Here is a 57671-nt window from a genome sequence, read left to right on the forward strand (position 1 = left end):
CGCTACGCTGATGGTGTTACGTCCCGTGTGCTTGGCCGTGTAGAGCGCCTTGTCGGAGTCTTCAAACCACTCAACGGCATCGGCGTAAGAGGCTTGATAGCGAGCAAGCCCGATACTCAGGCTGACCCGCAGCTCGGGCATGTCGGGATGGCGGTATCGATCCATTCCCTGACGCAGTTGCTCCATCAGCGCTTCGGCCTTGCTCAGTGGCAGATTGGGCAGAATCACGCAAAATTCGTCGCCACCGTAACGCCCGGCCAGCTCACTTTTGTCGAGCACGAATTTCAACTCACGGCTCAATTGCCGTAGCACCGCATCGCCGACGATGTGCCCGTAACTGTCGTTGATCGACTTGAAGTGATCGATGTCGATCAGCGCCAGGATCGCTTGGGAATTGTGTTGCCGGCACTGCTGGAACTTGAGGTGCAGCAGGTCTTTCCAGGCGCCGTGGTTGAGCAGACCGGTGAGGCTGTCGGTACGGCTCAGGGCGCTCAGGGTGCGTTTGTGTTCGGCGAGTTTGATCGCCAACTTGTAACAGACCATGCCCAATGCCAGTGGATACAGGGTCAGCATCGGCAGGCAGGCCCAGACCTGAGTCTGCGTGGCCGTCAGGGTGAAATGGACCCCGAACACCGACCAGCCCAGCAGCACGCCGATCAACTGAGCGAGGGCGCCCAGCAGGAACAGACGCTGTCCGCCGGCGGCCACGTTGTTCATGGTCATCATCGACAGGATGGTCACGGTGGTCAGCGGATTGAACTGGAAACACGCGGTCCAGAAGCCGCCGAATACCGAGTCATAGAGCAGATTGCGACGTTCGGCGCGATAGGGGAAAGCCGAACGTGTCGACCATTGATAGGCCACGTGCGGCCAGAGAAAACCGTTAAACAGCAACACGGCCCAGAGCCAGGACGGCATGTTCAACGGATACAGCGCGGCACCCACACTGAAGAAACCGATGCCCAGTCCGATGGCCCGTGGCAAATAAATGCGCCTGGCGAATGACAAGCCTTTGCCGCGTTGGTTTTCCATGATGTTCTGCGCCAGATTCATTCTGAAACACTTTGCAGTGTAATACTTCAGACAGACCGTTCATCGGTCAATGACAGACATTGTCATTTATTCCAGCGGGAAAACTCACTGTCCTTGTGAGCCATTTACCGTGGCGCAGGCCTGATCTAGAGCTGATAGCAGGCCAGAAACATGTCGAGTGCAGCGTCGACCACAGCATTTTGCGTGGTGCTGTCGAGCGAGGGCTGGCCCAGGGAGATCTGCGGCCAGAAGGCGAAGGTTTTAAGCAGCCCCTGAACCTGATGGGCGGCGAACGCCGGATCGACCGGTTTCAGCCGACCGTCCGCCTGGGCGGCGCGAATCCACACCGTCACGCTTTCCTCACGTTCGCCCATGCGCGCCACCATGTTCTGCGCGCGTTCCGGCGAGTGGATCGCGGCCGCGATGGCGACACGGGCCAGATTCATGAAATTGTCGTCCGCCATCATCTGCAGCTTGGCCATCAGCATCGTTCGCAATTGATCGCGCAAAGGCTGATCGGGCTGATACGACACGACGTGCTCGGTGCTGATCCTGGCCCACAACTGGTTGAGAATTTCGGCGAACAGCTCTTCCTTGCTGGGGAAATGGTTATACACCGTACGCTTTGACACCCCGGCGGTGGCCGCAATCCTGTCCATGCTGGTGACCTCGAAACCGTTGGTGCGGAATTCGGCGATCGCGGCCTGGATGATGGCTTCGCGTTTACGGTCGGTGAGGCGCTGGGGAGCTGTCATAAATTCGATTCGGGCAGGAAAAGGGTGGAATTACACTCGGCAGTTTACTTGTCATCGGGTTTGATGCAACCTAGAAAGTACACCGGTCAGTGTAATGTTGCGTTAATCGGTGAACCCTAAAACCAGATGCCCGGCTGATGCGTGCGTGCCTTGGCCATTTATCGTCCCACCGTGGAAAGCCGTGAATTGCGCGGTTTCCTGGAGTTTTTCAGTCATGGCCAAATCAATTTCTCCCGCGGTTAGTCCTGCACCTGAAGCTTCGCGCCAGGCCGAAGGGACTTTCCGCAACCACGCGCCGGTGCAGCGCGAAGGCTTGCGCAAGATGCTTCGCATCATGTGGAACATGATCTTCCACAAACCACGCAACACTCGGCCGGCGGCAGCCATCCCGGTGCAGCCACTGACCCGCGCCGACCTGATCGCCGCTCCCAACCACAGCGTCTATCGACTCGGTCACTCGACCCTGCTGCTCAAACTGCAAGACAAGTTCTGGATCACCGACCCGGTGTTTGCCGAGCGCGCCTCGCCTGTGCAATGGGCTGGCCCGAAACGCTTCCATCAGCCGCCGATCAGCATCGACGAGTTGCCGCCGATCGAAGCGGTGATCCTGTCGCACAACCACTATGACCATCTCGACTATGAAGCGGTGTTGAAACTGGCGGACAAAGTCAACGTGTTCCTGACCCCGCTGGGCGTCGGCGACACCCTGATCAAATGGGGCATCGATGCCGGCAAGGTTCGCCAGTTCGACTGGTGGCAAGGCACCGAAATCGCCGGCATCCGCTTCATCGCCACCCCGTCGCAGCACTTTTCCGGCCGGGGCCTGTTTGATGGCAACCAGACCTTGTGGGCTTCGTGGGTGATCATCGACGGCGATACACGGATTTTCTTCAGCGGTGACAGCGGCTACTTCAACGGTTTTAAACGCATTGGTGAACAGTATGGCCCGTTCGACCTGACCCTGATGGAGACCGGCGCCTACAACGTCGAGTGGCCTCACGTGCACATGCAGCCGGAAGAGACCCTGCGAGCCCACATCGATCTCAAGGGCCGCTGGTTGTTTCCGATCCACAACGGCACGTTCGACCTGGCGATGCATGCCTGGCACGAACCCTTCGACCGCATACTTGCGCTGGCCTGGGAGCGCAGTGTTTCCATTACCACGCCTCAAATGGGCGAGGCTTTCAACCTGGCACAACCCCAACGTGGAAGTGCGTGGTGGTTGGCGGTTGAAGGGGAGAGTGAGGTGGTGGTTCAAGGGGCCTGATTCACTGATGCGGGTTCGCCTCCATGAGGCGAACCGGATCACTCCGCCATCGCATAATCCCCACGCACTGATTCGGCTGTCGAACCATTGCCTGTCGAACGCCCCGGTGCAAACCCCGGAAAAAACACCAGCCCCTGCGCCTCGAACCGATACGTCAACGCCAGCCGCGCCGCATCCGCCACGTCCTGCTGCGCTTCGAACCGCTGGATGTCGTCTACCGAAACCTTGGCCTCTCGCGACAACTGTTCAACGCTCCAGCCCAACATCCCTCGGGCCTGGGCGCAATGGGTGGGGGTGAACTGGAAAAGGGCGATACGTTCGAGGATGAGGTTCATCGCTGAAGAGGCCATGGTGTGCTCCGGGCTCGAGAGTGCTGATGGAAAATGTACTGTGTTTTTGTACAGTTGTTTTCGGCCGGGATCAAACGCATTTTTTGATTTGCCCTAGTTCGCCGCCTCCAACCAGACGGACGGTGGCTGACCGAGGATCCGACGGAACATCGTCGAGAACGCCGCCGGGCTGTCATAGCCGAAATCCAGGGCAATCCGCGTCACCGCTTCACCCGCCGCCAGCCGTGCCAGCGCCAGTACCACGCAGGCGCGCTGGCGCCATTGACTGAAACTCAGGCCGGTCTGCTGACGAAACACTCTGTTGAAGGTGCGTAAGCTTACGTGCAGCTGATCGGCCCATTGCTGGGGGGATTGATGGGCATTCGGCTGATGCAGAAAGGTCTGACACAGTTCGAGCAGTCTTCCGTCAGACGGCAGCGGGATATGCAACGGCAACGGTGCACTGCGCACCAATTCATGCAGCAACAGATCGATCAGCACGCCGTCGCGCCCGCTCAGGTCATACGTCAGCGGCAGCTCCACGGCTTCCATCAGCAAGTGCCGCATCAACGGCGACACACTGATCACCTGACAACGCTCACCCAGAACCACCGCCCCCGGCTCGATATACAAACTGCGCGTGCTGACCCCCAGCATCAACACCTCATGCGCCACGCCCGGCGGAATCCACACCGCCCGCTGCGGCGGCACCACCCAGTTGCCGTCATGCGTGCTGACCTGCATCACCCCGGTCGCGCCGTACAACAATTGCGCCCGTCGATGCGTATGACGTGGCAACAGATAGCCGTGGGAATAATCCGTACCGATCGCCACCACCGGGCGCGGTGTGTCATCCAGCAGATTGATCGAAACATTGCGCATCGAGCGGCATCCAGCAGTTGGCGTAAACGCAAACATTATTGGCTGAGTTGCTGAAGCAGGCCAAGCGCCGCGGCTCTATCGTCGACTGTTCCCAAACTACGGACGACGCGCCATGTTCTACCTTCTGCTGACACTCTTCGGCTGCCTGACCGGCGTCACCGCCGTGCTCTTCGGCTTCGGCGGCGGCTTCGTCGTCGTGCCGCTGCTATACCGCATGCTCACCGCCAGCCACGGCGCCGACGAGCCGATCAGTCAATCGGCGATGCACATCGCTGTCGCCACCTCGACCTGCGTGATGATCGTCAACGCACTGGTCGCAACCGGCAAACACCGCCGCGCCGGCAACCTCATCCGGGATTACCTGTGGCCCTTGAGCGGGTTCATCGGATTGGGCGCGGTCGTCGGCGCAATCGCCGCGGTGTGGGTCAGCGGCGAAGTCATCCGCTATGCCTTCATCGCCTACCTCGGCGTGACGATTGTCGACTGCCTGCTGCGACGCGGCTTTCTTACGCAGTCCGAAGGCGTTATCCCACGGCGACTGGGAACGGTGGAAACTTCTGGCGGCGGTGTAGGCATCGGCGCCATCGCAACCTTCCTTGGCGTAGGAGGAAGCGTCATGACCGTGCCGTTGTTGCGGCGTTGCGGGTTGAGCATGTCGCAGGCGACGTCGATGGCCAACCCACTGAGTGTGCCGGTGGCATTGGCGGGAACCCTGACCTACATGGCGATGGCGGGACTCAGCGAGACAAAATTTGGGCCATGGTTTATCGGGTATGTGGATTTGCTGGCGTTTGTGGTGCTGACGCTGGGCGCGATGCTGGGGATTCGACTGGCCACGCCGTGGATCGGGCGGATACCGGATCGGGTGCATGCGTGGGTGTACATCGCGCTACTCATCATCGTGATGCTGGGCATGACACTGAAGTAGCACCTCGATTCCTGCGCGCATCCTCTGCATACTCCGCAGCCTTATTCACTCAGGGATCGATCCATGCTCAAGGGACTGTTGCGCCTGGCGCCATATGCCGCCGTGCTGTTTTCACTGCTTTCCACCGCTCAGGCTGACGATGGCAGACGTGTGTTTACCGGCACGCTGGGCAAGACGCCGATTGTGGTTGAGCTCAACACCCAGCAGCAGGACGAAGTCACCGGTCGTTACTTTTACGAGAAATATCATCGCGATCTGCCTCTGAGCGGCGCGTTGCAGGACAGCACACTGACGCTGGTCGAGGGCAACAATCGTTACGGCGATGACAAGCCGCTGCCGACCCTCAAGCTCGAGGAAACCGCCGACGGCTGGCAGGGCGAATGGCAAAGCCCTCAGGGCAAAAAACTTGCGGTACAACTCACCGAGGCCAAACTCGCAGCGCCGACCGCCACCACGTTGCCCTTCATCGCCACGCTGCCCGCCAGCGAGCCGTATGAATACCTGCGGCTACAGGGGCTCAAGCTCAAAGCCACAAAGAAAGAAGACTTCATGGGCTACACCCTGCAATGGTGGACGGAGCCCGAGTCGAAGATTGCCTTGTTTACCGTGGAATTCGGCCTGCCGAAAGATGACCTGCAACGGGTCAACCAACAGTTGCTCGGGCGCTTGTGGAGCGAAGTCATCAGCTATCACGGCTGCCAGTTGCAGGGCGGAGAAAACGTCGAGTTCATGCAGCAGGCCCAACCGCAACTGATCTCGCCGGCCGTGGTCAGCCTGAGTATCTCGACCAGTTATTACTGCGGCGGCGCGCACCCGGACTTCGGCGATTCGCCGCTGAACATCGACGTGAACACCGGCCATCCGTTGTCCCTGGAAGATGTGTTGTGGGTCGGCGAGGGCAAACCTCTGCTGCACGCCGAGCGCGACAGCCTGGGCGATCAGCCGCTGAACGAACAAGAAAGTGCAGCGCGCTCGACTTATCAGCGCGAAGTGCTGGTGCCGTGGCTGATCAAACAACTCACCGTGCTCTACCCAGATGAAATGAAGAAACCGGCGGACGGCGATGAAGACAGTTGCGACTACACCGATGACAGCATCTGGGGTTATCCGTCCTGGCACTTCACCCCGAAAGGCCTGTACCTGAACGCCTACTTTGCTCGCGTCGCCCGCGCCTGCGATGCGCCGGAGTGGTCGATCCTGCCGTACTCCCTGATCAAGCAACACCCCGGCGCCGTCAAACTGCAACTGCCCCAGGGCTAACCCTCACGCCAGCCCCGGCGCTTCACGAATGATGAAGTGATCCAGGTTCTCGATATTGGCATTGAAGACCTCGAAAGGCTTTTCGGGGGTCTTCTTGCCCGGCACCTGCTTCAACTCCGGCGTCACGCCATAGAAGAAGCAGAACAACTCCTTATCACTGTCGATCGCATGCTTGATCTCTTCCAGAAACGCCTTGCGCTTGCGGTAGTTGTCGATCAGCTTTTTGTTGAGATAGACACTGACCGGATAAGGCTTTTTCTTGCTGTCATCCGGTTTCTTGAACCAGACCTTGTCCTCGAAATCGATCCGGAAACTGGCGCTGTGAAAGTCCTCGATCTTCTTGATCCGGCCCCAGTAAATCAGCCCCTTGTTGTCCATCAAGTACTCGATCTTCTTGAAAAACGAACTGTACGGCGCCGTATGCTCGCCAATCTTCAACGGCATGCGCTTGAGCAAATCCTTGTCCGCGAAGTTCGACACAAAACACTCCACGGGGTGAGCGAAAACACTGGTCTTGTCGGGCGCCGTCTCACGACTCGGCGACTCTTTTGAGGGAGAAGTCGCCACCCGCACCGGATCATCCCGCAACACATCCGCCGCCCCCACTGGCGCGGCAGGCTTGCGCACATACTCACGGCGCGTCAGCAACAACTCCGACGGGAAATGCTCCTCCCGCCCGTCATCCAATTCCCCATCCGCCGCCTTAACCCCCGACGCCGACGTCTTCAAACTCACATACGGACAACCCGCCACATGCTGCGTACCGGGCAGATTCTTGAAGTGCGGCGTGCGCACGTAATTCACGTTCTTGGCGTTGAACGTACCCAACTCGTTGGAAGCATCGAACGCCGCACGACAGGCGTCGTTGGGGCACTGGAAATGCTCCTTCGCAGAATCGAACGCCACCGTTTCATCGAAATTGAGATCGCGAACGTCATAGATCGACAGTTTGTCGTCGAGGCTGAGGCAGTAGGCGAGGTCGAATTTCATGGTGGGGCTCGGGTCCTTGAGTGGGGGAGGGGATTTTGTGAAGCTGCCCCAAAACGGACAACTGGGTTAACGAGTTCTAATTGGCTGACTGCCGAATACCCTGTAGCTATTCGGCCTCTAATCCCTCGACGCTACTATAAAACTTAGCAGTGAACTCATCTTTGTCGCTCGAGTAATGGCAACGTCGATGGCAGTTCGGGCACAGGGCTACTGCGTTGCTCGTACGGTCTGTCCCGCCGTTAATAAGATGTTTCAAATGATGAACTTCAAGAAATGGTTTGCCATCAGCATCCTGGAATGGCGCTTTTTGGCCACATCCTTCGCAAATGCCCTGAGAACGTTTTAGAACCCATTTTTTCACATTTAATTTGCGCGAAAGCCTAACTACCGTCGCGTTAGTCAGCTTCGGGTTTAATACACCCGGAGGCGCATCATTCAGCTCAGGAGCGGAAGGTTCGACCAGCCGGAGTCGAGTCAGCTGAGCACCTCCTCGTGAGCTGTTTCGTATGGCTTCCATGTCTTTTTTAGCCAGGATCTCTTTGATACGCGCAATGACACCGGAGCCGAGATTTTTTGCCGAAACATAGCCTGTAATTCTTGGCAGCCCCAATTGATCCATTACTGCAGAGATGTTCTGCATGCGGTACTCGACTGACGAGGCGCTGCGTTTGCTTAGCGGGCCTTTTCGCAAGAGTCGATTTTCGTCCGCTTTATTGAATGGCTGATTTTGTTGTTCAAGAACCAGCATTTTCAGATAAGCGTCTACAGAAGCTTCTAGCTCCTCATCACTCCAGCCAGTTTTTTCTTTCGAGGTGTCCATACAATCGCCGAGGGTTGAAAACCCTCGGACGATACTGAGTGGCCATTACTGATGTCTACGAAAATTCCTACAGAAAATAACGACAGATCTCGCGAAGTCCTACAACCACCATCACTAACCCATGGAATGCCTTGAAGACTGAAACACCTGCGCAACCTTTCTCCACCAAGGCTTCGCCGGTGTCCGTCGTTGCGTCTGATCGTTCAGCAGATAAGGCATATCCCGCAGCCGAATCCAGCCTTCATCCTGCCAATGCAGCAGACTCAACGACATCTCCGGCCAATCCAACAAGCTCAACATCGGCCGTTCTGAGTGTCCCGCGTGTTCTGCATCACGCAAGGCCGGCACCACCTGCAGAGTTAACCACTCACGCAACAAACGATTCCCTGGAACGTAGTGATACACCAGCAGCGCATACACACCAGACTCGCTGAGCATCAACTGCTTTTCGGGTTGCCGAAAATATTCAATCCACAAAACACGACGTTGATCCTTGTCTAGCTTATTGACCATGCGTTCGCACAGATGGAAACCCATCAAGCGGCCAACATCGCGGGCGCAGAACCACGGTTGGTTTTCGAGCAGAAGGGCGTGTAATGCGAGGTTGTGACGAGTGAAGACGGTTACAGAAAAAGGATCGGGCATATCCATTACCTCTACGTTTAGATTTTTGGAGGGCCTGGCCCCAACGTAGAGTGGACTTAAGAAATCCCAACGAGCGGGGCAGTTCCACCGACGTTATAAGCGTCTGTGTAACTGGCCAAGCTTTCTACGTCGGGTGTTTCTTAGGCACCTGCAATCGAGCTTAGAGGTGCTTGCAGTTGGCTTCAATGCGAAGCGGCTGTAAGTGCTGTAGGAGATTGAGCGCTGTAACGTAGGGACGGAAAAGTACAAACAGCCGCAAATAAAAAAAGCCCCGATCAAATCGGGGCTTTTTGCTTTCTCAATTCGACGACTCAAGCAGCAATCGTCAAATCGTGGCGAACGAGACTATTAATCCCAGCTCAGAGCACCACCAGTTTGGTATTCGATCACACGAGTCTCAAAGAAATTCTTCTCTTTCTTCAAGTCCATGATCTCGCTCATCCAAGGGAACGGGTTGGTCGTCCCTGGGTACTCTTCCTTCAAACCGATCTGCGACAGACGACGGTTAGCGATGAACTTCAGGTAGTCCTCCATCATCGCAGCATTCATACCCAACACACCGCGAGGCATGGTGTCACGCGCGTATTCGATTTCCAGCTGAGTGCCTTGCAGAATCATCTGCGAAGCTTCTTCCTTCATTTCGGCATCCCACAGGTGTGGGTTTTCGATTTTGATCTGGTTGATCACGTCGATGCCGAAGTTCAGGTGCATGGATTCGTCGCGCAGGATGTACTGGAACTGCTCGGCGACGCCGGTCATTTTGTTGCGGCGGCCCATGGAGAGGATCTGGGTGAAGCCGCAGTAGAAGAAGATGCCTTCCAGCACGCAGTAGTAGGCGATCAGGTTGCGCAGCAGCTCTTTGTCGGTCTCGACGGTGCCGGTGTTGAATTCCGGGTCGGAGATGGCGCGGGTGTATTTCAGGCCCCAGGCGGCTTTTTTCGCGACCGACGGGATCTCGTGGTACATGTTGAAGATCTCGCCTTCATCCATGCCCAGCGATTCGATGCAGTATTGGTAGGCGTGGGTGTGGATCGCCTCTTCGAACGCCTGGCGCAGGATGTACTGGCGGCATTCCGGGTTGGTGATCAGGCGGTACACGGCCAGGGCCAGGTTGTTGGCCACCAGGGAGTCGGCGGTGGAGAAGAAGCCGAGGTTGCGCATCACGATGCGGCGCTCGTCGTCGGTCAGGCCTTCCGGGTTTTTCCAGAGGGCGATGTCGGCGGTCATGTTGACTTCTTGCGGCATCCAGTGGTTTGCGCAGCCGTCCAGGTATTTCTGCCAGGCCCAGTCGTACTTGAATGGCACGAGCTGGTTGAGGTCGGCGCGGCAGTTGATCATGCGCTTTTCGTCAACGGCGACACGGGCTGCGGAGCCTTCGAGTTCGGCGAGGCCTTCGGCGACGTCGAGGGAATCCAGTGCAGCCTTGGCGCGGGCCACGGCGGCCGAGTCTTCGGCGGTCACGGCGCGGGCTTCGAGGGCGGCGGCACCGCCGGCGCTGTCGAGGCGGTCCATGTTGGCTTCGCTAGCGTGGCCGGCGTTGGCGCCTTTCACTGCTGCTACTTCACTGTCTTCTTTGTCGAATTCGTCCCAGCTCAGCATGACGTGTCGTCTCCTGCGTGAGGGCCTGTGCCCGTGTGAAAACTGATTGGTTGGTTTTTCACACGGCCGTACAGGCCGCGTTGGATGTCGTTTTTTGCAGCGGTGCTACGCAGGCAATAAACAGAAAATTTTTACGGGTTTCCGAGAGCCTCTGACGGGCGCAGGTCAGCGTTGTCGCTGCTGCGGGGCTTCAGAATGGCTTTGATCCCTGTAAGGGAATATTGCTGACCCGATTAGGGCGGCATTATAGGGAAAAAAACACGGGCGTGGGGGAGGGCGAAACAGCGCAGGGCGGTCGAGCGCGCGGGTGATTTCGATCGGAGCGAGGGTTTACAGGGCTTTCGCCGGGATTGGCCTGAGAGAATTTTTTTTCATTAATTTTTTGGCGTGTGATTGATTGCTCAAAAAACGAGCAAAAAACCGCGTTTTTCACTATATCTTGTGTTTTGCAACCCTTTTGCGCCGCTTCAAACACAACTGAGCCCGACCGAAGCCGGGCTGGAATCGACCCTCGATGTTACGCCGAGTGATCCGATTCGGTGCAGTCTCAACGCATCAATTGGTGCAGCCGTTGCCCATGATGCTGTAACGCAGGATATGACGCTGACCCTTGGAGTCGTCGTACTCCATTTTTGCCGGAACAACTTCGCAGACATTCGGAACTTCGCTCATGGAAACAACTTTGGCGATGTCCAGGTGAGTGGAGTAAGTGTATTCCTCGATGGCCGGTTGTTGCTGTGCGACATCAGTCGGGACCTCGTCTGCCATGGCGGTTGCGCACAGACTGCTGAGGGCCAGAACCAATAAAGCTTTCATTTGAATTTACCTTCTTGAGGTCGAGTGGGGTCACGCAACCTTTTTGGGGTTGCGTGTGGAACTTCATCATTTGGGTTTGTTGCTTCAGAACTGGATTAACGGCCTTCGTGGGGGCTGTAACCTTGTTAATCGCTTTGCCTTGTCGGCGAGGTGAATTTTAGGGAGACGGGGCAGGGGTAAACAGACCCGGTTTTGATAAACACCTTTGGCAGATTTGGTAACAATCCCCGAAAACCAAAATTTCCCGGCCCGAGCCAATGCCTGAAAGGCCGTGGCCGACGGGGTTCGCGGCAATCGCCACATTTTGTAGGGGCTTGTTACTACCATCGTCGAATGGTTCTATACGGGCGCCCCGGCTACAACAGGGTCATACAAAAACAACTATTACACCGAGGTAGGAAAGATGAGTGCGGCTTCCCTGTATCCCGTTCGTCCCGAGGTTCTGGCCAATACGCTGACCGACGAGGCGACCTACAAAGCCATGTACCAACAGTCGGTCGTCAACCCTGACGGCTTCTGGCGCGAACAAGCCAAGCGCCTCGACTGGATCAAGCCTTTCACCACGGTGAAACAGACTTCGTTCGACGATCACCATGTCGACATCAAGTGGTTTGCCGACGGCACCCTGAACGTTTCCTATAACTGCCTCGACCGTCATCTGGCCGAGCGCGGCGATCAGGTCGCCATCATCTGGGAAGGCGACGACCCTTCCGAAAGCCGCAATATCACCTACCGCGAACTGCACGAGCAAGTGTGCAAACTCGCCAACGCCCTGCGTGGCCAGGACGTGCACCGCGGCGACGTGGTGACCATTTATATGCCGATGATCCCCGAGGCCGTGGTCGCCATGCTGGCCTGCACCCGAATCGGCGCGATTCACTCGGTGGTGTTCGGCGGTTTCTCGCCGGAAGCCCTGGCCGGTCGCATCATCGACTGCCGCTCGAAAGTGGTGATCACCGCTGACGAAGGCATCCGTGCCGGCAAGAAGATTTCCCTCAAGGCCAACGTCGACGACGCCCTGACCAACCCGGAAACCAGCAGCATCCAGAAAGTCATCGTGTGCAAGCGCACCGGCGGCGACATCAAGTGGAACCAGCATCGCGACATCTGGTACGAAGACCTGATGAAAGTGGCGGGCACTGTCTGCGCGCCGAAAGAGATGGGCGCCGAAGAAGCGCTGTTCATCCTTTATACCTCCGGCTCCACCGGTAAGCCGAAGGGCGTGCAACACACCACTGGCGGCTACCTGTTGTACGCAGCCATGACCCACGAGCGCGTGTTCGACTACCGTCCGGGGGAAATCTACTGGTGCACCGCCGACGTCGGCTGGGTCACCGGTCACAGCTACATCGTCTACGGCCCGCTGGCCAACGGTGCGACCACGCTGCTGTTCGAAGGCGTGCCGAACTACCCGGACATCACCCGGGTGGCGAAGATCGTCGACAAGCACAAGGTCAACATCCTCTACACCGCGCCGACCGCGATCCGCGCGATGATGGCCTCGGGCACCGCCGCCGTTGAAGGCGCTGACGGCAGCAGCCTGCGTCTGCTCGGTTCGGTGGGCGAGCCGATCAACCCGGAAGCCTGGGACTGGTACTACAAGAATGTCGGCAAATCCCGTTGCCCGATCGTCGATACCTGGTGGCAGACCGAAACCGGCGGCAACATGATGAGCCCGCTGCCGGGTGCTCATGCGCTGAAGCCGGGTTCGGCGGCACGTCCGTTCTTCGGGGTGGTGCCGGCGCTGGTGGACAACCTCGGCAACATCATCGAGGGCGAGGCCGAAGGCAATCTGGTGATTCTCGATTCGTGGCCAGGTCAGGCGCGCACTCTGTACGGCGACCACGACCGTTTCGTCGACACCTACTTCAAGACTTTCCGTGGCATGTATTTCACCGGTGACGGCGCCCGTCGCGATGCCGATGGTTACTACTGGATCACCGGTCGCGTGGACGACGTGCTCAACGTCTCCGGTCACCGCATGGGCACTGCCGAGATCGAAAGTGCGATGGTCGCTCACCCGAAAGTCGCCGAAGCGGCGGTGGTCGGTGTGCCGCACGACATCAAGGGGCAGGGCATTTATGTCTACGTCACCCTGAAAAATGGCGAAGAGCCGAGCGAGCAACTGCGCCTGGAACTGAAGAACTGGGTGCGCAAGGAGATCGGGCCGATCGCTTCGCCGGACGTGATCCAGTGGGCGCCGGGGCTGCCGAAGACCCGGTCGGGCAAGATCATGCGCCGCATCCTGCGCAAGATTGCCACGGCTGAGTACGAAGGCCTGGGCGACATCTCCACCCTGGCCGATCCGGGTGTGGTGCAGCATCTGATCGATACGCACAAGACCATGAACGTCGCGTAAGCGGCGGGTCTGAAGGCTGAAAAGCCCCGACCGGCATTGCGCCGGGCGGGGCTTTTTCATTTCTGGTGTGATCGTTCCCACGCTCCGCCTGGTAACGCCTCCCTGGACGCTCTGCGTCCGCTCGTGGGACGCAGAGCGTCCCGGGCTGCATTCCCGCTCGGAGCGTGGGAGCGATCCGTTACGGGGGATTCTTCGGTCAATAATTATCGAATTGCTCTGTAAGCCCATTCCCACTGTTACCCGTCATCCTTCAGGTAACCGAATGTGTAACCGCCCGCTCCGCAACGGGGCAATGAGAAACGCATCGCCCCGTTTCAGGGCCTTAAAACCCCCAGTGAAAAATAAGACGTAACCCCGCGCTTGCCGGATTAGAAGGGTTTGCGAATAATAGGCCCGCAATTTGCAGCATAGATCGGTTCACTGTCTTTCGCTCTTGCATGAAATTGCAGGGCTGTCAATGTGCTCAAGCGGGTTTCTCGGTGCATCTGTAATTAGTTGTCGCATTGAAGAAATATCGGCTTCGGGCCTGTCGTTAGAATGCCGATCACTCGCTCGCCGTGGCTCGTGTTGAAATCGCTGACGGTTTCAATGGGAAATTTCCCACGGATGCAGCACTGCTTTCCCGATTCACCCATTCGCATATTGGGCTGTTGCTCACTCTGCCGTTTTTGCCCTTTACCGATGGAGTCCCAAGATGAAGAAACTTGTGCTGCTTGGCGCCCTGGCACTGTCCGTGCTGTCCCTGCCGACATTCGCCGATGAAAAGCCTCTGAAAATCGGTATCGAAGCGGCTTACCCTCCATTCGCCTCCAAAGCGCCGGACGGCAGCATCGTCGGTTTCGACTACGACATCGGCAACGCGCTGTGCGAAGAAATGAAGGTCAAGTGCCAGTGGGTCGAGCAAGAGTTCGACGGTCTGATCCCGGCGCTCAAAGTGCGCAAGATCGACGCGATCCTGTCGTCCATGTCGATCACTGAAGATCGCAAGAAGTCGGTGGACTTCACCAACAAGTACTACAACACCCCGGCTCGCCTGGTCATGAAAGAAGGCACCGCTGTCAGCGAAGGCCTGACCGAGCTCAAAGGCAAGAACATCGGTGTGCAGCGTGGTTCGATCCACGAGCGTTTCGCCCGCGAAGTCCTGGCCCCGCTGGGTGCCGAGATCAAGCCGTACGGCTCGCAGAACGAAATCTACCTCGACGTGGCCGCCGGCCGCCTCGACGGCACCGTGGCAGACGCTACGCTGTTGAATGACGGCTTCCTGAAAACCGACGCCGGCAAAGGCTTCGCGTTCGTCGGCCCGGCGTTCACCGACGTCAAATACTTCGGCGACGGCGTAGGTATCGCCGTACGCAAGGGCGACGCCCTGAAAGACAAGATCAACACCGCTATCGCGGCCATCCGCGAGAACGGCAAGTACAAGGCAATCCAGGACAAGTACTTCGACTTCGACATTTACGGCAAGTAAAGACGTCGCTCGACCCGTCCGAAATGGCGCAAGCAACAGGATCTCTGCGGTTTGCGCCATTTTTTCATCCCAACTTTCGAGGACCTGAATCATGTTGAAAGGCTACGGGGCTGTCATCCTCGATGGCGCTTGGCTGACGCTTCAGCTCGCCTTGTCGTCCATGGCCCTGGCCATCGTTCTCGGGCTGATCGGCGTCGCGTTGCGCCTGTCGCCGGTGCGCTGGCTGGCGTGGCTGGGCGATCTGTACGCCACGGTGATCCGCGGGATTCCCGACCTGGTGCTGATCCTGCTGATCTTCTACGGCGGTCAGGACCTGCTCAACCGCGTCGCACCGATGCTCGGCTACGACGACTACATCGACCTGAACCCGCTGGCCGCCGGTATCGGCACCCTCGGTTTCATCTTCGGTGCGTACCTGTCGGAAACCTTCCGCGGCGCGTTCATGGCGATCCCCAAAGGTCAGGCCGAAGCGGGCATGGCGTATGGCATGAGCAGCTTCCAGGTGTTCTTCCGGGTGCTGGTGCCGCAGATGATCCGTCTGGCGATTCCGGGCTTCACCAACAACTGGCTGGTATTGACCAAGGCCACCGCGCTGATTTCCGTGGTCGGTCTGCAAGACATGATGTTCAAGGCCAAGCAGGCGGCCGACGCCACCCGCGAGCCTTTCACCTTCTTCCTCGCAGTGGCGGCGATGTACCTGGTGATCACCAGCGTTTCGTTGCTGGCGCTGCGTCACCTTGAGAAGCGCTACTCGGTAGGCGTAAGGGCGGCTGATCTATGATCTTCGACTACAACGTCATTTGGGAGGCCCTGCCGCTGTACCTCGGCGGTCTGGTCACGACCCTCAAGTTGCTCGCGCTGTCGCTGTTCTTCGGCCTGCTCGCGGCCCTGCCGCTGGGGCTGATGCGTGTATCCAAGAACGCGGTGGTCAACGGCGCCGCGTGGCTTTACACCTACGTGATTCGCGGCACGCCGATGCTGGTGCAACTGTTCCTGATCTACTACGGTCTGGCCCAGTTCGAAGCGGTGCGTGAAAGTTTCTTGTGGCCATGGCTGTCCAGCGCAACGTTCTGCGCCTGCCTGGCGTTCGCGATCAACACCAGCGCCTACACCGCCGAAATCATTGCCGGCAGCCTCAAGGCCACGCCGAACGGCGAGATCGAAGCGGCCAAGGCCATGGGCATGTCGCGCTTCAAGATGTACAAGCGCATCCTGCTGCCATCGGCCCTGCGCCGGGCGCTGCCGCAGTACAGCAACGAAGTGATCATGATGCTGCAGACCACCAGTCTGGCGTCCATCGTGACCCTGATCGACATCACCGGCGCGGCCCGTACCGTCAACGCGCAGTTCTACCTGCCGTTTGAGGCGTACATCACCGCCGGCGTGTTCTACCTGTGCCTGACCTTCATTCTGGTGCGCCTGTTCAAGCTGGCCGAGCGTCGCTGGCTGAGCTACCTGGCCCCGAGGAAGCACTGATATGGAACGCATCGACCACGTTCTGCCGTGGAGCCATCTGGGCAGCGAGCGCCGGATCTCGGTCTTTCGCTTCGGCAGCGGCGAGCGCAAGGCCTACATCCAGGCCAGCCTCCACGCTGACGAACTGCCCGGCATGCGCACCGCCTGGGAACTGAAAAAACGCCTCGGCGAACTTGAAGCCAAGGGCCTGCTCAACGGCGTCATCGAACTGGTGCCGGTGGCCAACCCGCTGGGCCTTGGCCAGTTGCTGCAAGGCAACCATCAGGGCCGTTTCGAGGCCGGCAGCGGCAAGAATTTCAACCGTGATTTTGTCGAGCTCAGCGCCCCCGTGGCCGCTGCGCTGGAAGGGCAGCTCGGTGATGATCCGCACGCCAACATCCGCCTGATCCGTCAGGCGATGGCCGATCACCTGGCTGCATTGCCCGAGGCCGGCAGCCAGTTGCAAGGCATGCAGCGCATCCTGCTGCAACATGCCGCCACCGCCGATGTGGTGCTGGACCTGCACTGCGACTGCGAAGCCGCGCTGCACATGTACGCCTTGCCGCAGCACTGGCCGCAGTGGCGTTCGCTCGCCGCGCACCTGGATGTGAAAGTGGGTCTGCTGGCGGAAGATTCCGGCGGCAGCTCGTTCGACGAGGCCTGTTCGTTGCCGTGGTTGCGCCTGTCGCGCCTGTTCCCGAACGCGCAGATTCCTCTGGCGTGTTTGGCAACCACCGTTGAACTCGGCGGTCAGGCTGACACCACGCCGGCGCAGGCCGAAACCTGGGCAGAAGGCATTCTGGCGTTCCTCGCCGAGCAGGGCTTGATCCGTGGCGAGTGGCCGAGCGCGGCGCACGAACCATGCGAAGGCATGCCGTTCGAAGGCACCGAAATGCTCCTGCCGCCGCATCCCGGTGTGGTGAGTTTTCTGCGCAAGCCCGGCGAGTGGGTTGATGCCGGTGACACGATTTTCGAAGTGATCGATCCGCTGTCGGATCGGGTCAGCACGGTGTGTGCTGGTACGTCCGGGGTGCTGTTTGCCATTGAGCGGCTGCGTTACGCCCAACCCGGTTTCTGGCTGGCCAAAGTGGCGGGGCGCGATGCGCTGCGCGACGGCCCTTTGCTCAACGACTGACTGTTTTTGTGAGAACCGACCGCATGTACAAACTTGAAGTCCAAGACCTGCATAAACGCTATGGCAGTCACGAAGTGCTCAAGGGCGTTTCCCTGAAAGCGGCCGCCGGCGATGTGATCAGCATCATCGGCTCCAGTGGCTCCGGCAAAAGTACTTTCCTGCGCTGCATCAACCTGCTCGAGCAGCCGCACGCGGGCAAGATCCTGCTCAACAACGAAGAGCTGAAACTGGTGGCCAACAAGGACGGCGCGCTGAAGGCCGCTGATCCGAAACAGCTGCAACGCATGCGTTCGCGCCTGTCGATGGTGTTCCAGCACTTCAACCTGTGGTCGCACATGACCGCGCTTGAAAACATCATGGAAGCGCCGGTCCACGTGCTCGGCGTGTCCAAGGCCGAAGCGCGCGAGAAGGCCGAGCACTACCTGAACAAGGTCGGCGTGGCTCATCGCAAAGACGCGTTCCCGGGGCACATGTCCGGTGGCGAGCAGCAGCGTGTGGCAATCGCCCGTGCGCTGGCGATGGAACCGGAAGTGATGCTGTTCGACGAACCGACTTCGGCGCTGGACCCGGAACTGGTCGGCGACGTGCTCAAAGTCATGCAGGCGCTCGCTCAGGAAGGCCGCACCATGGTGGTGGTGACCCACGAGATGGGCTTCGCCCGTGAAGTGTCGAACCAGTTGGTGTTCCTGCACAAAGGCGTCGTCGAAGAAAGCGGCAACCCGCGGGAAGTGCTGGTCAATCCGCAATCGGAACGTTTGCAACAATTCCTCTCGGGCAGCCTCAAGTAATCGCTCCCGTTATGCACCAGATTAGGTCATGCTGCGCAGCGCGCCAGATGGTCTAATTTGGTTGCAGCCGATTTCGGTTTTTCCCTCTGTTTACGTTTCGGATCGCCCGCCATGACTGCCCATCGAATTGGTTTCCTGATTTGGCCCAGCACTAAAGCTCTGACTTTGGCGCTGGCAGAGGAGGCCTTGCGTGTTGCCCAGCGTGTGCATCCGGACGTGGTTTACGAATTGTCGTTCCTGCAGGCCGAAGCACCGACCGAAGGTGAATGGCAACTGCCCGGCGAACCCTGGGCCGGCAAGCTCGAAAACTTCCAGAAACTGTTCCTGCTCGCTGACGAGCCACCGACCACGTTGGCGCCGGCACTCAGCAGCGCGCTCAAGCAACTGGTGCGCGCCGGTTGTGTCATCGGCGGTCTGTCGGCGGGTGTGTATCCGCTGGCGCAACTCGGTCTGCTCGACGGTTACCGCGCAGCGGTGCACTGGCGCTGGCAGGACGATTTTGCCGAGCGCTTCCCGAAAGTCATCGCCACCAGCCACCTGTTCGACTGGGATCGCGATCGCCTGACGGCGTGCGGCGGCATGTCGGTGCTCGATCTGTTGCTGGCGGTGCTGGCCCGTGATCACGGTGCGGAACTGGCCGGCGCGGTGTCCGAAGAGCTGGTGGTCGAGCGCATCCGCGAAGGCGGCGAGCGTCAGCGCATTCCGTTGCAGAACCGTCTCGGTTCCAGCCATCCGAAGCTCACCCAGGCGGTGCTGCTGATGGAAGCCAATATCGAAGAGCCGCTGACCACTGACGAAATCGCCCAGCATGTGTGCGTGTCCCGTCGCCAGTTGGAGCGGATCTTCAAGCAATACCTCAACCGCGTGCCGAGCCAGTACTACCTGGAACTGCGCCTGAACAAGGCCCGGCAGATGTTGATGCAGACCAGCAAGTCGATCATCCAGATCGGCCTGTCGTGCGGTTTCTCCTCGGGCCCGCATTTCTCCAGCGCCTATCGCAATTTCTTCGGCGCCACGCCGCGGGAGGACCGCAACCAGCGGCGCAGCAGCAGCCCCTTCGAATTGTCATCGGTGCCGCCCGAGCGCGGATAACCCGCAAGACCAACGCCATGGAATCCGATTCCATGGCGTTGTCGTTTCCGCTGCTTTCAATCTTCTATCACGACCCCGGGACGAGTCTCGGGAGCCGGCTGTCCGATGACGTTGTCGACGTTCAGCGTATGACCCGTTTGCTGGTAGTACGCTCGAATACGGTTCATCGCCTCGGGGGAGAAGGGATTGCCGCGCAAGTCGTAGCGGTCGCCGACGTAGGCCGGCACTTCCTGGAGTTCGTCCGGGACTTCGGTGATTTCATTGCCTGAGAGGTCGATTTCCATCCAGTTGTGATTTTCGAGCACGCCCCTGGGTATTTCGCGGATGCCGGTGGCGCTCAGGTCGAGATCGTTCAGGCTTTGCAGATTGCTCAGGTCGGGAGTCAGCCCTAAAGGATTGTCGTGCAGGTGCAGGAGTTCGAGCGTATGCAGCCCGGCCAGTCCATTCACTTCCTGCGGGGTCAGGGTGATGCGGCAGGCCGGCAGGCTCAGGGTGATCAGCCGGTTCATCCTGAAGATGGCCTCGGGTACGGTGCCCAGGTCATAGCCACGGATGTCGACATGTTCAAGGTTGGGGAATGCTTCCAGGAATCGGCCGAGGCGCGGCCAGTGAGCGCCGGTGTTGACCAGGTAAAGGTCCGACACATGGCTGAACTCGACATGCAATGTCGGCAGTTCACCCCGAATCGAAAGGGTCGAGGTGAATCGATGATCCGCGACGTGCGCGCCTTCCACCGGCGTCTTGCGCCAGCACATCAACAACGCTTGCGCGAAGTCAGTCCTGTCGTGTTCCTCTTGCAGCCGCTCCTGCGCGCCAGAGGGCTGCCCGTTCACCGGATGATCGGGGATGTCGGCTTCCCACGCGGCCAGATTTCCTCGCAGCGTTTCGAGCTCTTCTTCCAGGCGTGTCAACGCCATTCGGCCGTCCGCCAGGGTGCCCTCCAGGCGATAGATGAAAGCACTGGCCTGCTCATCGTTCAGCGCCGGATACAGTGTCTGGACGCGGGCGATGTCCGCCGGCTCGGCCAGCACACCCAGATCCTCGTCAGTGCGACGGTAGTAGTCCTTGATGCGTTCGCGAGTGATGGCACTCAGCGGATTGTCTCCGAAGTCATAGCCAGCGCCCACGGAGGCTGGCATTTCGAAGACGGCTGCCGGAATGTCGGTGATGCGATTGTTGTTGAGTACCACGGTTTCGATGTTCGGCAGATTCAACAGACCCTCGGGCAGTTCGTGGATACCGGTGCTCGCCAGGTCCAGATACTCGAGTGCTGTCATGCCGCGCAAATCGGGCGACTGGCCCAGCGGATTGCGGTAGAGGTCCAGGCTGGTCAGGCGGGTCAGTGCAGAGAGGGCCGTCTGGCCGTCGTCGTCCAGTGTCAGGGCGCAATTGCTTAACACCAGCTCTTCAAGCTCAGGCATCGCGGTGATCGCTAGCGGGAGCTGCCCCAAGGCCATGTCGCGCAACTCCAAGGCCTTGAGCCCGCTGAAACACTGGAGGAAGCGGTCGTTGATCCGCAGTTGTGTATTGCCATTGAGTGACAGGCTCAGAACATGGCTGAAATCTGTGCGCAGCGGCGGCAGATCGCCGACAAACGCGATATTCAGGTTCAGCATCTGTGACCTGGTTTCAGGTTGTTCTTCCAGCCGTTCACGCCAGAATGCTTCAAGTTCGCGGCGGAATATCTCGCGATCGGCCTGCTCGGCCAAGCGCAGATCTTCACTCAGCAACTCACCGGTGGCCGGGAAGCGCTCGGGTACATCGGTCACCCAGGACGTGAGATCCGCTTCAAGTTGCTGCCACTGCGTTTCCCAGTTTGCAATCTGCATCCGGCCGTCCTCAATCGTCCCCGGCAACAGATACAGCACACGATTGGCATCCTCGCGATCAAGGGTCGGGAAGAGCGACAGGGTCCGGTCCAGGTCTTCCTGAGGCATCAAGATTCCAAAATTCTGCCGTTTCTGTTGGAAGTAGACCTTGACGCGTTCAAGGCAGGCCACGCTCAGCGGATTGCCGGTAAAGCTCAGTTGCGCGGGGTGTGGCGACGGGATGTTGAACACGGCATCGGGCAGTTCGCTGATCAGGTTGTTGTCCAGATTGACGGCAGTCAGTCGTGGGTGATCGAACATGCCGTCCGGCAGGCGGGTGACCCCCGTGTTGACCATTCGCAAATGAACGAGTGCTGTCATGCCCGACAGTGATGGCGCAGCACCCAACGGGTTGCGGCTCAGATTCAGGTACTGCAGTCGCTTGAGGGACGTGAGTCTGGCCTGTGTCTGCGGGGTCAATGTCAGCGCACAGTTTTCGATGATCAGGCGCTGCAGCGACGGCATTCGTTCGCAGGCAGGGGGAAGTTGCGTGAAGGAGAAATCATGCAGTTCCAGATGCCGCAGTCCGGTGAACGAGACGAGGAAGGTGTCCGTGTTGTTCAGTGCATTGTTACCTCTGAACGAGAGGTCGGAAACGTGACTGAAGTCTGCCGACAAGGCAGGCAGGTCACCGATGAGCGCCAGGTCCAGAATGAGTGTGTCGCTTCTTAGCCTGGGTGTATCTGGCGTTCTCGCACGCCAGAATTGCTCCAGTTGCCGGGCGAACGTCGTTCTGTGTGTGTGTTCCACGACCATTTGTGCCGGACTCATCTGTTCGCCGGTAATCGGGTGCGAGGTCGGCGTCGCATTGATCCAGTGCGCGAGGTCCGATGAGAGTTGTTCGATCTCCGCCTGCCAGTGCCTGAGTTGAGAGCGGCCATGCTCGATGTCGCCTGGCAAGCCATAGAACACCTCGCTGGCTTCTTCTTCGTCGAGGTCTGGAAACAACGACCTGGTGATGCCAATGTCCGTCGGGTCGGCAAGGACTCCAAAGTCCGGGCCGTGCTCGCGGGAATAGGTCTTGATTCTTTCCCGCGTCTGGTCGGTCAGTGGATTGGCGGAAAAATCGAATCCTTCGCTGACACGGGCCGGGAGCGAGAAGAAGGCGTCGGGGATTTCTCTTATATGGTTTTCGCTGACGACGGCGGTTTTCAGTTTCGGATGACTCTCCATGCCGCTCGGCACGTCCACGATGCCGGTATTGGACAGGTCAAGGTAAGTCAGTTCGCCCAGTTCACTCAGATCGGGTGCGCTGCCAAGCGGATTGCCCGGCAGCTCCAGCACTTCCAGTCCGGGCATGGCTGCCAGTGCCGCCTGGATTTCGGCGGTGAATCTCAGGCCGCAGTTGTTCAGCGTCAGCGTTGTAAGGGCATTGAGTTGCGCAAGGGTCTGGGGCGCGTCTTCGAATATGAACTCCTGCAGAATCAGGCTGTTCAGGCGCGGGAAGGCGCGCAAAAAGGCGGCGGTGGCGCTGATCCCCTTGTTGCCGGTCATGGACAGTGTATTGATGTGACTGAAATCGGCCGCGAGTACGGGCATCTCGCCCCTGAATGTCGGTTGGGCTGTGAAGACCTCCGCCCTCATCAGTGAATGTGCCGGCGAACGATGACGCCAGAGTCGTTCCAGCAGCCCGGCGAACACGTCTCGCGCCGAGTGTTCGGCGAGTCGCTCGTCGAAGCTGAACGGCTCGCCCGTAAGCGGGTTGCGGTCGGGAATGTCCCGGACCCAGGCGGCCAGGTCGGCGGTCATTTGCGCAATCTCGGTTTCCCAGCGAGTCAGCTGGATTTGCCCTTGAACGAGTGACCCCGGCAATCGGTAGATCAGTTCACTGGCCTGACGATCATTGAGATCGGTGAACAGAGCCTTGGTCCGGTCGATGTCCGATTGAGCGGCACGCACGCCCATGTCGTTGCCTGTCCGATTGAAGTAGGCCTTTATCCGTTCACGGGTGACGCTGGAGAACGGGTTGCCGGAAAAGTCGTATCCAGCGGTAGTGCCTTGGGAAAAATCGAACAAGATATCCGGAAGCTCGGTAAGCCGGTTGTTGGCAAGCCAGACACTTTTGATTCGTGGGTGAGCCAGCAGGCCGTGGGGCCACTCGGAAATTCCGGTATCGGTCAGGTTGAGGTGATGCAGTGCCGGCAGGGCATTGACGTCCATCGTGATGCCGAGGGGGTTGCCCTGCAGGTCAAGCACGGTCAGTTCATTGAGCGATGACAGCAGCAACTGGTTTTGCGGGGTGAGGCTGACGCCGCAATGGCGCAGCCTCAGTTGCCGCAACGAAGTCATGGTGGTGATGGGGTGTGGCAGGTCATCCAGGTCGAAGTGATTCAATGCCAGTCGCCGCAGGTGTGGGAAACCTTGCAGGAATCGATCGAGCCCGCCGCTGCTGTCGGAGCCCTTCAGCTCCAGGTTGGTGACATGATCGAAGTTTGCGCTCAAGACCGGCAGCTCGCCCACCAGGGGTTCTGAAAACTGCAATCGGAAACCGCCGGGCTCCGGCGTTTCCCTGCGCCAGCAGCTACGCAAGGCATGGGCGAACTGTTGGCGGTCGCGTCGGATGGCGGTCTTCTGGATCGCTGAAAGGGCCAGGCGTGAGGCCGGATCGATTTGCGGAACATCGATCGTCCAGCGATTGAGGTCGCTGTCCAGTTGCGCGTACTCGAGCTGAAGGCGCGACAGTTCTGCGAGAGCGCCATCAGGGTGGCTTTGAAGGCGGGCCATCATGGCCGGCATATCGTCGTTCGCCATGCCGGGATAGACCTGCCTGATGCGGTTTTCCAGGGTGCGCGGACTTTGCGGATTTTCTCGGGCATAGCCTTGTGTGCCGAGCAGCCGCAGGGTATCGACGACTACCGGCGGTACGGCCCCGTCGGAAATCGCCAGGCGCAGTTCGTCTCGATCCACGGGGTTGTCACGAATGGCTTGCCTGAGTTTCGTGCCTTCTCCGATGTTCAGGTTCAGGGCCTGCCGTTGAGGATCCGGCAATGCCTGCAGCACGCACGTGTAGAAATCGGTGGGGGCGTGCAGTTCCAGTCCTTGATGGTCGAACGGTTGCCAGTGACCATCGGTCTTGCGAACCAGCACTTTGCGCAGGGTGGCTGATTGCGGTCCGGTGCTGTCCAGCAAGGCTCCTTCGGGTGATCCGTCCCGGACTTCGAGCCGCACGTCCTTCGTCCATCCCGGCAATTTTTTCAGGCTGTGCAGCGCCAGCATGTCGGTATCCGGGTTGCGCACCGAGTCCAGCTCCAGTCCCTCATAGGCGCGGGCCAGGCGCAATTCGTGGGTCGCCTGGACGGCGAGATCCTGCTGGCGCTGCGGCCACTCTCCGGCTTCGATTGCCAGCAGTTCGGCGCCGGTAGCGGTGTGCAGCAGTTCTTCGGTGATCCTGGCAGGCAGGTGCGGTTCGTGCCCGGCAGCCTTTTTCGCCAGCGGCTCTTCGCGATGCTGAAGCGCCTGATAGCGTGCCTCGAACAATGCCGTACGGCGTGATGTCGCGATCTGCACAATCCGGCTTCTGAGTCGGCTTGTGCGAACGTTCAGGGCAATCATTTGGCCGAACTCTTCCGCCAGCAGTGTGTTGATGTCCTGTTCGTCGAGCGATTGCAGCAGGGTCTTGAGCAGGTCGCCGTCGGCCAGTCGATCCTGATGCAGGTCGACCATCGGCAGTGAGGCATCGGCAGAGGATTGCCAGAGGACTTCTCCTTGCCCGTCAATCAGGCGCAGGCGTCGGGTGCCCGGCAGCAGTTTTTGCTCATTGAGCAGCTGCAGTTGCATCAGCGGATCGGCATGAAGGTAATCCTCGGCCTGGTCGCTGGCCATGCGGCTGATGAACGCCTGCAACTCCTGATCGATCCGAAAGCGCTGGATTGTATCGGCCAGTAGCGGCGGTACGCGCTCGCGCTCGACATGCATTCTGCGCAAGGCATCTTCGTGGCAGCCGCTGACCTTGAGGATCCGTTCGCGACGGGCGGGCGAGAATGGCTCGATGCTCGGTCCCAGGCGCTGCAATGCAACCGTTTTATCCCATTCCAGCGGTCGATCGAGTTCGGTATGGAAGGCGCCTTCGCCATTATGAAATGCGACAGGACGGTAAGCGTCCGTCCGGGTCGGGTGCTCGATGTGCAGCTTGTCAGGATGGGGGTGATCGCTGACCGCGTAATGTTTCTGATCGATAGGCATCAGTTTTTTGCCCTGTTGCCTGTGCAATCCCTGCGTGTCCGGCACGGCGCCTTCTGGCGGCGTGATCGGGCTCTCGTAAGGTTTGAGCTCGGGTTTCCAGTACAGGGTCTTGCCGTTGCGCAGCTTGACGGGCCGGAATCGGTCGATAAAGGAGACGACGCTCGGCGGCAATACCTTGGGCAACTCCGCCATGGCGATGCCACCGCCGATACCGAAGGCTCCCAGTTGAACCAGTGATTCGAGGGCACTGAACAATTGTTCGCCGGCCTCGGTTACCGCACCTTCGGCCCAGTCGACAATGCCTTCGAAGACCTCGTCGAGAAATTGCCAGGCCATGTAAGCCATCATCATTTCGCCCAGAAACGGCACGAAAGGCAGCACGACAAACGAGGCGATCTGGAGGATCGAGGAGGCTATGTCGACGAGCGAATCCCAGAGCGCCCAGCGCGCTTTTCGGTCGGCGTCGGCGGTCGGGACGGCAAGGGTGGCGGCGTCGTTGAGTATTTTGTTCAGTTTGCGCTGGTAGAGGTGTTCCCAGAGATCGCCGGTAATGGGCGACGCAGCCAGTTGCAGCTTGGGCTTTTCGATCGGTGTTTCTCGCCAGGGGGGCAGTTGGCTGCCTGACTGCGGTTCATGCCATTTCACCTGGCTCAGGCGTCGGTTCAGATCGGCAAGGAAATGTCCTCTTTGTTCGTGGGCGACGAATTGGATAAAGAAGCGCTGGTACTGCGGCGAACGCAACTGGCGGGCCAGTTCCTTTTCCATGTCGGCACTCGAGGCGTACTCCTTGATCGGGTGTTCCGGGTCGCCCGGTATGTAGGCCACCACTCCGAGCGCGACCCGTGCCTGTTCCAGATCCGCAGCGAAAACCACGATGCCGGTGAGGGGGGCCGACATCATCGTCAAATCCTGGCAGCGCAAGGCGTGACCGTTGATGCGCATGCCCTGCAGGCCGTCGAGCATTCCGTTGATCAGCCGCAGCCAGTGCTCGCCAACGTCGCCGTTGAGTCGTGCCAGTTGCAGGTCTGCTTTCAGGGCGGTTTTCTGACTCTCCTTGAGCCTGTCGGGCAGGAGGGCGGCAACGACCGGGTTGGAGATGCCGAGGCAGTCTTCAAGATAGGCCTTGTAGCCAGCGCCGATATCCAGTTCCCGACAAAGGCTGACGAAGGCCGGAATGCTGATCTTTGCGCGGATCTGCGGCAAAGTGTCGAACCGACCGGTTTCTGACGGTCGGGTGATGAAGCAGGAGTCGCGATCGTAGGCGTCCTCCCGGGCCTCGTCCTTCTGAAAGTTGTGCAATGCCGCGTCCAGCAGGGAAACCGTCCAGCTGCGCACGCCTGTCCTGATGCCGAAAATGGGGGTGGTGGCCGGCAGATAGAGGCGCAGGAAGGTTTCCTTCACATCCAGTTCCAGACCGAATCGTGACTGGAGTGCCGCCTTGAGCAGGGGCTCGGCAAAAGCGCTGACGTCCTGCACCTGTGCAAGTCGCTGATCGACGCTGTTTTGTACCTGCATGTGCCCGGCAATCGCGGCGCGCAATTGATCGTGCTGTGCCCGGGGGGCTTTCCTGATGTTGTCGGTGACGGGGCGCCGGTTGTTCTTCAATGCCGCGCGCCGGGCGCAAGAGGCCTGGCCCAGCCATTCGGGGATCGCGTCTACCAGCGGCTGATAGTGTGAGGGAGAATTGCCGGCAATGGCAGCCGGTTGCGGTTCGGTCGGTGAGTGCATGGGGGTTGCGCCTTGGCGTCTGGAAATGAGCCAAGCAGATCAAAATGGCGCAAGCGGGGTGCGGTATATAGATATGACATTGCCGTGGCCTGCAATTGATATGTTCTCGGGCCTGCTGCAATTGTCGGCGACGGTTTAAACTGCGCCTTTGCGACGCTATATGTCGCATTGCCGTAAACCCGGGAAAATCCGGGGTTTGCGCTATAAGAAGTTGTCGCTTGGCGGCAAGGCCGGGCACAAAACTGTCCTTACAATCCCCCCATCGCTCGCCAGTTTCAGGCGGGTGGCCCTCATCAGGAGACTCCGATGTCCGTTGAGCACGCTGCGGTACAACGCGCCGATTTCGACCAGGTTATGGTTCCCAACTACGCGCCTGCCGCTTTCATTCCGGTGCGTGGCGCCGGGTCCCGCGTCTGGGATCAGGCCGGCCGCGAGCTGATCGACTTCGCCGGCGGCATCGCCGTCAACGTATTGGGCCATGCGCACCCGGCGCTGGTCGGTGCCTTGACCGAGCAAGCGAACAAGCTGTGGCACGTGTCCAACGTGTTCACCAACGAGCCGGCCCTGCGTCTGGCGCACAAGCTGATCGACGCCACCTTTGCCGAGCGCGTGTTCTTCTGCAACTCCGGCGCCGAAGCCAACGAGGCCGCCTTCAAGCTGGCCCGTCGTGTCGCGTTCGACCGTTTCGGCAGCGAGAAGTACGAAATCATCGCCGCGCTCAACAGCTTCCACGGCCGTACCCTGTTCACTGTGAACGTCGGTGGCCAGTCGAAGTACTCCGACGGTTTCGGCCCGAAAATCACCGGCATCACTCACGTGCCGTACAACGATCTGGCAGCGTTGAAAGCCGCTGTTTCCGACAAGACCTGCGCGGTCGTTCTGGAACCGATCCAGGGCGAAGGCGGCGTGCTGCCGGCCGAGCTGGCTTACCTGCAAGGCGCCCGTGAACTGTGCGACGCGCACAACGCGCTGCTGGTGTTCGACGAAGTGCAGACTGGCATGGGCCGCACCGGCAACCTGTTCGCCTATCAGCATTTCGGCGTGGTTCCGGACATTCTGACCAGCGCCAAGAGCCTGGGCGGCGGTTTCCCGATCGCGGCTATGCTGACCACCGAAGCGCTGGCCAAGCATCTGGTCGTCGGCACTCACGGCACCACCTACGGCGGCAACCCGCTGGCGTGCGCCGTGGCCGAGGCGGTGATCGACGTAATCAACACCCCTGAGGTGCTGAACGGCGTCCATGCCAAGCACGACAAGTTCAAGACCCGCCTGCAACAGATCGGCGAGAAGTACGGCCTGTTCACCCAGGTGCGCGGTCTTGGTCTGCTCATCGGTTGCGTGCTGAGCGACGCCTGGAAAGGCAAGGCCAAGGACATCTTCAACGCCGCTGAACAAGAAGGCCTGATGATTCTGCAGGCCGGCCCGGACGTGATCCGTTTCGCCCCGAGCCTGGTGGTTGAAGACGCGGATATCGACGCCGGTCTGGATCGCTTCGAACGTGCGGCGGCGAAACTGACGCAAGCCTGATTCATGCAAGACCTCCCGGCACCTGTCGTCACTGACAGGCGCCGGGACCCTTTTCCTGTGCCGGGCCTGCCCGGCATTTTTTTCCCGAGTCGGCGCTTTCGCCGACCTGAAGTAGAGAAAGGAGTGACACCATGCTGGTGATGCGCCCCGCGCAAATGGCTGATCTGGGCGAGGTACAGCGTCTGGCTGCGGACAGCCCGATTGGTGTCACTTCCTTGCCGGATGACGTTGAACGCCTGAGCGACAAGATCGCTGCGAGCGAAGCCTCGTTTGCCGCCGAAGTGAGCTTCAACGGTGAGGAGAGTTACTTCTTCGTCCTCGAAGACACCGCCACCGGCAAGCTGGTGGGCTGTTCGGCGATCGTCGCTTCGGCCGGTTATTCCGAGCCGTTCTACAGCTTTCGCAACGAGACCTTCGTGCATGCCTCCCGCGAGCTGAAGATCCACAACAAGATCCACGTGCTCTCGCAATGCCACGACCTGACCGGCAACAGCTTGCTGACCAGTTTTTACGTGCAGCGCGAGCTGGTGGGTTCGCCTTGGGCCGAACTCAACTCCCGTGGCCGTCTGCTGTTCGTCGCCAGCCACCCGGAGCGGTTCGCCGATTCGGTGGTGACCGAGATCGTCGGTTACAGCGATGAGAACGGCGACTCGCCGTTCTGGGATGCCATCGGTCGCAACTTCTTCGACCTGAACTACGCCGAGGCCGAGCGTCTGTGTGGCCTGAAAAGCCGGACGTTCCTCGCCGAGTTGATGCCGCATTACCCGATCTACGTGCCGCTGCTGCCGGACTCCGCCCAGGAAGCAATGGGCCAGGTGCACCCGCGTGCGCAGATCACCTTCGACATCCTGATGCGCGAAGGCTTCGAGACCGATCACTACATCGACATCTTCGACGGTGGCCCGACCCTGCATGCGCGTGTTTCGGGGATCCGTTCGATCGCCCAGAGCCGCGTGGTGCCGGTGAAGCTCGGCGAGCCGGTCAAAGGTGCCGGTCGCCAGTATCTGGTGGCCAATGCCCAGTTGCAGGATTACCGCGCGGTGTTGCTTGAGCTGGATTACGCGCCGGGCAAACCGGTGACCCTGGATCTGGAAGCGGCCGAAGCCCTGGGCGTCGGTGAAGGTGCCAGCGTGCGCCTGGTGGCGGTTTAACGCCTTAGCGAGTTTTACGGGTGGCCACGGCGGCCCGTTTGAGGAGATAGCATGATTGTTCGTCCCGTACGCAGCAGCGATTTGTCCGCTCTGATCGACCTGGCCCGCAGCACCGGCACCGGCCTGACCACCTTGCCGGCCAACGAAGAGCGCCTGACCCACCGGGTCGGCTGGGCCGAGAAGACCTTTCGCGGTGAAGCCGGCCGTGGCGACGCGGACTACCTGTTCGTGCTCGAAGACGACAACGGTCGCGTGGTGGGGATTTCCGCCATCGCCGGCGCCGTCGGTCTGCGTGAGCCGTGGTACAACTTCCGCGTCGGCCTGACCGTCAGCGCCTCGCAGGAACTGAACATCTATCGCGAGATCCCGACGCTGTTCCTGGCCAACGACCTGACCGGCAACTCCGAGCTGTGCTCGCTGTTCCTGCACGCCGATTACCGCACCGGCCTCAACGGCCGCATGCTGTCCAAGGCGCGGATGCTGTTCATCGCCGAATTCCCGGAGTTGTTCGGCAACAAGATCATTGCCGAGATGCGCGGTGTTTCCGATGAAGCCGGTCGTTCACCGTTCTGGGAAAGCCTGGGCCGGCACTTCTTCAAGATGGAATTCAGCCAGGCCGATTACCTGACCGGCGTCGGCAACAAGGCATTCATCGCTGAACTGATGCCGAAATTCCCGCTGTACACCTGCTTCCTGTCGCCGGACGCGCGCAACGTCATCGGCCAGGTGCACCCGGACACTGAGCCTGCGCTGGCGATGCTCAAGAGCGAAGGCTTCAGCTATCAGGGTTACGTCGACATCTTTGACGCAGGTCCCGCCATCGAGTGCGAGACCAGCAAGATCCGCGCGGTGCGTGACAGCGAGGCGCTGGTGCTGGCCATCGGCACGCCGGGCGACGACGCCACGCCGTTCATCATCCATAACCGCAAACGCGAAGATTGCCGCATCACGGCGGCGCCGGCCCGTCTGGCTGCCGGCACCCTGGTGGTCGATCCGCTGACCGCCAAACGTCTTCAACTCAACGCTGGCGATCAGGTGCGCGCCGTGGCGTTGTCTGCTGCCCGGGAGTCGAAATAATGAATTCGCTATACATCGCAGGTGAGTGGCTGGCCGGTCAGGGCGAGGCCTTTCAATCGCTGAATCCGGTGACCCAGCAAGTGCTGTGGTCGGGGGAGGGCGCCACCGCCGCTCAGGTCGAGTCGGCCGTGCAGGCTGCGCGTCAGGCGTTCCCGGGCTGGGCCCGTCGCACGCTGGAAGAACGCATCAGCGTGCTCGAAGCGTTCGCCGCTGCGCTGAAAAACCATGCCGACGAACTGGCCCGCACCATCGGTGAGGAAACCGGTAAACCGCTGTGGGAAGCCGCGACGGAAGTCACCAGCATGGTCAACAAGATCGCGATCTCGGTGCAGAGCTACCGCGAACGTACCGGCGAAAAGAGCGGCCCGCTGGGCGACGCCACCGCCGTGTTGCGCCACAAGCCGCACGGTGTGGTCGCCGTGTTCGGCCCTTACAACTTCCCGGGCCATTTGCCGAACGGCCACATCGTGCCGGCGCTGCTGGCCGGCAATAGCGTGCTGTTCAAGCCAAGCGAGCTGACCCCGAAAGTCGCCGAGCTGACGGTCAAGTGCTGGATCGAAGCCGGTCTGCCGGCCGGCGTGCTGAACCTGCTGCAAGGCGCCCGGGAAACCGGGATTGCCCTGGCGGCGAACCCGGGTATCGACGGTCTGTTCTTCACTGGTTCCAGCCGTACCGGCAATCACCTGCACCAGCAGTTCGCCGGTCGTCCGGACAAGATTCTTGCGCTGGAAATGGGCGGCAACAACCCGCTGGTGGTCGATCAGGTCGCTGACCTCGACGCGGCGGTGTACACGATCATTCAGTCGGCGTTCATTTCTGCCGGTCAGCGTTGCACCTGCGCCCGGCGTCTGCTGGTGCCGCAAGGCGCGTGGGGCGACAGCCTGCTCAAGCGTCTGGTGGAAGTCAGCTCGACCCTCGAGGTCGGCGCGTTCGATCAGCAGCCGGCACCGTTCATGGGCTCGGTGGTTTCCCTTGGCGCGGCGAAAGCGTTGATGGATGCCCAGGCGCATCTGCTGGCCAACGGCGCAGTGTCGCTGCTGGCGATGACTCAGCCGCAGCCGCAGTCGGCGCTGCTGACCCCGGGCATCGTTGATGTGACGGCGGTTGCCGATCGCTCCGACGAAGAACTGTTCGGTCCGCTGCTGCAGGTGATCCGCTACGCCGATTTCGCGGCGGCGATTGCCGAAGCCAACGACACCGCGTTTGGCCTGGCCGCTGGCTTGCTGTCGGATTCCGAAGAGCGCTACCAGCAGTTCTGGCTGGAAAGCCGTGCCGGGATCGTCAACTGGAACAAGCAGCTGACCGGTGCTGCGAGCAGCGCACCGTTCGGCGGTGTCGGCGCTTCGGGCAACCACCGCGCCAGCGCCTACTACGCGGCGGATTACTGCGCGTACCCGGTGGCCTCGCTGGAAACCCCGAGCCTGGTGTTGCCGGCGGCCCTGACGCCTGGCGTGAAGATGGCGTGATGCCCATTCGCAAGCAAGCTCGCCCCCGCAAGGGCGATGAGATCCCTGTGGGAGCGAGCTTGCTCGCGAAGGCCGCGACTCGGTCTTATTGAATTGTTACCCGATGCCTATAACAACAGATTCTCGTGGAGCCTCGCTGATGAAATCCTATGAAGTCAATTTTGACGGTCTAGTGGGGCCGACCCATAACTACGGTGGTCTGTCCTACGGCAACGTTGCGTCCCAGAGCAACAGCCAGCAATCCTCGAACCCGAAGGAAGCGGCGCTGCAAGGCCTGGCGAAAATGAAAGCGCTGATGGAAATGGGCTTTCAGCAGGGCGTGCTCGCACCGCAGGAGCGTCCGGACGTGGCAGCCTTGCGCCGTCTGGGTTTCAGCGGCACCGACGCCCAGGTGATCGAGCGCGCCGCCAAAGAAGCGATGCCGCTGCTGGTCGCCAGTTGCTCGGCGTCAAGCATGTGGGTGGCCAACGCCGCCACGGTCAGCCCGAGCGCCGATACCGCTGACGGTCGCGTGCATTTCACCGCCGCCAACCTGAACTGCAAATACCACCGCAGCATCGAGCACCCGACCACCAGCCGTGTACTGGGCGCGATGTTCGCCAACCAGCAACACTTCGCTCACCACGCCGCATTGCCGGCGGTGGCGCAGTTCGGCGACGAAGGTGCGGCCAACCACACACGTTTCTGCCGTGAGTACGGCGAGGCCGGCGTCGAGTTCTTTGTGTTCGGTCGCAGTGCGTTCGACACCCGTTACCCGGCGCCGCAGAAATACCCGGCGCGCCAGACTCTCGAAGCGTCGCAAGCGGTCGCTCGTCTGCACGGCCTGCGTGACGACGGCGTGGTCTATGCACAGCAGAATCCTGCCGTGATCGATCAGGGCGTGTTCCACAACGACGTGATCGCGGTGGGCAACGGCGAGGTGCTGTTCTATCACGAGGACGCGTTCCTCGACACCGATCAGATGCTGGCCGAACTGCAAGCCAAACTGGCCAAGGTCGGGGGCAAGTTCCAGTCGGTCTGCGTGCCGCGTTCGGCAGTCACCGTCGACGACGCGGTGCGTTCTTACCTGTTCAACAGCCAGCTGCTGTCGCGCCCTGACGGTTCGATGCTGCTGATCGTGCCGGAAGAGTGCCGTGGCAACGAGCGCGTGTGGAATTACCTGCAAGGCCTGACCAGCTCCGGCGGCCTGATCCGCGAAGTGAAAGTCTTCGACCTCAAGCAAAGCATGCAGAACGGTGGTGGCCCGGCGTGCCTGCGACTGCGCGTCGCGCTCAACGAAACCGAGCTGGCGGCCGTCAACCCAGGGGTTATCATGACCGCCCCGTTGTACGGTTCGTTGACCGCATGGGTTGAAAAGCACTACCGCGACCGCCTGACCGAAAGCGATCTGGCGGATCCGCAGTTGCTGCTTGAATGCCGGACGGCACTGGATGAACTGACGCAAATCCTTAAACTGGGCGCGGTTTATCCATTCCAGATCAATTGATGACCGGTGCGCCGCCTCATCGCGGCGCGCGGTTCCATCTCCCCAAGAGAGCGTAAAACATGAGCGATTCCCTGCAGCTGATCCTTGAAGACACTGACGGCACGCAACTGCAAACTTCCTGCACCCGCGTCGCGGTCATGTGGCAAGGTAAAGAGCTGTGGATCCAGCAGGACGGCCGCGGCCAACTGTTGATCGGCGTGGACGTCGAAGAGGGCGACGAAGAGTACGCCAACCTGCTGTTGCGCCCATTGGCGACTAATCTGGTAAGTCTGCAACTGGAGATGGAACCGGCTGACCTCGGCGACGATGACGGCCACGTGCACGGCCCGGACTGCAATCACGACCACTAAGGAAACCGCTCTATGCTCGCCCTCGGCAAACTGCTTGAACTGACCCTCGCCGGCCGCGAACCGGCGGAGAAGACTCAACTGACTGTCGAAGGCGTGTGCATGCGCTGGTTGAGCGAGGGTGCGCTGGAAGTCCGGCCACCCGAAGCGCGTGACAATGGCCTGGACCTGCTGCTGTCGGCAGGCATCCACGGCAACGAAACGGCACCGATCGAATTGCTCGACCGGCTGCTGCATGGCATCGCCCGCGGCGACCTGAAGCCGCGCTCACGCATTCTGTTCCTGTTCGGCAACCCGGAAGCGATTCGCAAGGGCGAGCGTTTCGTCGAGCAGGACGTCAATCGGCTGTTCAACGGCCGTCACGAACAAAGCAGCGGTTCCGAAGCCCTGCGCGCCTGCGAGCTGGAACGCCTGGCGGCGAGTTTCTTCAGCCTGCCTGATCGTCAGCGCCTGCACTACGACCTGCACACGGCGATTCGCGGTTCGAAGATCGAGCAGTTCGCCCTGTATCCGTGGAAGGAAGGTCGCCAGCATTCCCGTCTTGAGCTGGCACGTCTGCGCGCCGCGGGCATGGAAGCGGTGCTGTTGCAGAACAAACCGTCGATCGTGTTCAGCGCCTACACCTATGACAAGCTGGGTGCCGAGTCCTTTACCCTGGAACTGGGCAAGGCGCGGCCGTTCGGCCAGAACGCCGGGGTCAATGTGTCGCTGCTGGAAACCCGCCTGAAGCAGATCATCGAAGGCACCGAGCCGGAGATGGCCGGGCAGGGCCTGGACGGTCTGCAACTGTTCAGCGTCGCCCGGGAAATCATCAAGCACAGCGATGCGTTCCGCCTGAATCTGCCGGCGGACATCGAAAACTTTTCCGAGCTGGATGTGGGTTATGTGTTGGCCGAAGACCTGGCCAATACCCGCTGGATCATCGAAGAGCAGGGCGCGCGGATCATTTTCCCCAACCCCAAGGTCAAGAATGGCCTGCGTGCGGGCATTTTGATCGTGCCGGCCACTGACGAAAATCTCGCCTGAAACTGAATCTCCCCCACGCAGCACGCGGGGGAGATCGTTATTGCATCAGACCGCTACAGCACGTGGCTCGGTGCGGCGCAACGCTCGCACTTTCTGCAACGTATCGGCGCAGGTCTTCGCCGCCTCCTGACCCTTGTGCACGAAATGCTCGAAGAAGAACTTCTGGTGCTCTTCGCCGGCATGGAAGTGGTGCGGGGTCAGCGACACCGAGAACACCGGCACTTCGGTTTCCAGCTGAACCTGCATCAGGCCACTGACCACTGACTGGGCGACGAACTCGTGACGGTAGATCCCGCCGTCCACCACCAGAGCAGCGGCAACGATGCCGGCATAACGCCCGGTCTTGGCCAGCAGCTTGGCGTGCAGAGGCATTTCAAAGGCGCCGCCGACTTCGAAGAAATCGATGTCCGATTCCTGATAACCCTGGGCGATCATTTCGGCGAGGAAGCCTTTACGGCTCTGGTCGACGATTTCCTTGTGCCAGCAGGCCTGGATGAACGCGACGCGCTCGCCGTGAGTGTGTTTGCTTTTGCTGTCGATAGCGGTGGGTTGCATGTTCTGACTCCTGTTTGTGTGAAAAACAGGGCGTTATGAATCGAAAGGGATTCAAGGGTACGCACGCTCGCGCGAACACGGCGGACGGCCCTTTGGCGTTAATCCCGTTCTCTCTTCATCCGGACTGTGACCGTCGGCCCCGGAATCACACCGGGTCTGCTGACCTTGCCGTCGTTCACGGTTGTTGCCGTGTCCGTCACCAAGCGCTCGCGGGCTATGCGCATTGCGCGCAATTACCGCCGGTGGGGAATTGCACCCCGCCCTGAGAACGTTTCGCCGCCCTTTATCGGGCGGCGCAGGGTTTTTAACACAGATTTCCAGACCGTGCATTGCGCCTTTGTGATGATTGCCATCGGATTTTTCGAAGCGCGAAAACGACTTTTCCTTGCGCAAGGGTTGATTAATCCGCGCCATGCCCGCAGTAATTCGTCTTCGAAAAGGGATTTCCCCTGCTGACCAGAGGCCAGGTTCATGAGCGTTATCGATCTTCGCAGCGACACCGTTACCCAACCGACTCCCGCCATGCTCGACGCGATGACCCGCGCCGACACCGGTGATGACGTGTATGGCGAAGATCCGACGGTCAATCGTCTGGAAACCGAACTGGCAAAACGGCTGGGTTTTGCCGCCGCGCTGTTCGTCCCGACCGGCACCATGAGCAACCTGCTGGGCTTGATGGCGCACTGCGAGCGCGGTGACGAATACATCGTCGGTCAACAGGCGCACACCTATAAGTACGAGGGTGGTGGCGCAGCGGTGCTCGGTTCGATCCAGCCGCAACCGCTGGAAGTGCAGGCCGACGGCTCGCTGGACCTGGATCAGGTGGCAGCGGCGATCAAACCAGACGATTTCCACTTTGCCCGCACCCGTCTGCTGGCGCTGGAAAACACCATGCAGGGCAAAGTGCTGCCGCTGGACTATCTGGCCCGGGCCCGCCAGTTCACTCAGAACAATGGCCTCCAGCTGCATCTGGACGGCGCGCGGCTGTACAACGCGGCGGTCAGGCTCGGGGTCGATGCCTGGGAAATCACCCAATATTTCGATTCGGTCTCGGTGTGCCTGTCCAAAGGCCTCGGCGCGCCGGTCGGGTCGGTGCTGTGCGGTTCGTCAGCGTTGATTGCAAAGGCCCGGCGTCTGCGCAAAATGGTCGGTGGCGGCATGCGTCAGGCTGGATTGCTGGCGGCGGCCGGACTGTATGCGCTGGATCACAACGTCGAACGTCTGGCGGATGACCATGCCAACGCGCAGTTGCTGGCCGAGGGCCTGCGCGAGGCCGGGTTCAGTGTCGAGCCGGTGCAGACCAACATGGTTTACGTGCAGATGGGGGATCGTGCTCAGGCGATCAAGGCATTTGCCGCCGAGCGTGGAATCAAGTTGAGCGCTGCCGCCCGTCTGCGCATGGTCACGCACATGGACGTCAATCGCTCGCAAATCGAGCAAGTGATCGCGACATTCGTCGAGTTTTCGCGCAAGTGACAGCGTTAGCGTCCCAATTGACCGTTTCTATCGTATAAACACGCTGTACCCCGCGCGCAGGGCCGATATAATGCGGCCCTTTGCCGTCGTTTCGTCTGTTGACGTTTCGTAGGCCTTTGGCCGCAGCCTCCGTGGAAGAACCTAATGAAAAGCGCAGAAATCCGTGAAGCCTTCCTTCGCTTCTTCGAAGAGCAAGGCCACACCCGTGTAGCCTCCAGCTCTTTGATTCCGGGCAACGACCCAACCCTGCTGTTCACCAACGCGGGGATGAACCAGTTCAAGGACTGCTTCCTGGGCCAGGAAAAGCGCGCGTACACCCGCGCCGTCTCCAGCCAGAAATGCGTGCGCGCCGGCGGCAAGCACAACGACCTGGAAAACGTCGGTTACACCGCCCGTCACCACACCTTTTTCGAAATGCTGGGTAACTTCAGCTTCGGCGATTACTTCAAGCGTGATGCCATCACCTACGCCTGGAACTTCCTGACCTCCGAAAAGTGGCTGAACCTGCCGAAGGAAAAACTGTGGGTCACCGTCTACGCCAGTGATGACGAGGCCTACGACATCTGGACCAAGGAAGTCGGTGTGCCGGCCGAGCGCATGGTGCGCATCGGCGACAACAAGGGTGCGCCTTACGCCTCCGACAACTTCTGGACCATGGGCGATACCGGCCCGTGCGGTCCTTGCACCGAGATTTTCTACGATCACGGTGCCGATATCTGGGGCGGCCCACCGGGTTCGCCGGAAGAAGACGGCGACCGTTACATCGAAATCTGGAACAACGTATTCATGCAGTTCAACCGCACCGCCGATGGCGTGTTGCACCCGCTGCCAGCCCCGTCGGTGGACACCGGCATGGGGCTTGAGCGGATCAGTGCCGTGCTGCAGCACGTTCACTCGAACTATGAAATCGACCTGTTCCAGAGCCTGCTGGCCGCATCGGCCAAGGCCATCGGCTGCAGCAACGACAATCAGGCTTCCCTGAAAGTCGTGGCTGACCACATCCGTTCCTGCGGCTTCCTGATTGCCGACGGCGTGCTGCCGTCCAACGAAGGTCGCGGTTATGTACTGCGCCGGATCATCCGTCGCGCCTGCCGTCACGGCAACAAGCTGGGCGCCAAGGGCAGCTTCTTCTACCAGATCGTTGCCGCACTCGTGGCCGAGATGGGCGAAGCCTTCCCGGAGCTGAAATCCCAGCAGGCACACATCGAGCGCGTACTGAAAGCCGAAGAAGAGCAATTCGCCAAGACCCTGGAGCAGGGTCTGAAAATCCTCGAGCAGGATCTGGCGGAACTCAAAGGCGACGTGGTGCCGGGCGACGTAGTGTTCAAACTCTACGATACCTACGGTTTCCCGATGGACCTGACCGCAGACATCGCTCGCGAGCGCAGCCTGACCATCGACGAAGCCGGTTTCGAGCGTGAAATGGAAGCCCAGCGCGTCCGTGCACGTTCCGCCAGCTCGTTCGGCCTGGACTACAACAGCCTGGTCAAGGTTGACGTCGACACCGAATTCACCGGTTATCACGCCACCAGCGGCTCGGCGAAAGTCGTTGCGCTCTATAAAGATGGCCAGTCCGTGGATGTCTTGAGCGAAGGGCAGGAAGGCGTTGTGGTACTGAACCAGACGCCGTTCTACGCCGAATCCGGCGGCCAGGTCGGCGATTGCGGTTACCTGCAGGTCGGCGACAGCCGTTTCGACGTGCGCGACACCACCAAGACCGGCGGCGCGTTCCTGCACCACGGTGTCCTGGCGTCGGGCAGCCTGATCGTTGGCGCACCGGTGGAAACCCACGTCGAAGCCGACGTGCGTCACGCCACCTCACTGAACCACTCGGCCACTCACTTGCTGCACGCTGCACTGCGCAAAGTGCTGGGCGATCACGTTCAGCAGAAGGGCTCGCTGGTCGACAGTCAGCGCCTGCGTTTCGACTTCAGCCACTTTGAAGCGATCAAGCCGGAGCAACTGAAAGCGCTGGAAGACATCGTCAACGCCGAGATCCGTAAGAACTCCGCAGTTGAAACCGAAGAAACCGACATCGAAACCGCCAAGCAGAAAGGCGCGATGGCGCTGTTCGGCGAGAAGTACGGCGACAACGTGCGCGTGCTGAGCATGGGCGGCGATTTCTCCGTCGAGCTGTGCGGCGGTATCCACGCCAACCGTACCGGCGACATCGGCCTGTTGAAAATCATCAGCGAAGGCGGTGTGGCATCGGGTGTGCGTCGTATCGAAGCAGTCACCGGCGCTGCGGCGCTGGCTTACTTGAACGCTGCTGAAGAACAACTCAAGGAAGCGGCGAGCCTGGTCAAGGGCAGCCGCGACAACCTGATCGACAAGCTGTCGGCGGTGCTGGAACGCAACCGTGCGCTTGAAAAGCAACTCGAGCAGTTGCAGGCCAAGGCTGCCGCCGCTGCGGGCGACGATCTGTCGGCCTCGGCCGTGGACGTCAAAGGCGTGAAGGTGCTGGCCGTGCGTCTGGATGGTCAGGACGGCAAGGCGCTGCTGGCGCTGGTCGATCAGCTGAAAAACAAACTCGGCCGCGCAGTGATCCTGCTCGGCAGTGTCCATGAGGAAAAGGTCGTACTGGTCGCAGGCGTGACCAAGGACCTGACTGGCCAACTCAAAGCCGGTGATTTGATGAAACAGGCTGCTGCGGCAGTGGGCGGGAAGGGCGGTGGTCGTCCGGACATGGCGCAGGGCGGCGGTGTCGACGCCGGCGCACTGGATGGCGCACTGGCGCTGACCGTTCCATTCGTCGAGCAGGGTTTATAAGACGGCCCGTCGGGCCCGCAGTCTAGTGGCGGGCCCGGCGGCTGTTCGAGTGATTATTGGGCGCCCTTCATGGGCAGAGGCGGCTTTGAAATGGCTTTGATCGTACAGAAATTTGGAGGCACCTCGGTCGGCACTGTCGAGAGAATCGAGCAGGTCGCCGACAAGGTTAAGAAATTCCGCGATGCTGGCGATGACCTGGTGGTTGTGCTGTCTGCAATGAGCGGCGAGACCAACCGTCTGATCGATCTGGCCAAGCAAATCAGTGGCGAAGATCAACCGGTTCCCCGTGAACTGGACGTGATTGTTTCCACCGGTGAGCAGGTGACGATCGCCCTGTTGGCCATGGCGCTGATCAAGCGCGGTGTGCCGGCGGTGTCGTACACCGGCAATCAGGTGCGGATCCTGACGGACAGCGCGCACAATAAAGCGCGTATCTTGCAGATTGATGACCAGAAGATTCGCGGTGACCTGAAAGCCGGTCGCGTGGTTGTGGTCGCCGGTTTCCAGGGTGTCGACGAGCACGGCAACATCACGACCCTGGGTCGTGGCGGCTCCGACACCACCGGCGTGGCGCTGGCCGCTGCGCTGAAGGCTGATGAGTGCCAGATCTACACCGACGTCGATGGTGTCTACACCACTGACCCGCGTGTGGTATCGGTCGCCCAGCGTCTGGACAAGATCACCTTCGAAGAGATGCTGGAAATGGCCAGCCTCGGTTCCAAGGTGCTGCAGATCCGCGCGGTAGAATTTGCCGGCAAGTACAACGTTCCGCTGCGCGTACTGCACAGCTTCAAGGAGGGTCCGGGCACCCTCATTACTATTGATGAAGAGGAAACCATGGAACAGCCGATCATTTCCGGCATCGCTTTCAACCGCGATGAAGCCAAGCTGACCATCCGTGGCGTGCCAGACACCCCGGGCGTGGCGTTCAAGATTCTTGGCCCGATCAGTGCCGCGAACATCGAAGTCGACATGATCGTGCAGAACGTCGCGCACGATAACACCACCGACTTCACCTTCACCGTTCACCGCAACGACTACCAGTCCGCGCAAACCGTGCTGGAAAACACCGCTCGCGAGATCGGTGCCCGTGAAGTGGTGGGCGACACCAAGATCGCCAAGGTCTCGATCGTCGGCGTCGGCATGCGTTCCCACGCAGGCGTGGCCAGCCGTATGTTCGAATCCCTGGCAAAGGAAAGCATCAACATCCAGATGATCTCGACCTCGGAAATCAAGGTTTCCGTGGTGATCGAAGAGAAGTACCTGGAACTGGCCGTGCGCGCCCTGCACACGGCTTTCGAACTCGACGCTCCGGCCCGTCAGGGCGAGTGATGCGTTGTCTGAAGGGCGCGGTCTGACCGCGCCCTTTATTTTTGAATGGCGCGAGCCCCTGAACTGTTCTTTTGCTCGCGCTGGTCAATACTCAGGCATGTAGGGCTACGATCGCTCCGGTTGTAGGTCGGGTGCCTTTTTTTTGCAGACTGTTGTCCCTGAAATGATTCGCGTGAGGAGAAAGGTATGCTGATTCTGACTCGTCGGTGCGCAGAAAGCCTGATTATCGGTGATGGCGAAATCACTGTGACCGTGCTCGGCGTCAAAGGAAATCAAGTGCGTATCGGCGTCAACGCCCCGAAAGAGGTGGCCGTGCACCGTGAAGAAATCTATCTGCGTATAAAGAAAGAGAAGGACGAAGAACCAAGCCATTAATTTTTATCGATTTTTATGTTTGCAAACGGGGAAGAAGGTGGTTAATATACGCCCCGTGTTGCGGAGAGCTGGCCGAGTGGCCGAAGGCGCTCCCCTGCTAAGGGAGTACACCTCAAAAGGGTGTCGGGGGTTCGAATCCCCCGTTCTCCGCCATTATTTGCTTAGTACGTTGTAATCTGGCTTTTTCTATAAGTTGTTGAATTTATTAGAAAAAGTGGTTGGAATAGAGATTAGACGGGCTATAATGCGGCGCAACAAATGCACTCGTAGCTCAGCTGGATAGAGTACTCGGCTACGAACCGAGCGGTCACAGGTTCGAATCCTGTCGAGTGCACCATTTAAGAGTCAATTGCAGCGATGTAAATGACTCGGCTTCAACCAGTTGTGATCTGGTCAAAAAACACAAAATGCACTCGTAGCTCAGCTGGATAGAGTACTCGGCTACGAACCGAGCGGTCACAGGTTCGAATCCTGTCGAGTGCACCATTTAAGAGTTAGCTGCAGTAATGCAGATGACTTGGTTACAGCCAGTTGTGGTCTGGTCTAAAAACACAATTGCACTCGTAGCTCAGCTGGATAGAGTACTCGGCTACGAACCGAGCGGTCACAGGTTCGAATCCTGTCGAGTGCACCATATACCGAAAAGCCCGCGTTTAACGCGGGCTTTTTGCTGTCCGGGATTTGGCTTTTCCTGTCACGCATCCTTTCTCATCAAAATCGATTTGAGCACTGCGCCCTCGCTTGAGGTCGTAACGATAACTGGTTGCCGAATTGCGGATGCTCACCTTGTCGGGTTTGCCCAAAGCGCTTTCAACATCTTGTTGGCTCATGCCGGCGATGATTCGCTGATTGATGATTGCCTCGCGCTTCTGTCGTGCGTCGATCAAGTCTCCGCATTTGTCCTGGGTGCGCCCGACCACAGCCATTTCTCGCTTTCTGATATTCATACCGGATATTTCTTCGTGCCGGGCTTCGGGTATCAGTGCGACGGTCGAGCCGGGTAAATAGGGGCGTACTTCCTGCAATGAAAGGTGTTCATCGTTCGCGCAGCTCAGGGTCGTGAACGTGACGCTGCTATCAGAAGCTTCGCAGCGATGAAGTGTCGTTGCACCCACGATGGTGGGCAGGCAGAGCAGGGTGGTCAGCATGAATCGGGATGTGTTCGATGGCATTCGGCGTCCTCCGTGACGGTCATCCTGAAGCGTAGTCGGCAGTTTTTTCACCGTCGGTGTGTTTTCTTTTCAGGATGAGTCGTCGCAGTGTGAAGGATCAGGACGGCGCTCAGCTTTGTCTCGCAAGCGCTTGTTTCAGCCACGATTTTTTAACGTTTAAAACCGTCAGGCGGTGTATCATTGCGCCCGTCAGCCCCGCCGGGGCTTATGGAAAACCTCCATGGACTTACCCAGTAGTTATTCAGTAACCCGTTTCACCAATCATGAATTGACTGATTGATCCTTCCGGCGTGCCCCGCTGCTGGGAGTGGAGTTCGCCTATGTCCGAAATCGAAGTAAAGAAAACACAGGAAAGCCTGCAGGATCGCCTGGCTCAGGTCGTCGAGTTGCTGCAGCGCCAGCGGGTTGTCGAAGACCTGACTCATCGCCAGGAAGGCCCGCATCATGACCGGGTCGAGAGCCTGGTCCACCGGCAAAATCTCGTCGAGTTGCAGCGCAAGCTCGATGATCTGCACTCCGCCGACGTCGCCTATATTCTTGAAGCCCTGCCGCTGGATGATCGTCTGACGCTCTGGCAACTGGTCAAGGCTGATCGCGACGGCGACATTCTTCTCGAAGTATCCGATTCCGTCCGTGAAACGCTGATCGCCGACATGGACGATCACGAGCTCCTGGCTGCGGCCAAGGACATGGATGCCGACGAACTTGCTGACCTGGCCTCCGAGCTGCCGCGAGACGTCGTCCATGAGCTGATGGAGACCCTGGATCAGCAGCAACGCGAGCGTGTGCGATCGGCGCTCTCCTATGACGAGGAGCAGGTCGGTGCGCTGATGGACTTCGAGATGGTGACCATCCGTGAGGATGTCAGTCTTGAAGTGGTTCTGCGTTACCTGCGCCGCCTCAAAGAGCTGCCGGGCCATACCGATAAACTGTTCGTGGTCGACTACGACGGCGTGCTCAAGGGCGTGCTGCCGATCAAGCGTTTGTTGGTCAATGATCCGGAGAAGCAGGTTTCCGAAGTCATGGCCAGTGACCCGGTGAGTTTTCACCCGGACGAAGACGCCTACGACGCCGCTCAGGCCTTCGAACGTTACGACTTGATCTCTGCCCCGGTGGTCGACAAGAACGGCAAGCTGATCGGCCGTCTGACCATCGACGAAATGGTCGACCTGATTCGTGAGGAGAGCGAAAGCGAAGTCCTCAACATGGCGGGTCTGCGTGAAGAGGAAGACATTTTCGCTTCGGTCTGGAAATCCCTGCGCAACCGCTGGGCGTGGCTGGCGATCAATCTGATCACGGCGTTCGTCGCATCGCGGGTGATCGGCCTGTTCGAAGGTTCGATCGAGAAGCTGGTGGCCCTGGCGGCGCTGATGCCGATCGTGGCGGGCATCGGTGGCAACTCCGGCAATCAGACGATCACCATGATCGTTCGCGCCATGGCGCTCGACCAGGTCAGCACCGGCAATACCTCGCGCTTGATGCGCAAAGAGCTGGCCGTCGCGTTGATCAATGGCCTGGTCTGGGGCGGGGTGATCGGGGTGGTCGCTTACTTGCTTTATGGCAGCTGGTCGCTGGGCGTGGTCATGACCGCCGCCATGACGTTGAACCTGCTGCTGGCAGCGTTGATGGGAGTGTTGATCCCGATGACCCTGGCGAAGATGGGGCGCGACCCGGCGATGGGCGCCAGCGTGATGATTACAGCCATGACCGACAGTGGTGGCTTCTTTATCTTCCTGGGGTTGGCGACGATCTTCCTGCTCTGACCGACAGCATTGAAACAGCCCGCCGATTGGCGGGCTTTTTTCATCCTTGGCAAACCCGAATTGCGGGCAAAAAAAAGCCAGCATTCATGCTGGCTTGAGGTGTTCGGTTTGGCTCAGGATGCGTCTGCGGCCATTTCGGCGTCGTGGGCGATCAGAGAAACCAGCGCGTTCTGTTGGCGATGGGAGAGCTGGCGGAAGCGTTGCAGCAGTTCGCGTTCGTGCAGCGACAGCTCGGGGCTGTCCAGGCGCATGCTCAGCTCTTCGCCCAGTGCACCTTCCTGAATAAGACTCTGCTCAAGGCGCGCAATGATCTCGGAGTTCATGCTGCGATGATGATTGCGAGCCACCTCGGCAATGCGTTCACGCATTCCGTCTGGCAGACGTACGACGAACTTGTCAGCCGTACGGCTGGAATAAATTGCCTGTTTCAATGGGCGCATATATTTAACCGGTTAGTTCAGGGGAGCGGTTCTCGGGATTGGCCGCAGGATGTGTTCTAGGACAAGCATCCGCGCCAAATGGTTCAACCTGAATTGTTAAGAGGCGCGCATCATGCCTCAAAATTGCCAGATCATTGGCGTCAATTCTGTGACAAATATTGATCCGGGTAAAGGCGTAATGCCAGCACCAATTATCAGAAATGCGGACTGGTTTGAAAAGAAAGCATCGGCCCGTATCGCTGACCGCGTCCTGAAGCACGTCGACTGATGCCCGAAGACTCCTGAACGTGCATGCTATGCGGGTTGAATCGTTGTTCCTTACCTTGTACAGGATAGTGGCAAATGGCCGATTTACTAGGGGCAAATGCCTGCCGGAGGGCGTTTTCAGGATGGATGGCAGGCTGATTTACCTCATGGGACCTTCTGGCTCCGGCAAGGACAGTCTCATCGAGGCTGCGCGTGAACACTTGCGGGCGCTGAACTGCGAAGTCATGCGCCGGGTCATTACCCGTTCGGCCGAATCCGTGGGCGAGGATGCGATCGGTGTGACGCCGCAGGAGTTCGAGCACTGCCAGCGCGCAGGAAAGTTTTCGCTGGCGTGGGAGGCCAACGGTCTCGCCTACGGGATTCCGGTGGAAATGGATCAATGGTTGAAAGCCGGTAGACACGTCCTGGTGAACGGCTCTCGGGCGAACCTGAGGCAAGCGCTGGAAAGCTACCCGACCCTGGTGCCGGTGTTGCTGACGGTGCGAGATAACGTCTTGCGTGAGCGCCTGCTCCGGCGTGGCCGGGAGACGCGTGAGCAGGTCGATGCGAGGCTGGCCCGCAACGCGCTCTTCAAGGACAGGCGTTCAACTGACAGCCCTGTGCATCTGATCGACAATTCGGGTGACCTCGCGGATGCGGTCAATCATCTGCTGGAGCTGGTCAGGTTCAGCGCAATACCGGATCAAACTTGATCTTGCGCCCCGCCACCAGCGCCAACACGAACATCACCGAAAACACGCCGCACCCGATCAGGGGCAGGGATATTTCGCTTTCCTCGAACAGCGAGAAATGCCCGAGGCCACTCAATAAGGCGAGGATCAGAAATCCTGCAGCTGACTTGGACATGCTGTACTCCTGAAGATATTTCAAAAAACCAGACGTTCAGTCGAATTCGCCGGCAACGCTTGTTCAGACTCGCTGACCGCTTGCGGGGCGAAGCTCTGGTCGCTCAACACCGCCCATTGCGGCGCCTTCTGCACTTGCAGGTAATGCGGCATGCGCGCGGCCACTCTCTCGTTGTCCTCGGGGACGAAGTGAAAGCCCACCAGGGCGGCCAGTGCGATTGCGTTTGCGAACACGAGGGCGCTGTTCATGAGACGAGTCTCCGATTGTTCTTGTATAAGAACCGATAAAGCAGCCGTCGTGCCAATAGTCTAACCGCTGTTAAGTCCTTTAAAAACAAGCATTTAGAATGGCTTTTCGAAGAGGGGGCATTGCATTCTGCAATGATGGCTTTTTCGCGATGGTGCAAATTGCACGGTAAAACGTCCGGCACTCTTGCAGGGCGCCTGCCTACACTTAAAAAGCCCTGCGGACGACATGACAAAACAGGGCCCTGCCGTTAACATGCACGCCGTCTGTCGCACCGACAGTCCTGTGTCCCAGTAGCTCAATTGGATAGAGCATCCCCCTCCTAAGGGGAAGGTTGGCAGTTCGAACCTGCCCTGGGACACCATATAAATCAAGGCCTTTAGCGATTTAAGCTCTCACCGTAAAAACCCCGTGGGTGCAGAGTGGGTGCAAATGGATTGCTTCAGGCATTAAAAAGCCCCGCTCAGGTAAAGGCCTGTCGGGGCTTTTTTGTATCGGACATCGATTCGTGAATTAAGGGATTTTCACGGATATCCCTGAGTTAGGTCCGGGAGGAACGCCCAAAGCCGGCTCTACGCCTGGAGAGTTACGAATATCCTCAAGTAACTGCTCGGGTGCAAATCTTCTTCCTATCACCGCCTCTGACTCTGGACGGGGCGCCGATGAGTGCTTTGCGCGATAAGCTACCAGCTCGGGGATTTGTTCTTCGATTGCCTTGAGACACAAGCCTCGGACGAAGTAGCGGTTGAATTCGCCTTCTGCGAGGGTTTCCGGTGCGTTATGTGGGACTTGTGCCAACGTGAACCCACCTTTTGGCTTGGCTCTCTGCTCTTGGCTTTTCATCAGCCGACGAGCTCTTATTTGATCAGCTAGCCAGTCATCCGAATGATTAGCTGCGGCCACTTTCAGCAGTTCTGGCCAGGCTTGCACTCCCTCCTCAGTCAGGCGCTTGCTAGTAAAAAGCCTATCCGTGCGAATGTCCGCTTCAATCTCTTGGACCATATGCTCGCGTGAGCGAGCATCGATATCCCTGTACTCAAGACCCATAGTTGTTCTCCCTCGGCCAATGACAGGCCAATTGCGTGCTGTCCGCTCCTGCGTTCGATACGCGCGGAACCATTGACGCTAGCACTTTGATGGCATTGGTCAAATTTGGCCAAGATAAGTGGTCGTTCAACGTTCCGATGAATCTCTAATTCGGAGAACTGTAGTGGTGGAGCAATTGGCGTGTCTCGCTGTTGCTCTGATTCCCAAGCCGGCAGCAAGCAACTCCTTCACTCGTTTGTGCAAATCGATGTCGACTGGGCGGCCTTGGTACTTGCCAGCCGCCTTCGCCTTCTTGATGCCCTGAGCCTGACGCTCGCGGCGCTGCTCGTAATCCTTGCGGGCGATGGCGGCCATCATTTCCACCAGCATCGAGTTAATGGCGCCCAGCATCCGCCCGGTGAATTCGTCGCCCTTGGTGTCCTGCATCCCCTGATGGCTCGTTGGCAGATCGAGCGCGACAATGCGCAGCCCCTTGGAGTCGATCGCAGTCTTGAGCTTCTGCCAATCCTCCACAGGAAGGCGTGAGAGGCGGTCTATCGACTCCACCAACAAGACGTCACCCTTGCGCGCATCTTTGAGCAGGCGCAACAGCTCAGGCCGATCTGCCGAGGCGCCGCTGGCGTTCTCCAAGTACACGCTCGCTATCACCTTGTTGTGGTCGGTGGCGAATTGCTCGAGCGATGCCCGGGCGCGGCCGGCGTCCTGCTCTTCGGTCGATGCTCGGAGGTATGCGCGGATGAACATGATGTGCTGTCCGTATCAGTTAGGGTGTTCTACTAATACTGTTGCACTATGAGTGTCACTTATTAAGTGGAATGCGCAAATAAACGCGAATTTACGCGTATCAGCTCAGGCATACGCAAAAACTATGCTCGGAACCTAAGCTTCGATCTTGGATACTACCTGTGCCTTTTGCAGGCCTTGGCGGGCCGGCGTTGAACTTTGTAACTGGGGGGAGTGATGGAGCGAAAATTAACAGGATTGTTTCTCGGCGCGGGAGCCTCCTATAACGTCAGTATGCCTCTTGTTTGGGAGCTTACGGCAGAGCTAAAAAACTGGTTAACAGTTGAAAAGCTAAAGCGCTTTAATGCCGGTTGGAAAGAGGAGGGTGGTGGTCATGCGGACGAAGTTATAGAGGATTTTATATCTGTCTTGGCAAGGGACGATTTGCACTATGAAAGCATTCTAGGCTACCTGGAAGTTCAGTCTAGAAGGCAGCGATCCTTATCTTCTGATTATCACTCGCTGTACGCATGGCTTGTACAGATGATTTATTACACGCTTTACTTTAAGCACGTCAAGGGCGCTGATTTTATTGTTAGAAATTTGGAATTCTATCGGGGGGTTGTGCACCTGTACGAAGAAAATACGCCTTTATGGGTTTTTTCGCTAAATCACGATTCGATCATTGAAATGATAGCAAAGAAATTTTCTATTCCTCTGTTCTCAGGGTTGAATTCCAGCGATATGAAGTTGCCTCGCCGAAATGGTGAGGGGGAAATAATAGGGTACATAAAAGTCGAGACTATCGATCAGCAGACGCTTGATCATGGCGCGATGAATTTTCCAAATCCTGGTGAGAAGGGAATTTACTTATTGAAACTTCATGGCGCTCTTGATTTGTTCGCATTCAACGATGGGAATGATTTGTTGAAGCTAGTCCCTGACGAGGAAACGCCAGAGGCCGTGATCTCTGTTCTGAAGGCTGCGAATGAGGAACTGGTTTACCTTGCGCCAGGCGCTCCAGGGGGGATAGCGAGAGCTTTAAATGAAATCGCCTATGCGGATTCAGATGGCGAAATGCAGTTCTTACGCCGGAGTTTGCTTTCCGGTGCTCGTAAGTTTCATGAGCATGGCTCTCAGGTCCTGCCAAAATCAATGCTGAATCACTTTAGATCGAATATAAATTTTTTAACTAACTTGGTTTGCGTTGGTTATGGGTTCGGTGATCATCATGTAAATGAGGTGATTAAAGGATGGCTGGAGTTTTCGTCAAAAAGATCGATAGATATTGTGAGCCCTGGTATCGCGCAGGTGCCTTCTTTTTTGCTGCATGTCGCGCCTCAGGTTCGGATTATCGACTCTGGTGCTGTAGAGTATTTTGACTCTATAGCTGGTATCGAAAGAACGCCGCTTGAACTTATGTCAAAAGAAATTGCCGCTGCTAGTCGTAAGGTTGGTCCTCAGCGAAGCGCTCAAATTCTTGAGGATTTTCGCCTAGCTGAGGAGCGCCGAACTGACGAGGCGGTAGCTCATGCGCTGGAAATTTATCACAGTATGGAAAACTGCAACGAACAGGATGTTGAAAAGCTAGTAGAGCGCTTGAGAAGTGAAATAGGTTTATCTGATAAAGATTATTTCAGTCGGCTCCTTGCTCTTTTTAATGCTGATAAATGTACTTAATAATTGGGGGGCAGCTTAAATTTTGTCTTCAGCATGTATAGAGGCCGAGATAATAATCCCGCCCCACCTGCGTACGCCGATGCAGATCGCGACCGGGTTGCCGCTGGCGGTAGTGTTCTTGGCGCCGCCGAATGCATAGGACGGGGCGTTCTCATGAGATGTGCTTTGCTTCAGGCCAGTAGCCTGAGGACTTAGCATCTGGATGACGCCCCCCGCTGCAAGCGCGATACCTGGTGCCAGGGTCGCGCCATTCGTTACGGAGCTCATAGCAATCAAAACAACTCCGAGCACAGTTTGAAATAGGCCCGCGCGTTTGCTGCCGGCGATCACTGGGACGATCCGGATCTCTTGAGCTCCACCCAGCTTCAATTCCTTCTCGCCGATGTTCTTCCGATTCCGGAACACGGCGAACTCTAGACCCTTCTCCACAACACTCGCCGCCTTTGTGCAGTCCATTGCGCTCGCCAGTGCCTGCTGAAAAAACAGCAACGCACAGGCCGACACGATGTAGCGTCCCTTGATGTACACGATGAATCCTTTGCCGTTGGAAGGTGAGAACCGCCGCGCAGGTTAATCCCTGCGCAACGAATCTTGAACCCCGGCTTCAAGAGAACCGCTGATCCGGCCGATAACCCGTTCGGTGACTACAGAGTCGCGCGAAATCGCTTGATAGCATTTGGCCGGCGGCTATCATCTGCGCGCCTGGAAATGGTCCATCTTCTTCAATTGCCTGGAAATCCTCGATGCTGTCGTATCACCAAAAGAGTTTTCTGATCGTCGATGATTTCTCGGATTTCCGCAGTTCCGTGCGTTCGATGTTGCGCGAGTTGGGCGTCAAGGATGTGGACACCGCCGACACCGGTGAGCAGGCGCTGAAAATGTGTGCGCAGAAGTCCTACGATTTCATCCTCCAGGACTTCCACCTCGGTGACGGCAAGAAGAACGGTCAGCAGGTGCTGGAAGACCTGATGATGGAGAAGCTGATCAGCCACGAAGCGGTGTTCGTGATGGTCACGGCCGAAACCAGTCAGGCGATGGTACTCAGTGCCCTGGAGCACGAGCCGGACGCGTACTTGACCAAGCCGTTCAACCGCTCCGGCCTGGCTCAGCGCCTGGAGCGTCTGGAGCAGCGCAAGACCCTGCTCAAGCCGATTTTGCAAGCCCTCGACCGCGGCAAACCGGTCGAGGTGCTCAACGCCTGCATCGCCCTGTGCAAGCAGGACATCCGTTATTCGCCGCTGTGCCTGCGCTATCGCGCCGATGCGTTGCGCGACATGAACCAGAACGAAGCGCTTGAGCGCCTTTACGACAGCATCATCGCCGACCGGCCGTTGCCGTGGGCGTTTGCCGGCTTGGGCAAGTTGCTGTTCAAGCGCGGTCAGGTCAGTCAGGCCAAGGGCGTGTACGAAAAAGCCCTGAAAGTCTTCCCGATGATGCCGGCGCTGTATGACGGCATGGCTGATGTGCTGGTCGCCGAAGGCGACACCAAAGGCGCGCAGCAGGTGCTGGAGGAAGCGATTCGCCTGTCGCCGCTGGCCGTGCGCCGTCAGGCGTTGCTGGGCAAGCTGGCGATGGCCAACGAAGATTTCGACACCGCTTCCCGGGCTTATCGCCAGGCGGTGAATCAGGGCGCGCAATCGCGGTTCAAGGATCCGGAAAGCAATCTGGGCCTGGCCCACGCGCTGATCAGCAAGGGCAGCGAGCGCGGGCTCGATACCCGTACGCGGCTGGAGATCAACACCACACTGAGTGCAGTGGCGAAAGAAAACCCGACCGATCCGGGCCTGCAGATTCGCGCGCGTCTGATGAAGGCTACAAGTCTGTTGCTCAACGATGCCGAGACCGCCGAAAAGCTCACCGAACAAGCGCTGATGCGCCTGGACGGCATGGAGCAGTTCATGAGCCCTGAGGCCGCGTTGCTGGTCGCCAAGCAATTGCAGATGCTCGGCCAGGCAGAGGCGGGCACGTCGATGCTCAAGAGCTGTGCGGAAATCTACGGCGATGACCCGACGGTGATGAAAGACATCGCCAAGCTCACCGATGACCCGACTATTCTCAGCTCCAGTAACGCCGCCGCCGACCTCAACCGGCAGGGCGTGCGCGTGTACAAGACCGGCAACCTGGTGGAGGCCCGCGAGGTGTTCCGCAAGGCGCTGAAGATGCAACCGAAGAACATCAGTATTGCGCTGAACATGGCTCAGTCGCTGCTGCACGGCACCGACACCAATGTGCCGTCGGCGGAGCTGGAAGAATGTCGGGCCTGCCTGAAACTGGTGGGCATGATGCCCGATACCGACGCGCGTTATCCGCGTTATCAGAAGCTGAAAAGCAAGGCGTTTGGCGAATGAACCAAGACGAGCAGGCACTGGATTTTTCCACGGTGATCGCCTCCACCGTGCACGACATGAAGAACTCTCTGGCGATGCTGATGCAGGCCCACAGCCAATGGCTGGCGCGCTTGCCCGAAGCGCAGCGCCAGGGGCCGGAGCAGGGCGTGATCGACTTCGAGTTCGCCCATCTCAACGGCATGCTGGTGCAGTTGCTCGGGCTGTACAAGCTCGGGGTCAATCAGATGCCGTTGCAACCGGCCTATCACGAGTTGGACGACTTCATCGAGGCGCAACTGGCGGCGCATCAGGACGTGTTCGCCAGCCGTGGCATCATCGCCACTTACGAAGTCGATCCGCTCAGTCCGCTGGGCTTCTTCGATCGTGAGCTGATCGCCTCGGTGCTGGGCAACTGCATCAACAACGCGATCCGCTACGCCCGTGAATCGCTGCTGATCACCGTCAGCGACGAAGCCGGGCAACTGGTGCTGAGCATCAATGACGACGGCGACGGTTACCCGGCCCAAATGCTTGAGCGCCAGTCCGATTATGTGCAGGGCATCAACCACAGCAGTGGCAGCACTGGCCTTGGTCTGTACTTCGCCGGGCGCATCGCTGCGCTGCATCAGCGCAACGGTGTAGGCGGACGTACCGAAATCCGTAATGGCGGCCCGTTGGGCGGTGGTGTGTTCAGTATTTACCTGCCCTGAATCACGGATTCATCGACCGGCATTCTTTTTGTTGGCCGCTGCTTGATATTCCGAACAGCCGAAGCCTATTTTGTCCGGGTCGCCGTTCGCGGCTCGCACAATAACAAGGATTGCGTCATGACAACCGATGGCCAGCGTTCACTCGCGCAGCGATTGACGGGCATTGATGAGATTGAATGTGTCACGCCGGATTTGAACGGCGTGCCACGGGGCAAGGTAATGACCGCCGAGGGCTTCCTCGAGGGGCGGCGTTTGCAGCTGGCCCGGGGGGTGCTGCTGCAATGCATCATGGGCGGTTATCCCGCCGCGAAGTTCTATGGCAGCGATGACGGCGATCTGGCGCTGGTGGCCGATCCTGCGCAGATCCATCCTTTGCCATGGAGCCAGGAACCGCGCGCTTTGGCCATCTGTGATGCCGACGAACTGACCGGCGAAAGCTCCAACCTGTCGACCCGTGGTCAGCTCAAGAAGGTCATTGCCCGCTACGCAGCCCTCGGTCTGGCGCCGGTGGTGGCGACCGAACTTGAATTCTTTGTGTTCGCGCCGAACACCGACCCGACCCAGCCGTTCCAGCCGCCAGTCGGTCTCGACGGCCGTCGCGAGGACGGTCATTCGGCGTTCAGCGTCAGCTCCAACAACGGTCTGCGGCCGTTCTTCAGTGAAGTCTATAAATGCATGGCGGCCCTTGGTCTGCCGCGCGACACCTTCATGCACGAAATGGGCGTCAGCCAGTTCGAGATCAACCTGCTGCACGGTGATCCGCTGTTGCTGGCCGACCAGACCTTCCTGTTCAAGCACCTGCTCAAGGAGGTCGCGCTCAAGCACGGTCTGACCGTGGTGTGCATGGCCAAGCCGCTGGCGCACACGCCGGGCAGTTCGATGCACATTCACCAGAGCATCGTCGAAATCGGCAGCGGCAAGAATGTGTTCAGCGACGCCGACGGTCAGCCGACCGCGATGTTCCGCCACTTCATTGGCGGGCAGCAGGCGGGCATGGCTGATTTCACCGCGCTGTTTGCGCCGAACGTCAATTCGTATCAGCGGCTGTGCCATCCGTTTGCATCGCCGAACAACGCCTGCTGGTCCCACGACAACCGCGCCGCCGGGTTGCGCATTCCGGCCAGTTCGCCGGTCGCGCGTCGGGTCGAGAACCGCTTGCCGGGGGCCGATGCCAACCCGTACCTGGCGATTGCCGCGAGCCTGGCCGCCGGCTTGTACGGCATCGAGCATGAACTCGAACCAAGCGAAGCGATTCAGGGCGAGTTCCAAGTGCCGGACAATCTTTCGCTGCCGTGTACCTTGCACGCGGCGCTCGAGCGTCTGAAACGCAGCCAGCTTGCAAAGGAACTGTTCGGCACGGAATTCATCGAAGGCTACATCGCTTCGAAGACCATGGAGTTGACCAGTTTCTTTGATGAAATCACTCCCTGGGAACGCCGTGTTCTAGCAGCCCAGGCCTGACGAAATGTCGCCGTCGGGCTATCGTTTGATAGCCCGATACTTACTGCAAGGAGCCGCTCGGAACGCCGATGCGCCAAATCTGGAAATCCTTTCGAGCGCTGTATTTCGCCTCGCTGATGATGTTGATCGGCTCGGGCCTTCTTTCTACTTATCTGGCTTTGCGTCTGGCTGCCGACGATGTCGACGGGTTGTGGGTCGGTGCGTTGATGGCGGCCAACTACTTCGGTCTGGTGCTGGGCGGCAAGATCGGTCACCGCCTGATTGCCCGGGTCGGGCATATCCGGGCCTACTCGGCGTGTGCCGGGATCGTCGGCGCGGCGGTGCTCGGTCATGGCTTGGTGGACTGGCTGCCGGCCTGGCTGGTGCTGCGGACCATCGTCGGCCTCGGCATGATGTGCCAGTACATGGTCATCGAGAGCTGGCTGAACGAGCAGGCCGACGCCAATCAGCGGGGACTGGTGTTCAGCGGCTACATGATCGCGTCGTATCTGGGGCTGGTGCTGGGTCAGCTGATTCTGGTCATGCACCCGGGTCTTGGTCTGGAACTGCTGATGCTGGTCGCGCTGTGCTTCGCTCTGTGTCTGGTGCCGGTGGCGCTGACCCGACGGATTCACCCGGCGCCGCTGCATCCGGCGCCGATGGAGCCGCGCTTCTTTATCAAGCGCGTGCCACAGTCGCTGAGCACGGTGCTCGGGGCAGGGCTGATCATCGGTTCGTTCTACGGCCTGGCGCCGCTGTATGCCTCGCAGCAGGGGCTGTCCACCGAACAGGTCGGTCTGTTCATGGGGAGCTGCATTTTTGCCGGGCTCGTGGTGCAGTGGCCGCTGGGGTGGTTGTCCGACCGCTATGACCGGGCGCTGCTGATCCGTTGCTTTGCGCTGTTCCTGGCGGTCGCTGCATTACCGCTGGCGATCCTGCCGCAAGTGCCGCTGGAGGTGCTGTTCGTGGTCGGCTTCCTCTGCTCGCTGGTGCAGTTTTGCCTGTACCCGCTGGCGGTAGCGTTCTCCAATGACCACGTCGAAGGCGAGCGTCGGGTGTCGCTGACGGCGATGTTGCTGGTGACTTACGGCGTGGGCGCCAGTGTCGGGCCGCTGGCGGCCGGCGTGCTGATGAAACTGTTCGGGCCGCAGAGCCTGTACGCGTTCTTCACCTTTTTCGCGTTGGTGCTGGTGTGGCGGATCCGGCCGAAAGCCGTGACCAATCTGCACCAGGTCGACGATGCGCCGCTGCATCACGTGGCGATGCCGGACAGCATGTCCAGTTCACCGCTGGTGGCGGCGCTTGACCCGCGGGTTGATGAGCAGGTGGTGCAGGAGCAGATGCAGAATCCGGTCGCTCCGGAGCCTGAACCTGAACCCGAGCCAGAACCTGTCGCACCAACCGATTCGACAATCGAAGGTGAGGGGCCGGACATCAGCCCCGCCAGGCCGTGATTCAGGCATAAAAAAACGGGCAGTCACCGCAGTGACTGCCCGTTTTTTCATGCCTGCCGATCAGAGGTCGTCTTTATCGAACCGACGCGCTTCGCGTTGCAGTTGGTAAACGAAGCGCTCGACGTTGCGCGCCGCCGGGCCGCTGATGTTGTGAAAGCGCAGGCCGGCGAAGGTGATGTTGAGTTTTTCTTCGAAGTGCAGGTAGCGCAATTCGACGGAGGCTGGTTGGTTGCCGAACAGCGGCGCGGCGATCAGCCGATCGTAGACCTGGCCCAGTTGCAGACGGTCGGTGATGTCGCCTTCGAAGCGCAGTTTGCAGCCGGTGGCCGAGATATCCAGCAGTTTGCCGCCGATAGGCGACTTGAGTTTTTCGCCACCCAGTTCGACGCTGACCAGGTCGGTCAGCTTCAGGGCGGCGCGGAAAGCATTGCGGCGCTGGTGATAAACCACTTCGGCGGGCAGGTCGCCGGTGTAGAAGCGATCGCCACTGGATTCTTCGATTTTAAGTGTGCCGTTGCATTCCCAGGCAATGCGCACACCGTCATGAAAACCTTCAACCTTGAATGGCTCGCCGGCGAGCAGAAAACGTTCGCCATCGCGCGGGATCATTTCATCCAGGGCAATCGTGGCGGTTTCCCGGTCAACCTTGATCAAGTAACTCTGGAAGCGCTGGCTGCGCTCGTGGAAGGTGATGATCAGTGGATCATGGCTTTCTTGCAGCTGGCGCAGGTTGCTGGAGATTTCCAGAGGTGTAGTGAGCACCTTTGGGGGCTGCGGAGCATCATCCGCGCTGAGGACGTTGGACACGTTAAATCAATCTCCAGACAAAATTTGACTACGGCTGGCCAGTATTTTGCCAGCATGTTTCGCACGTTGATAGGGCGCAAGCATGGAAGAAAGCATCACGCCTGGCTGAGCGCGCGTGGTTTCTGCAGTTTGGAGAAGGTGCCACTGGCATCGTAGAGCGCGGGTGGCTCGCCGCCGGTGAGGATTTTCAGCTGATTGGCCGTGGCGGCCTGCTGCATGACGATCGACTGGCCATTTCTGGCATTGGCGGCCTGGCACTGGGCGATCAGATCGGTCAGGACATCACTCTGGCTCAGCAACTGGTCGCCGATGCTCGACTGGCTGGCCAGTTGTTCCAGACCGGCGCGATCGATCGACAGATTGAGGCTGGCGAGGATTTCGCTGCGTTTGCGGCCATGCTGTTCGAGCAGAATGATCAATGCCTGCTTGCGCGCCAGAATCTCTTCCAGCAAAGGCATGTCGCGACCGTGCAAGGCGAGGGACTCGGTTTGCAGTAACTCCAGCAATTGTTGAGCTGGAGCAAAGTCGTCGATGATCAGTTGCAATAAATTAGTGTCGTGCATGGCTGGCCTTGGGTTTTAAGCGTCCAAAAGCCTGGCGCTGACCGAGGCCTAGCGCTGGGCTTCGAAGTTGAGCAGTTTGCTGGCTACACGGTTGCTGTCGACCTTGTAGCTGCCATCGGCAATCGCTGCTTTCAACTCGTCCACACGGGCCTTGTCGACGGCAGGCTGATCGCGCAGCTTGTCAGTGATCTTCTGCAACTG

The 57671-nt window shown here is 59.2% G+C and carries 50 protein-coding genes, 5 tRNA genes and 1 riboswitch (2 of these 56 cut by a window edge); of the genes, 33 read left to right on the top strand and 22 right to left on the bottom strand.

The window, feature by feature from the left end:
• Both L6D81_RS03070 and L6D81_RS03075 read right to left on the bottom strand, forming a co-directional pair.
• Positions 1–1032, bottom strand: the 5' portion of a protein-coding gene (locus L6D81_RS03070) for a diguanylate cyclase (RefSeq protein WP_236178101.1). Its footprint begins 21 nt before the window's first position; only the first 1032 of its 1053 coding nucleotides appear in the window; the start codon lies at positions 1030–1032; its stop codon lies beyond the left edge, outside the window.
• A 146-nt stretch (positions 1033–1178) separates the two neighbouring features.
• Positions 1179–1787 (bottom strand): TetR/AcrR family transcriptional regulator, encoded by a 609-nt coding sequence (locus tag L6D81_RS03075; RefSeq protein ID WP_236177863.1) that lies wholly within the window; start codon positions 1785–1787, stop codon positions 1179–1181.
• A gap of 214 nt (positions 1788–2001) precedes the next feature.
• Between L6D81_RS03075 and L6D81_RS03080 the strand changes: the two genes are divergently transcribed.
• Positions 2002–3054 (top strand): MBL fold metallo-hydrolase, encoded by a 1053-nt coding sequence (locus L6D81_RS03080; RefSeq protein ID WP_236177864.1) that lies wholly within the window; start codon positions 2002–2004, stop codon positions 3052–3054.
• Between the two features lie 38 nt (positions 3055–3092).
• Here L6D81_RS03080 and L6D81_RS03085 read toward each other — a convergent pair whose 3' ends face one another.
• The gene (locus tag L6D81_RS03085; RefSeq protein ID WP_236177865.1) at positions 3093–3404 is read right to left on the bottom strand and encodes a helix-turn-helix domain-containing protein; all 312 of its coding nucleotides are present in this window, start codon (positions 3402–3404) and stop codon (positions 3093–3095) included.
• A 93-nt stretch (positions 3405–3497) separates the two neighbouring features.
• Positions 3498–4265, bottom strand: a complete 768-nt coding sequence (locus L6D81_RS03090) for an AraC family transcriptional regulator (protein WP_236177866.1) — start codon at positions 4263–4265, stop codon at positions 3498–3500.
• Positions 4266–4377: 112 nt separating this feature from the next.
• Between L6D81_RS03090 and L6D81_RS03095 the strand changes: the two genes are divergently transcribed.
• Entirely contained in the window at positions 4378–5193 is an 816-nt protein-coding gene (locus tag L6D81_RS03095) for a sulfite exporter TauE/SafE family protein (RefSeq protein WP_236177867.1), read from the top strand.
• Positions 5194–5256: 63 nt separating this feature from the next.
• Entirely contained in the window at positions 5257–6453 is a 1197-nt protein-coding gene (locus L6D81_RS03100) for a hypothetical protein (RefSeq protein WP_236177868.1), read from the top strand.
• Between the two features lie 3 nt (positions 6454–6456).
• On the opposite strand, the gene L6D81_RS03105 is transcribed toward L6D81_RS03100, so the two are convergent.
• From L6D81_RS03105 to L6D81_RS03125, 5 genes are all read right to left on the bottom strand, one after another.
• Positions 6457–7443 carry a hypothetical protein gene (locus L6D81_RS03105; protein ID WP_236177869.1) on the bottom strand — a complete coding sequence of 329 codons (987 nt, stop codon included), beginning with the start codon at positions 7441–7443 and terminating at the stop codon, positions 6457–6459.
• 106 nt (positions 7444–7549) lie between these two features.
• A complete protein-coding gene (locus tag L6D81_RS03110) occupies positions 7550–8263 on the bottom strand; it encodes an HNH endonuclease (protein ID WP_236177870.1) in 714 nt (237 codons plus the stop codon).
• Between the two features lie 114 nt (positions 8264–8377).
• On the bottom strand, positions 8378–8908 hold the full coding sequence (locus tag L6D81_RS03115) for a BRO-N domain-containing protein (protein WP_236178102.1): 531 nt from the start codon (positions 8906–8908) through the stop codon (positions 8378–8380).
• Between the two features lie 348 nt (positions 8909–9256).
• On the bottom strand, positions 9257–10507 hold the full coding sequence (locus L6D81_RS03120) for a ribonucleotide-diphosphate reductase subunit beta (protein WP_007951068.1): 1251 nt from the start codon (positions 10505–10507) through the stop codon (positions 9257–9259).
• Between the two features lie 555 nt (positions 10508–11062).
• The gene (locus L6D81_RS03125) at positions 11063–11323 is read right to left on the bottom strand and encodes a DUF2790 domain-containing protein (RefSeq protein ID WP_011335542.1); all 261 of its coding nucleotides are present in this window, start codon (positions 11321–11323) and stop codon (positions 11063–11065) included.
• Positions 11324–11726: 403 nt separating this feature from the next.
• Between L6D81_RS03125 and acs the strand changes: the two genes are divergently transcribed.
• The 7 genes from acs (at position 11727) to argR (ending at position 19620) form a co-directional block, all read left to right on the top strand.
• On the top strand, positions 11727–13682 hold the full coding sequence (acs, locus tag L6D81_RS03130) for an acetate--CoA ligase (protein ID WP_007951065.1): 1956 nt from the start codon (positions 11727–11729) through the stop codon (positions 13680–13682).
• Between the two features lie 694 nt (positions 13683–14376).
• On the top strand, positions 14377–15150 hold the full coding sequence (locus L6D81_RS03135) for an ABC transporter substrate-binding protein (protein ID WP_192562087.1): 774 nt from the start codon (positions 14377–14379) through the stop codon (positions 15148–15150).
• A 91-nt stretch (positions 15151–15241) separates the two neighbouring features.
• Complete coding sequence (locus tag L6D81_RS03140; RefSeq protein WP_236177871.1) at positions 15242–15931, top strand: ABC transporter permease; 690 nt, start codon at positions 15242–15244, stop codon at positions 15929–15931.
• Positions 15928–16626, top strand: a complete 699-nt coding sequence (locus L6D81_RS03145) for an ABC transporter permease (RefSeq protein ID WP_007951062.1) — start codon at positions 15928–15930, stop codon at positions 16624–16626. The genes L6D81_RS03140 and L6D81_RS03145 overlap by 4 nt, the downstream gene beginning before the upstream one ends.
• 1 nt (position 16627) lies before the next feature.
• Positions 16628–17740 carry a succinylglutamate desuccinylase/aspartoacylase family protein gene (locus L6D81_RS03150; protein ID WP_236177872.1) on the top strand — a complete coding sequence of 371 codons (1113 nt, stop codon included), beginning with the start codon at positions 16628–16630 and terminating at the stop codon, positions 17738–17740.
• 23 nt (positions 17741–17763) lie between these two features.
• Positions 17764–18528: an ABC transporter ATP-binding protein gene (locus L6D81_RS03155; protein WP_003227281.1), complete on the top strand. Its 765-nt coding sequence runs from the start codon at positions 17764–17766 to the stop codon at positions 18526–18528.
• 111 nt (positions 18529–18639) lie between these two features.
• Positions 18640–19620 (top strand): transcriptional regulator ArgR, encoded by a 981-nt coding sequence (argR, locus tag L6D81_RS03160; RefSeq protein WP_085709719.1) that lies wholly within the window; start codon positions 18640–18642, stop codon positions 19618–19620.
• 56 nt (positions 19621–19676) lie between these two features.
• Here argR and L6D81_RS03165 read toward each other — a convergent pair whose 3' ends face one another.
• Complete coding sequence (locus L6D81_RS03165; protein WP_236177873.1) at positions 19677–27398, bottom strand: dermonecrotic toxin domain-containing protein; 7722 nt, start codon at positions 27396–27398, stop codon at positions 19677–19679.
• Between the two features lie 306 nt (positions 27399–27704).
• Here L6D81_RS03165 and L6D81_RS03170 point away from each other — a divergent pair, with 306 nt between their 5' ends.
• From L6D81_RS03170 to astE, 7 genes are all read left to right on the top strand, one after another.
• Positions 27705–28925: an aspartate aminotransferase family protein gene (locus L6D81_RS03170; RefSeq protein ID WP_236177874.1), complete on the top strand. Its 1221-nt coding sequence runs from the start codon at positions 27705–27707 to the stop codon at positions 28923–28925.
• 131 nt (positions 28926–29056) lie between these two features.
• Positions 29057–30076, top strand: coding sequence for an arginine/ornithine succinyltransferase subunit alpha (aruF, locus tag L6D81_RS03175; RefSeq protein WP_064598807.1), 1020 nt, complete (start codon positions 29057–29059; stop codon positions 30074–30076).
• A gap of 51 nt (positions 30077–30127) precedes the next feature.
• A complete protein-coding gene (gene astA / locus L6D81_RS03180) occupies positions 30128–31153 on the top strand; it encodes an arginine N-succinyltransferase (RefSeq protein WP_027612638.1) in 1026 nt (341 codons plus the stop codon).
• The gene (gene astD, locus L6D81_RS03185) at positions 31150–32619 is read left to right on the top strand and encodes a succinylglutamate-semialdehyde dehydrogenase (RefSeq protein ID WP_236178103.1); all 1470 of its coding nucleotides are present in this window, start codon (positions 31150–31152) and stop codon (positions 32617–32619) included. The genes astA and astD overlap by 4 nt, the downstream gene beginning before the upstream one ends.
• A gap of 139 nt (positions 32620–32758) precedes the next feature.
• On the top strand, positions 32759–34105 hold the full coding sequence (gene astB, locus L6D81_RS03190; RefSeq protein WP_064598800.1) for an N-succinylarginine dihydrolase: 1347 nt from the start codon (positions 32759–32761) through the stop codon (positions 34103–34105).
• Positions 34106–34164: 59 nt separating this feature from the next.
• Entirely contained in the window at positions 34165–34455 is a 291-nt protein-coding gene (locus L6D81_RS03195; RefSeq protein WP_011335531.1) for a hypothetical protein, read from the top strand.
• 12 nt (positions 34456–34467) lie between these two features.
• Positions 34468–35478 carry a succinylglutamate desuccinylase gene (gene astE / locus L6D81_RS03200; RefSeq protein WP_236177875.1) on the top strand — a complete coding sequence of 337 codons (1011 nt, stop codon included), beginning with the start codon at positions 34468–34470 and terminating at the stop codon, positions 35476–35478.
• Positions 35479–35523: 45 nt separating this feature from the next.
• Here the strand turns inward: astE and L6D81_RS03205 are convergent, their stop codons facing one another.
• On the bottom strand, positions 35524–36033 hold the full coding sequence (locus tag L6D81_RS03205; protein WP_011335530.1) for a 6,7-dimethyl-8-ribityllumazine synthase: 510 nt from the start codon (positions 36031–36033) through the stop codon (positions 35524–35526).
• 102 nt (positions 36034–36135) lie between these two features.
• Positions 36136–36307: riboswitch (FMN riboswitch) on the bottom strand.
• Positions 36267–36506 (bottom strand): hypothetical protein, encoded by a 240-nt coding sequence (locus tag L6D81_RS03210; protein WP_236177876.1) that lies wholly within the window; start codon positions 36504–36506, stop codon positions 36267–36269. (Overlaps the previous riboswitch by 41 nt.)
• Here L6D81_RS03210 and ltaE point away from each other — a divergent pair.
• The 8 genes from ltaE (at position 36505) to L6D81_RS03250 (ending at position 42619) form a co-directional block, all read left to right on the top strand.
• Positions 36505–37509, top strand: a complete 1005-nt coding sequence (gene ltaE, locus L6D81_RS03215; RefSeq protein ID WP_236177877.1) for a low-specificity L-threonine aldolase — start codon at positions 36505–36507, stop codon at positions 37507–37509. The genes L6D81_RS03210 and ltaE overlap by 2 nt on opposite strands.
• 144 nt (positions 37510–37653) lie before the next feature.
• A complete protein-coding gene (alaS, locus tag L6D81_RS03220) occupies positions 37654–40278 on the top strand; it encodes an alanine--tRNA ligase (protein WP_236177878.1) in 2625 nt (874 codons plus the stop codon).
• 90 nt (positions 40279–40368) lie between these two features.
• A complete protein-coding gene (locus L6D81_RS03225) occupies positions 40369–41610 on the top strand; it encodes an aspartate kinase (RefSeq protein WP_007951048.1) in 1242 nt (413 codons plus the stop codon).
• 186 nt (positions 41611–41796) lie between these two features.
• The gene (csrA, locus tag L6D81_RS03230; protein WP_002554426.1) at positions 41797–41985 is read left to right on the top strand and encodes a carbon storage regulator CsrA; all 189 of its coding nucleotides are present in this window, start codon (positions 41797–41799) and stop codon (positions 41983–41985) included.
• 62 nt (positions 41986–42047) lie between these two features.
• Positions 42048–42138: transfer RNA gene (locus tag L6D81_RS03235), tRNA-Ser, on the top strand.
• 107 nt (positions 42139–42245) lie between these two features.
• Positions 42246–42322, top strand: a tRNA-Arg gene (locus L6D81_RS03240).
• A gap of 72 nt (positions 42323–42394) precedes the next feature.
• Positions 42395–42471 (top strand) — tRNA-Arg (locus L6D81_RS03245).
• Positions 42472–42542: 71 nt separating this feature from the next.
• Positions 42543–42619: transfer RNA gene (locus L6D81_RS03250), tRNA-Arg, on the top strand.
• Between the two features lie 19 nt (positions 42620–42638).
• On the opposite strand, the gene L6D81_RS03255 is transcribed toward L6D81_RS03250, so the two are convergent.
• Complete coding sequence (locus L6D81_RS03255; protein ID WP_236177879.1) at positions 42639–43157, bottom strand: cell envelope protein SmpA; 519 nt, start codon at positions 43155–43157, stop codon at positions 42639–42641.
• A gap of 320 nt (positions 43158–43477) precedes the next feature.
• Here L6D81_RS03255 and mgtE point away from each other — a divergent pair, with 320 nt between their 5' ends.
• A complete protein-coding gene (gene mgtE / locus L6D81_RS03260; RefSeq protein WP_134023773.1) occupies positions 43478–44920 on the top strand; it encodes a magnesium transporter in 1443 nt (480 codons plus the stop codon).
• A 113-nt stretch (positions 44921–45033) separates the two neighbouring features.
• Here mgtE and L6D81_RS03265 read toward each other — a convergent pair whose 3' ends face one another.
• Positions 45034–45360 (bottom strand): Arc family DNA-binding protein, encoded by a 327-nt coding sequence (locus L6D81_RS03265; protein WP_003178899.1) that lies wholly within the window; start codon positions 45358–45360, stop codon positions 45034–45036.
• Between the two features lie 389 nt (positions 45361–45749).
• On the opposite strand from L6D81_RS03265, the gene phnN reads away from it, so the two are divergent.
• Positions 45750–46319 (top strand): phosphonate metabolism protein/1,5-bisphosphokinase (PRPP-forming) PhnN, encoded by a 570-nt coding sequence (phnN, locus tag L6D81_RS03270; protein ID WP_236177880.1) that lies wholly within the window; start codon positions 45750–45752, stop codon positions 46317–46319.
• On the opposite strand, the gene L6D81_RS03275 is transcribed toward phnN, so the two are convergent.
• Complete coding sequence (locus L6D81_RS03275) at positions 46294–46473, bottom strand: PA3371 family protein (protein ID WP_236177881.1); 180 nt, start codon at positions 46471–46473, stop codon at positions 46294–46296. The two genes, phnN and L6D81_RS03275, sit on opposite strands and share 26 nt — an antisense overlap.
• Positions 46474–46493: 20 nt before the next feature.
• The gene (locus tag L6D81_RS03280) at positions 46494–46721 is read right to left on the bottom strand and encodes a hypothetical protein (RefSeq protein WP_236177882.1); all 228 of its coding nucleotides are present in this window, start codon (positions 46719–46721) and stop codon (positions 46494–46496) included.
• 285 nt (positions 46722–47006) lie between these two features.
• On the opposite strand from L6D81_RS03280, the gene L6D81_RS03285 reads away from it, so the two are divergent.
• Positions 47007–47083, top strand: a tRNA-Arg gene (locus L6D81_RS03285).
• 149 nt (positions 47084–47232) lie between these two features.
• On the opposite strand, the gene L6D81_RS03290 is transcribed toward L6D81_RS03285, so the two are convergent.
• Complete coding sequence (locus L6D81_RS03290) at positions 47233–47766, bottom strand: hypothetical protein (protein ID WP_236177883.1); 534 nt, start codon at positions 47764–47766, stop codon at positions 47233–47235.
• A 126-nt stretch (positions 47767–47892) separates the two neighbouring features.
• On the bottom strand, positions 47893–48510 hold the full coding sequence (locus L6D81_RS03295) for a recombinase family protein (RefSeq protein WP_236177884.1): 618 nt from the start codon (positions 48508–48510) through the stop codon (positions 47893–47895).
• A 216-nt stretch (positions 48511–48726) separates the two neighbouring features.
• Here L6D81_RS03295 and L6D81_RS03300 point away from each other — a divergent pair, with 216 nt between their 5' ends.
• On the top strand, positions 48727–50169 hold the full coding sequence (locus L6D81_RS03300; protein ID WP_236177885.1) for a hypothetical protein: 1443 nt from the start codon (positions 48727–48729) through the stop codon (positions 50167–50169).
• Between the two features lie 15 nt (positions 50170–50184).
• On the opposite strand, the gene L6D81_RS03305 is transcribed toward L6D81_RS03300, so the two are convergent.
• Positions 50185–50637 carry a tail assembly protein gene (locus L6D81_RS03305; RefSeq protein WP_236178104.1) on the bottom strand — a complete coding sequence of 151 codons (453 nt, stop codon included), beginning with the start codon at positions 50635–50637 and terminating at the stop codon, positions 50185–50187.
• A 275-nt stretch (positions 50638–50912) separates the two neighbouring features.
• On the opposite strand from L6D81_RS03305, the gene L6D81_RS03310 reads away from it, so the two are divergent.
• The 4 genes from L6D81_RS03310 to L6D81_RS03325 all read left to right on the top strand — a co-directional run bounded on the left by L6D81_RS03310 (position 50913) and on the right by L6D81_RS03325 (position 56100).
• Entirely contained in the window at positions 50913–52517 is a 1605-nt protein-coding gene (locus tag L6D81_RS03310) for a tetratricopeptide repeat-containing response regulator (RefSeq protein ID WP_085745116.1), read from the top strand.
• Positions 52514–53206, top strand: coding sequence for a sensor histidine kinase (locus tag L6D81_RS03315; protein ID WP_236177886.1), 693 nt, complete (start codon positions 52514–52516; stop codon positions 53204–53206). The genes L6D81_RS03310 and L6D81_RS03315 overlap by 4 nt, the downstream gene beginning before the upstream one ends.
• A 219-nt stretch (positions 53207–53425) precedes the next feature.
• Entirely contained in the window at positions 53426–54667 is a 1242-nt protein-coding gene (locus L6D81_RS03320) for a glutamine synthetase family protein (RefSeq protein WP_236178105.1), read from the top strand.
• 68 nt (positions 54668–54735) lie between these two features.
• Positions 54736–56100, top strand: a complete 1365-nt coding sequence (locus L6D81_RS03325) for an MFS transporter (RefSeq protein ID WP_236177887.1) — start codon at positions 54736–54738, stop codon at positions 56098–56100.
• A gap of 60 nt (positions 56101–56160) precedes the next feature.
• Here L6D81_RS03325 and L6D81_RS03330 read toward each other — a convergent pair whose 3' ends face one another.
• From L6D81_RS03330 to flgM, 3 genes are all read right to left on the bottom strand, one after another.
• Complete coding sequence (locus L6D81_RS03330) at positions 56161–56907, bottom strand: flagellar brake protein (RefSeq protein WP_236177888.1); 747 nt, start codon at positions 56905–56907, stop codon at positions 56161–56163.
• Positions 56908–57002: 95 nt separating this feature from the next.
• Entirely contained in the window at positions 57003–57470 is a 468-nt protein-coding gene (locus tag L6D81_RS03335; protein ID WP_236177889.1) for a flagella synthesis protein FlgN, read from the bottom strand.
• Between the two features lie 48 nt (positions 57471–57518).
• Positions 57519–57671: the 3' portion of a flagellar biosynthesis anti-sigma factor FlgM gene (gene flgM / locus L6D81_RS03340; protein ID WP_236177890.1), read on the bottom strand. It continues 174 nt past the right edge of the window; 153 of the gene's 327 nt are visible here — the last part of the coding sequence; the start codon falls outside the window, past its right edge; it ends in the stop codon at positions 57519–57521.

Origin of the sequence: Pseudomonas sputi (genome assembly GCF_021603585.1) — a bacterium.
GTDB classification, from domain to species: Bacteria; Pseudomonadota; Gammaproteobacteria; order Pseudomonadales; family Pseudomonadaceae; genus Aquipseudomonas; species Aquipseudomonas sputi.

Bases quoted from the DNA above. Each gene is read 5' to 3' on its own strand.
- L6D81_RS03075 (WP_236177863.1), bottom strand. From the start codon at position 1,787: ATGACAGCTCCCCAGCGCCTCACCGACCGTAAACGCGAAGCCATCATC.
- L6D81_RS03080 (WP_236177864.1), top strand. From the start codon at position 2,002: ATGGCCAAATCAATTTCTCCCGCGGTTAGTCCTGCACCTGAAGCTTCG.
- L6D81_RS03085 (WP_236177865.1), bottom strand. From the start codon at position 3,404: ATGGCCTCTTCAGCGATGAACCTCATCCTCGAACGTATCGCCCTTTTC.
- L6D81_RS03090 (WP_236177866.1), bottom strand. From the start codon at position 4,265: ATGCGCAATGTTTCGATCAATCTGCTGGATGACACACCGCGCCCGGTG.
- L6D81_RS03095 (WP_236177867.1), top strand. From the start codon at position 4,378: ATGTTCTACCTTCTGCTGACACTCTTCGGCTGCCTGACCGGCGTCACC.
- L6D81_RS03100 (WP_236177868.1), top strand. From the start codon at position 5,257: ATGCTCAAGGGACTGTTGCGCCTGGCGCCATATGCCGCCGTGCTGTTT.
- L6D81_RS03105 (WP_236177869.1), bottom strand. From the start codon at position 7,443: ATGAAATTCGACCTCGCCTACTGCCTCAGCCTCGACGACAAACTGTCG.
- L6D81_RS03110 (WP_236177870.1), bottom strand. From the start codon at position 8,263: ATGGACACCTCGAAAGAAAAAACTGGCTGGAGTGATGAGGAGCTAGAA.
- L6D81_RS03115 (WP_236178102.1), bottom strand. From the start codon at position 8,908: ATGCCCGATCCTTTTTCTGTAACCGTCTTCACTCGTCACAACCTCGCA.
- L6D81_RS03120 (WP_007951068.1), bottom strand. From the start codon at position 10,507: ATGCTGAGCTGGGACGAATTCGACAAAGAAGACAGTGAAGTAGCAGCA.
- L6D81_RS03125 (WP_011335542.1), bottom strand. From the start codon at position 11,323: ATGAAAGCTTTATTGGTTCTGGCCCTCAGCAGTCTGTGCGCAACCGCC.
- acs (WP_007951065.1), top strand. From the start codon at position 11,727: ATGAGTGCGGCTTCCCTGTATCCCGTTCGTCCCGAGGTTCTGGCCAAT.
- L6D81_RS03135 (WP_192562087.1), top strand. From the start codon at position 14,377: ATGAAGAAACTTGTGCTGCTTGGCGCCCTGGCACTGTCCGTGCTGTCC.
- L6D81_RS03140 (WP_236177871.1), top strand. From the start codon at position 15,242: ATGTTGAAAGGCTACGGGGCTGTCATCCTCGATGGCGCTTGGCTGACG.
- L6D81_RS03145 (WP_007951062.1), top strand. From the start codon at position 15,928: ATGATCTTCGACTACAACGTCATTTGGGAGGCCCTGCCGCTGTACCTC.
- L6D81_RS03150 (WP_236177872.1), top strand. From the start codon at position 16,628: ATGGAACGCATCGACCACGTTCTGCCGTGGAGCCATCTGGGCAGCGAG.
- L6D81_RS03155 (WP_003227281.1), top strand. From the start codon at position 17,764: ATGTACAAACTTGAAGTCCAAGACCTGCATAAACGCTATGGCAGTCAC.
- argR (WP_085709719.1), top strand. From the start codon at position 18,640: ATGACTGCCCATCGAATTGGTTTCCTGATTTGGCCCAGCACTAAAGCT.
- L6D81_RS03165 (WP_236177873.1), bottom strand. From the start codon at position 27,398: ATGCACTCACCGACCGAACCGCAACCGGCTGCCATTGCCGGCAATTCT.
- L6D81_RS03170 (WP_236177874.1), top strand. From the start codon at position 27,705: ATGTCCGTTGAGCACGCTGCGGTACAACGCGCCGATTTCGACCAGGTT.
- aruF (WP_064598807.1), top strand. From the start codon at position 29,057: ATGCTGGTGATGCGCCCCGCGCAAATGGCTGATCTGGGCGAGGTACAG.
- astA (WP_027612638.1), top strand. From the start codon at position 30,128: ATGATTGTTCGTCCCGTACGCAGCAGCGATTTGTCCGCTCTGATCGAC.
- astB (WP_064598800.1), top strand. From the start codon at position 32,759: ATGAAATCCTATGAAGTCAATTTTGACGGTCTAGTGGGGCCGACCCAT.
- L6D81_RS03195 (WP_011335531.1), top strand. From the start codon at position 34,165: ATGAGCGATTCCCTGCAGCTGATCCTTGAAGACACTGACGGCACGCAA.
- astE (WP_236177875.1), top strand. From the start codon at position 34,468: ATGCTCGCCCTCGGCAAACTGCTTGAACTGACCCTCGCCGGCCGCGAA.
- L6D81_RS03205 (WP_011335530.1), bottom strand. From the start codon at position 36,033: ATGCAACCCACCGCTATCGACAGCAAAAGCAAACACACTCACGGCGAG.
- ltaE (WP_236177877.1), top strand. From the start codon at position 36,505: ATGAGCGTTATCGATCTTCGCAGCGACACCGTTACCCAACCGACTCCC.
- L6D81_RS03210 (WP_236177876.1), bottom strand. From the start codon at position 36,506: ATGAACCTGGCCTCTGGTCAGCAGGGGAAATCCCTTTTCGAAGACGAA.
- alaS (WP_236177878.1), top strand. From the start codon at position 37,654: ATGAAAAGCGCAGAAATCCGTGAAGCCTTCCTTCGCTTCTTCGAAGAG.
- L6D81_RS03225 (WP_007951048.1), top strand. From the start codon at position 40,369: ATGGCTTTGATCGTACAGAAATTTGGAGGCACCTCGGTCGGCACTGTC.
- csrA (WP_002554426.1), top strand. From the start codon at position 41,797: ATGCTGATTCTGACTCGTCGGTGCGCAGAAAGCCTGATTATCGGTGAT.
- L6D81_RS03255 (WP_236177879.1), bottom strand. From the start codon at position 43,157: ATGCCATCGAACACATCCCGATTCATGCTGACCACCCTGCTCTGCCTG.
- mgtE (WP_134023773.1), top strand. From the start codon at position 43,478: ATGTCCGAAATCGAAGTAAAGAAAACACAGGAAAGCCTGCAGGATCGC.
- L6D81_RS03265 (WP_003178899.1), bottom strand. From the start codon at position 45,360: ATGCGCCCATTGAAACAGGCAATTTATTCCAGCCGTACGGCTGACAAG.
- phnN (WP_236177880.1), top strand. From the start codon at position 45,750: ATGGATGGCAGGCTGATTTACCTCATGGGACCTTCTGGCTCCGGCAAG.
- L6D81_RS03275 (WP_236177881.1), bottom strand. From the start codon at position 46,473: ATGTCCAAGTCAGCTGCAGGATTTCTGATCCTCGCCTTATTGAGTGGC.
- L6D81_RS03280 (WP_236177882.1), bottom strand. From the start codon at position 46,721: ATGAACAGCGCCCTCGTGTTCGCAAACGCAATCGCACTGGCCGCCCTG.
- L6D81_RS03290 (WP_236177883.1), bottom strand. From the start codon at position 47,766: ATGGGTCTTGAGTACAGGGATATCGATGCTCGCTCACGCGAGCATATG.
- L6D81_RS03295 (WP_236177884.1), bottom strand. From the start codon at position 48,510: ATGTTCATCCGCGCATACCTCCGAGCATCGACCGAAGAGCAGGACGCC.
- L6D81_RS03300 (WP_236177885.1), top strand. From the start codon at position 48,727: ATGGAGCGAAAATTAACAGGATTGTTTCTCGGCGCGGGAGCCTCCTAT.
- L6D81_RS03310 (WP_085745116.1), top strand. From the start codon at position 50,913: ATGCTGTCGTATCACCAAAAGAGTTTTCTGATCGTCGATGATTTCTCG.
- L6D81_RS03315 (WP_236177886.1), top strand. From the start codon at position 52,514: ATGAACCAAGACGAGCAGGCACTGGATTTTTCCACGGTGATCGCCTCC.
- L6D81_RS03320 (WP_236178105.1), top strand. From the start codon at position 53,426: ATGACCGCCGAGGGCTTCCTCGAGGGGCGGCGTTTGCAGCTGGCCCGG.
- L6D81_RS03325 (WP_236177887.1), top strand. From the start codon at position 54,736: ATGCGCCAAATCTGGAAATCCTTTCGAGCGCTGTATTTCGCCTCGCTG.
- L6D81_RS03335 (WP_236177889.1), bottom strand. From the start codon at position 57,470: ATGCACGACACTAATTTATTGCAACTGATCATCGACGACTTTGCTCCA.